48 protein-coding genes and 1 tRNA gene are annotated in these 57,671 nt (G+C 35.2%); 19 read left to right on the plus strand and 30 right to left on the minus strand.

Annotation, left to right across the window (positions count from 1 at the left end; translation table 11 throughout):
- Positions 1-187 precede the first annotated feature (187 nt).
- From EKM00_RS10310 to EKM00_RS10330, 5 genes are all read right to left on the minus strand, one after another.
- On the minus strand, positions 188-1,672 hold the full coding sequence (locus tag EKM00_RS10310; RefSeq protein ID WP_126516106.1) for a hypothetical protein: 1,485 nt from the start codon (positions 1,670-1,672) through the stop codon (positions 188-190).
- A 110-nt stretch (positions 1,673-1,782) separates the two neighbouring features.
- A complete protein-coding gene (locus tag EKM00_RS10315; RefSeq protein WP_126516107.1) occupies positions 1,783-2,187 on the minus strand; it encodes a hypothetical protein in 405 nt (134 codons plus the stop codon).
- Positions 2,187-2,474, minus strand: a complete 288-nt coding sequence (locus EKM00_RS10320; protein ID WP_126516108.1) for a DNA-binding protein — start codon at positions 2,472-2,474, stop codon at positions 2,187-2,189. The genes EKM00_RS10315 and EKM00_RS10320 overlap by 1 nt, the downstream gene beginning before the upstream one ends.
- A gap of 184 nt (positions 2,475-2,658) precedes the next feature.
- Positions 2,659-3,624 (minus strand): hypothetical protein, encoded by a 966-nt coding sequence (locus EKM00_RS10325; RefSeq protein WP_126516109.1) that lies wholly within the window; start codon positions 3,622-3,624, stop codon positions 2,659-2,661.
- Positions 3,625-4,288: 664 nt separating this feature from the next.
- Positions 4,289-4,361, minus strand: a tRNA-Phe gene (locus EKM00_RS10330).
- Positions 4,362-4,459: 98 nt separating this feature from the next.
- Here EKM00_RS10330 and EKM00_RS10335 point away from each other — a divergent pair.
- The 6 genes from EKM00_RS10335 to EKM00_RS10360 all read left to right on the plus strand — a co-directional run bounded on the left by EKM00_RS10335 (position 4,460) and on the right by EKM00_RS10360 (position 10,711).
- The gene (locus EKM00_RS10335) at positions 4,460-5,194 is read left to right on the plus strand and encodes a type III pantothenate kinase (RefSeq protein WP_126516110.1); all 735 of its coding nucleotides are present in this window, start codon (positions 4,460-4,462) and stop codon (positions 5,192-5,194) included.
- Positions 5,187-6,437: a hypothetical protein gene (locus tag EKM00_RS10340; protein WP_126516111.1), complete on the plus strand. Its 1,251-nt coding sequence runs from the start codon at positions 5,187-5,189 to the stop codon at positions 6,435-6,437. The genes EKM00_RS10335 and EKM00_RS10340 overlap by 8 nt, the downstream gene beginning before the upstream one ends.
- Before the next feature lie 45 nt (positions 6,438-6,482).
- Positions 6,483-7,037 (plus strand): LPS export ABC transporter periplasmic protein LptC, encoded by a 555-nt coding sequence (gene lptC / locus EKM00_RS10345; RefSeq protein ID WP_126516112.1) that lies wholly within the window; start codon positions 6,483-6,485, stop codon positions 7,035-7,037.
- 11 nt (positions 7,038-7,048) lie between these two features.
- Positions 7,049-7,243 carry a hypothetical protein gene (locus EKM00_RS10350; protein WP_126452905.1) on the plus strand — a complete coding sequence of 65 codons (195 nt, stop codon included), beginning with the start codon at positions 7,049-7,051 and terminating at the stop codon, positions 7,241-7,243.
- Positions 7,244-7,246: 3 nt separating this feature from the next.
- Positions 7,247-8,506 carry a hemolysin family protein gene (locus EKM00_RS10355; protein ID WP_126516113.1) on the plus strand — a complete coding sequence of 420 codons (1,260 nt, stop codon included), beginning with the start codon at positions 7,247-7,249 and terminating at the stop codon, positions 8,504-8,506.
- Between the two features lie 108 nt (positions 8,507-8,614).
- Positions 8,615-10,711, plus strand: coding sequence for a peptidylprolyl isomerase (locus tag EKM00_RS10360; protein WP_126516114.1), 2,097 nt, complete (start codon positions 8,615-8,617; stop codon positions 10,709-10,711).
- Positions 10,712-10,815: 104 nt separating this feature from the next.
- Here EKM00_RS10360 and EKM00_RS10365 read toward each other — a convergent pair whose 3' ends face one another.
- A complete protein-coding gene (locus tag EKM00_RS10365; RefSeq protein ID WP_126516115.1) occupies positions 10,816-11,733 on the minus strand; it encodes a GYDIA family GHMP kinase in 918 nt (305 codons plus the stop codon).
- A gap of 51 nt (positions 11,734-11,784) precedes the next feature.
- Positions 11,785-13,101 (minus strand): hydroxymethylglutaryl-CoA reductase, degradative, encoded by a 1,317-nt coding sequence (locus EKM00_RS10370; protein WP_126516116.1) that lies wholly within the window; start codon positions 13,099-13,101, stop codon positions 11,785-11,787.
- Between the two features lie 179 nt (positions 13,102-13,280).
- Between EKM00_RS10370 and EKM00_RS10375 the strand changes: the two genes are divergently transcribed.
- Genes EKM00_RS10375 through EKM00_RS10390 form a run of 4 tightly spaced genes read left to right on the plus strand, consistent with a single transcriptional unit; the run spans position 13,281 to position 19,320 of the window.
- Positions 13,281-15,452, plus strand: a complete 2,172-nt coding sequence (locus EKM00_RS10375) for a S9 family peptidase (RefSeq protein ID WP_126516117.1) — start codon at positions 13,281-13,283, stop codon at positions 15,450-15,452.
- Between the two features lie 9 nt (positions 15,453-15,461).
- Positions 15,462-17,006, plus strand: coding sequence for a peptide MFS transporter (locus EKM00_RS10380; protein WP_126452917.1), 1,545 nt, complete (start codon positions 15,462-15,464; stop codon positions 17,004-17,006).
- Positions 17,007-17,010: 4 nt separating this feature from the next.
- Complete coding sequence (locus EKM00_RS10385) at positions 17,011-18,816, plus strand: peptide MFS transporter (RefSeq protein WP_126452919.1); 1,806 nt, start codon at positions 17,011-17,013, stop codon at positions 18,814-18,816.
- Between the two features lie 45 nt (positions 18,817-18,861).
- Positions 18,862-19,320 (plus strand): thioredoxin family protein, encoded by a 459-nt coding sequence (locus EKM00_RS10390; RefSeq protein ID WP_126516118.1) that lies wholly within the window; start codon positions 18,862-18,864, stop codon positions 19,318-19,320.
- A 4-nt stretch (positions 19,321-19,324) separates the two neighbouring features.
- Here EKM00_RS10390 and EKM00_RS10395 read toward each other — a convergent pair whose 3' ends face one another.
- The 5 genes from EKM00_RS10395 to surE form a co-directional block, all read right to left on the minus strand.
- Positions 19,325-21,361, minus strand: coding sequence for a ComEC/Rec2 family competence protein (locus EKM00_RS10395; protein WP_126516119.1), 2,037 nt, complete (start codon positions 21,359-21,361; stop codon positions 19,325-19,327).
- Between the two features lie 95 nt (positions 21,362-21,456).
- The gene (locus tag EKM00_RS10400) at positions 21,457-21,975 is read right to left on the minus strand and encodes a C40 family peptidase (protein ID WP_126516120.1); all 519 of its coding nucleotides are present in this window, start codon (positions 21,973-21,975) and stop codon (positions 21,457-21,459) included.
- Positions 21,976-22,024: 49 nt separating this feature from the next.
- Positions 22,025-23,137 (minus strand): lipid-A-disaccharide synthase, encoded by a 1,113-nt coding sequence (gene lpxB, locus EKM00_RS10405; protein ID WP_126452925.1) that lies wholly within the window; start codon positions 23,135-23,137, stop codon positions 22,025-22,027.
- Positions 23,138-23,217: 80 nt separating this feature from the next.
- Positions 23,218-23,490, minus strand: a complete 273-nt coding sequence (locus tag EKM00_RS10410; protein ID WP_126516121.1) for a hypothetical protein — start codon at positions 23,488-23,490, stop codon at positions 23,218-23,220.
- A complete protein-coding gene (gene surE, locus EKM00_RS10415; RefSeq protein WP_126516122.1) occupies positions 23,483-24,262 on the minus strand; it encodes a 5'/3'-nucleotidase SurE in 780 nt (259 codons plus the stop codon). Before surE ends, EKM00_RS10410 begins: the two co-directional genes overlap by 8 nt.
- Before the next feature lie 206 nt (positions 24,263-24,468).
- Here surE and EKM00_RS10420 point away from each other — a divergent pair, with 206 nt between their 5' ends.
- Positions 24,469-26,727 (plus strand): carboxy terminal-processing peptidase, encoded by a 2,259-nt coding sequence (locus tag EKM00_RS10420; protein ID WP_126516123.1) that lies wholly within the window; start codon positions 24,469-24,471, stop codon positions 26,725-26,727.
- Between the two features lie 356 nt (positions 26,728-27,083).
- On the opposite strand, the gene rodA is transcribed toward EKM00_RS10420, so the two are convergent.
- The 6 genes from rodA to purH form a co-directional block, all read right to left on the minus strand.
- Positions 27,084-28,319, minus strand: coding sequence for a rod shape-determining protein RodA (rodA, locus tag EKM00_RS10425; RefSeq protein WP_126516124.1), 1,236 nt, complete (start codon positions 28,317-28,319; stop codon positions 27,084-27,086).
- Between the two features lie 5 nt (positions 28,320-28,324).
- Entirely contained in the window at positions 28,325-30,274 is a 1,950-nt protein-coding gene (gene mrdA, locus EKM00_RS10430) for a penicillin-binding protein 2 (protein WP_126516125.1), read from the minus strand.
- Positions 30,271-30,777 (minus strand): rod shape-determining protein MreD, encoded by a 507-nt coding sequence (locus EKM00_RS10435; protein ID WP_126452935.1) that lies wholly within the window; start codon positions 30,775-30,777, stop codon positions 30,271-30,273. Before EKM00_RS10435 ends, mrdA begins: the two co-directional genes overlap by 4 nt.
- Positions 30,770-31,594: a rod shape-determining protein MreC gene (gene mreC / locus EKM00_RS10440; RefSeq protein WP_126516126.1), complete on the minus strand. Its 825-nt coding sequence runs from the start codon at positions 31,592-31,594 to the stop codon at positions 30,770-30,772. The genes EKM00_RS10435 and mreC overlap by 8 nt, the downstream gene beginning before the upstream one ends.
- Before the next feature lie 106 nt (positions 31,595-31,700).
- Entirely contained in the window at positions 31,701-32,729 is a 1,029-nt protein-coding gene (locus EKM00_RS10445) for a rod shape-determining protein (protein WP_126452939.1), read from the minus strand.
- 53 nt (positions 32,730-32,782) lie between these two features.
- Complete coding sequence (gene purH / locus EKM00_RS10450) at positions 32,783-34,309, minus strand: bifunctional phosphoribosylaminoimidazolecarboxamide formyltransferase/IMP cyclohydrolase (protein WP_126516127.1); 1,527 nt, start codon at positions 34,307-34,309, stop codon at positions 32,783-32,785.
- A 196-nt stretch (positions 34,310-34,505) separates the two neighbouring features.
- On the opposite strand from purH, the gene EKM00_RS10455 reads away from it, so the two are divergent.
- Entirely contained in the window at positions 34,506-35,756 is a 1,251-nt protein-coding gene (locus EKM00_RS10455) for an ABC transporter permease (RefSeq protein WP_126452943.1), read from the plus strand.
- Between the two features lie 155 nt (positions 35,757-35,911).
- On the opposite strand, the gene accD is transcribed toward EKM00_RS10455, so the two are convergent.
- From accD to tamL, 3 genes are all read right to left on the minus strand, one after another.
- Positions 35,912-36,766 carry an acetyl-CoA carboxylase, carboxyltransferase subunit beta gene (gene accD / locus EKM00_RS10460; protein ID WP_126516128.1) on the minus strand — a complete coding sequence of 285 codons (855 nt, stop codon included), beginning with the start codon at positions 36,764-36,766 and terminating at the stop codon, positions 35,912-35,914.
- Positions 36,767-36,874: 108 nt separating this feature from the next.
- Positions 36,875-37,942, minus strand: a complete 1,068-nt coding sequence (fbaA, locus tag EKM00_RS10465; protein ID WP_126516129.1) for a class II fructose-bisphosphate aldolase — start codon at positions 37,940-37,942, stop codon at positions 36,875-36,877.
- A 59-nt stretch (positions 37,943-38,001) separates the two neighbouring features.
- On the minus strand, positions 38,002-40,569 hold the full coding sequence (tamL, locus tag EKM00_RS10470) for a translocation and assembly module lipoprotein TamL (RefSeq protein WP_126516130.1): 2,568 nt from the start codon (positions 40,567-40,569) through the stop codon (positions 38,002-38,004).
- A gap of 37 nt (positions 40,570-40,606) precedes the next feature.
- On the opposite strand from tamL, the gene EKM00_RS10475 reads away from it, so the two are divergent.
- A complete protein-coding gene (locus EKM00_RS10475) occupies positions 40,607-41,332 on the plus strand; it encodes a TrmH family RNA methyltransferase (protein ID WP_126516131.1) in 726 nt (241 codons plus the stop codon).
- A 53-nt stretch (positions 41,333-41,385) separates the two neighbouring features.
- Here the strand turns inward: EKM00_RS10475 and porT are convergent, their stop codons facing one another.
- The 4 genes from porT to EKM00_RS10500 all read right to left on the minus strand — a co-directional run bounded on the left by porT (position 41,386) and on the right by EKM00_RS10500 (position 44,251).
- Positions 41,386-42,090 carry a type IX secretion/gliding motility protein PorT/SprT gene (porT, locus tag EKM00_RS10480; protein WP_199734643.1) on the minus strand — a complete coding sequence of 235 codons (705 nt, stop codon included), beginning with the start codon at positions 42,088-42,090 and terminating at the stop codon, positions 41,386-41,388.
- A gap of 1 nt (position 42,091) precedes the next feature.
- Positions 42,092-42,823 carry a bifunctional demethylmenaquinone methyltransferase/2-methoxy-6-polyprenyl-1,4-benzoquinol methylase UbiE gene (gene ubiE / locus EKM00_RS10485; protein ID WP_126516132.1) on the minus strand — a complete coding sequence of 244 codons (732 nt, stop codon included), beginning with the start codon at positions 42,821-42,823 and terminating at the stop codon, positions 42,092-42,094.
- A gap of 600 nt (positions 42,824-43,423) precedes the next feature.
- On the minus strand, positions 43,424-43,906 hold the full coding sequence (locus EKM00_RS10495) for a dihydrofolate reductase (protein ID WP_126452958.1): 483 nt from the start codon (positions 43,904-43,906) through the stop codon (positions 43,424-43,426).
- Between the two features lie 12 nt (positions 43,907-43,918).
- Positions 43,919-44,251 (minus strand): 2TM domain-containing protein, encoded by a 333-nt coding sequence (locus EKM00_RS10500; RefSeq protein ID WP_126452960.1) that lies wholly within the window; start codon positions 44,249-44,251, stop codon positions 43,919-43,921.
- 238 nt (positions 44,252-44,489) lie between these two features.
- Here EKM00_RS10500 and EKM00_RS10505 point away from each other — a divergent pair, with 238 nt between their 5' ends.
- On the plus strand, positions 44,490-44,786 hold the full coding sequence (locus tag EKM00_RS10505; RefSeq protein WP_126516133.1) for an isoamylase early set domain-containing protein: 297 nt from the start codon (positions 44,490-44,492) through the stop codon (positions 44,784-44,786).
- Between the two features lie 22 nt (positions 44,787-44,808).
- Here EKM00_RS10505 and EKM00_RS10510 read toward each other — a convergent pair whose 3' ends face one another.
- The 5 genes from EKM00_RS10510 to EKM00_RS10530 all read right to left on the minus strand — a co-directional run bounded on the left by EKM00_RS10510 (position 44,809) and on the right by EKM00_RS10530 (position 49,702).
- Positions 44,809-45,633 (minus strand): thymidylate synthase, encoded by an 825-nt coding sequence (locus EKM00_RS10510; protein ID WP_126452966.1) that lies wholly within the window; start codon positions 45,631-45,633, stop codon positions 44,809-44,811.
- Positions 45,634-45,646: 13 nt separating this feature from the next.
- Positions 45,647-46,951 carry a metal-dependent hydrolase family protein gene (locus EKM00_RS10515; protein WP_126452969.1) on the minus strand — a complete coding sequence of 435 codons (1,305 nt, stop codon included), beginning with the start codon at positions 46,949-46,951 and terminating at the stop codon, positions 45,647-45,649.
- Between the two features lie 153 nt (positions 46,952-47,104).
- Positions 47,105-47,734 (minus strand): bifunctional nuclease family protein, encoded by a 630-nt coding sequence (locus EKM00_RS10520; protein WP_126452972.1) that lies wholly within the window; start codon positions 47,732-47,734, stop codon positions 47,105-47,107.
- Positions 47,735-47,872: 138 nt separating this feature from the next.
- On the minus strand, positions 47,873-48,853 hold the full coding sequence (locus EKM00_RS10525; protein WP_126452975.1) for an electron transfer flavoprotein subunit alpha/FixB family protein: 981 nt from the start codon (positions 48,851-48,853) through the stop codon (positions 47,873-47,875).
- A gap of 102 nt (positions 48,854-48,955) precedes the next feature.
- A complete protein-coding gene (locus tag EKM00_RS10530) occupies positions 48,956-49,702 on the minus strand; it encodes an electron transfer flavoprotein subunit beta/FixA family protein (RefSeq protein ID WP_126452978.1) in 747 nt (248 codons plus the stop codon).
- Between the two features lie 310 nt (positions 49,703-50,012).
- Here EKM00_RS10530 and EKM00_RS10535 point away from each other — a divergent pair, with 310 nt between their 5' ends.
- From EKM00_RS10535 to EKM00_RS10555, 5 genes are all read left to right on the plus strand, one after another.
- Entirely contained in the window at positions 50,013-50,993 is a 981-nt protein-coding gene (locus tag EKM00_RS10535) for a pyruvate dehydrogenase complex E1 component subunit beta (RefSeq protein WP_091255586.1), read from the plus strand.
- Between the two features lie 221 nt (positions 50,994-51,214).
- The gene (locus tag EKM00_RS10540; protein WP_126516134.1) at positions 51,215-53,701 is read left to right on the plus strand and encodes a DUF5686 and carboxypeptidase-like regulatory domain-containing protein; all 2,487 of its coding nucleotides are present in this window, start codon (positions 51,215-51,217) and stop codon (positions 53,699-53,701) included.
- A 99-nt stretch (positions 53,702-53,800) separates the two neighbouring features.
- A complete protein-coding gene (locus EKM00_RS10545; protein ID WP_126516135.1) occupies positions 53,801-54,403 on the plus strand; it encodes a DNA-3-methyladenine glycosylase family protein in 603 nt (200 codons plus the stop codon).
- A 107-nt stretch (positions 54,404-54,510) separates the two neighbouring features.
- The gene (locus EKM00_RS10550) at positions 54,511-55,041 is read left to right on the plus strand and encodes an inorganic diphosphatase (RefSeq protein ID WP_126452987.1); all 531 of its coding nucleotides are present in this window, start codon (positions 54,511-54,513) and stop codon (positions 55,039-55,041) included.
- A gap of 112 nt (positions 55,042-55,153) precedes the next feature.
- Positions 55,154-57,613: a sodium-translocating pyrophosphatase gene (locus tag EKM00_RS10555; protein ID WP_126516136.1), complete on the plus strand. Its 2,460-nt coding sequence runs from the start codon at positions 55,154-55,156 to the stop codon at positions 57,611-57,613.
- Positions 57,614-57,671 lie beyond the last annotated feature (58 nt).

The following is a 57,671-nucleotide window of genomic DNA, read 5'->3' on the forward strand; positions in this document are numbered from 1 at the left end:
CTTTGCTCCGGAATAAGTGGCGACCTTTGCAGCGGAATAATTGGTGTACTTTGAAGCGGAATGGGTGGTGTACTTTGCAGCGGAATCGTGGTGCACTTTGTAGCGGAATCGTGGCGACCTTTGCAGCGGAATATCCACTTGAGTTCATAAACAAATCGAATACTGATAAAAACCCCTAAAAACAGTCTTAAATCCAATGTCTCATCTTAATCACAGGCGTAAATCCCAATTCGGCTGTTAAAGTGATTGTCATAAACTCATTTACAAGATTTAGATTTGATTCCGTTGTACAAATACAATCGTGTAACGTAAAAAAAGGTACTTTTTTAAACTTGTTTTTCAGTCTTCGGGCTACGATTTTCAACATAAAAAATGATTCCATTTGTAACATTAAATGCGAAAAATGTTTGTGGTTCTTTTCTTTAATCTTAGCTACAAATTCAAAAATAGTGGGATACAAACTTTTAAAAGCCATTTCTTCATATAGAAACGTTTTGTTTTTGGCATTCAACATACTTAATATTTTTTCTTTGGCATATTCTTTTGTTACCGTTTCGGGATATGGTTTTCGGTCATAATTTTTGTAACTACCTTGCGGAAAATAATATTCCTCAAATTGCCATTGGTTATAAGCATTCATATAATTTGAATTATTACGCGTATAATGTGGTTTCCCAAATTCATCTAATATCGGAATGTAACTAGTATAGGTATATTCTGCATTGTAAAACTCTTCTAATTTATGAATAAAACTGGAGTAAAACTCTCCAGACAAAATACTGTTTCCAAAATATTGAATCTCTTTATTATCAATACTTACAGCTTCTTTTGAGAACATATAATGAGAATAGAAAGATTTAGTTTTATTAATTACTTTATCTAAATGAGAATTAGAATTCTTGTGATTACCAATGAGGTAAAATAGAAAAGTAGGAACTGAAGCAGAAATATCGATTTCTGAAATTATCTCGCCGTCAAATCGCAAAAACGGTCTGAATTCTTTTGAAAATCCTGTAATATTAGAATGAAATCGCCCGTCTGTTTCTGGATTGTGGCTCATATAATAAGTTCCATTTTGTATTTTCAGAATCTTAAACGCATTGACTAAATAATTTTTCATATTTCCTTTTTCCTCCAATATATCGGAATTATGGTTTAACGCCTCTTGAAACTGAATTGTTAATCTTTTGGGATTGAAATATTCCGCTAGAAATTCGAATTTTTTTTGCATTTCGGGTTGAAGTACCAATACATTATTTTTATTCAGCTTTTTGACCAATAATCTATCTGTAATTACATACGGCTCCAACTGTTCCCAATGATAAAAATGGCGCAAGCGATAACCGTAACATCTTCCTTCTGAATAATTATCTCTTTCGAAAATATTACCAATATTTGGAAAATTCTCGCATAAATAACGAATATGGAAACGGTAGTTTTTGTTATAACTTTCAAGCGTGGTTGAAGATAACCGATTGAATTCATCATACAAATTAGCGTGTCCATCTTTATCGATTCTATTTGCCATTTGCTCCAACACAAAATGAATAAGTAAGTATAAAAAATCAGCATTTAAATCTTTGATTGGAAGGTTCTTATCATTTGGCGGGAACTGTTTCAATCGTTCTTCTAAGTTTATGTTTTTTAGTTTTAATATGGTGTATTCGGTCATTGTTTTTTGGTTAAAAAAAAGACATAGCGAAGCCCTGATGCGTAAGAACATCGCTAATTGTCTTTGTGATTAAATGGATTTGATTTATGGCAGATTTGCCAATGTGAAGTTTACGCTACCTTAATATTTGGCTCAAGAAATGCCAAAACAGAATTAAGATACTGCTGAATGTTAGGAAACAGTTTTTTGAGTAGTTTCTTGACTGTAATTGAATCAAAACTATAATCTTCTAAATATCTACTCCACTCGACATCATAGGCGTATTTATAGCCATTTTCAAACTGATGCAATAGTTTATTTTCAGTAAAAAATTGAATATATACTTTGAATTGTGGAATATTTTGAATGTGGATATTGAATTGCTTTAACCCTTTTGGATTTACTTTTTCGTACAATAAAGAACCAAGAATAAAAATTGTAACTTCTCTATTAAGTTCTAAATCGGTTAAATCTACAATGTGATTATCAATAACAGTTGTCAACATTAGCGGAATTGGTAGAATATACTTTTTCATTATGCAACGTTATTTAAAAGATTCATAACGTCAGACCTCATATAGAAAACTTTTCCGTTAGCCTTCCTTGCGATTAATGTTTTTTGCTTGTTGTACTTCCAAAGTGAAGTATAGGAAATTTTCAGTAAGTCCTTGACTTCTTCCCGAGTGAGAATTTCTGTCTCAATTTTTTGTGGTTGTGTAGCTAGGCTAACTACTTTTTGAATTTCAGTTGAAATTGCATTTTTGATTAATTCTGTTAGGTCACTCACGGACAGATTAACCATTTGAAATGTTTGTGTACTCATTCTAATTTTGCTTTACAATAACCGACATTGGCTATTTTCTTCAACGAAATTAAACCGAATTAAACCGAATAAATTAAAATAGGACTACACAGACTAAATGAATTTTGTTGCTACTTAAGTAATAACAGCATTTAAAATAAGATAAAAAAAATGAAAAAAAAATTTAGTCTTGGACTAAAAAAGACTAATTTGTATCTAAAAAATTAAATTGCGTCTTTTTACTTTCAATTAATTGTTTCTTTCTTTTTGCTGGAGAATCAATACTTTTTCCCCTATGAAAATTAAATAAATTCCTTAAGAAATCAATTCCTCTGTTATCATCTTCTAAAAAATAGGATTTAAAAATTGTCTTGTTTAAACAATATGAATAAAAACGGGAAAAATCTACTGGGTTTTTAATCCATTCAGAATCCTTTGATAAATATTTTTGAGTTTTTAACTTCTTCTCATATTCATAGAATTTGTTTTTATTGCTATTATCTCCAACAAGTTTATTTAATATTTCATCTCTAGTCAGTTTAGTATTTATTTCAGTACCGATTGGCATAAAATCATTTTCAATTTCGGAATATATAAATTTATAATGGTTTATTATTCTTCTTTTTGTATTTAAGTAACTTCCCGAATAATGTTTAATTACTTTTTCTTGAATCTTATTTATTTTATAAAAATCATTCATTCGTTTTGAATCAATCATTACTAAAAGTTCCGCACTCCAATGATTTAATTTTTTAATTATATTTCTTAAAAACAATTTCCCTTGACCTTCAAAACTTAAAGTAAAAAAAGTTTCATTAACATAAGTAATAAAATCTATTTGTTCGTCTGGTTCAACATATTCATATAATGTTTGCTCAAAAGTATCAAACCAAAATTTATCTAAAAAATCATTGTAATTTAATTCTGTCCTATAACTAAAATCATAATAATCTTCATCACTACTTTTATACTTTTCATAATCTTCTTTTGTTGCAGATGAAGTTTCATAACCCTCTTCTCCTCCAACAAATTCATCACAATAATAACTTCTTACAATTTTATAATCCTCATCATCTGGACAACCTCCAAACCGTCTTACAATCTCATCAATATCAAAAATATCCTCAACTAAATAGTTTTTTACGGCGGGGTTTTTCCAAAAGTCTTTCATAAAATAGTATTGTTTTTTAATTCAAATGGTAACGTTACAATTTTGTCTATTTCCTAACACGACTTTCTAACGTGTTAAGTTTATTGGATTTTCTTAACACAGCTTCAAACCTATGTTAAGATTATGCTGTTTTTCTAACATAGGTCAAAGTCTATGTCGATAAAAACGTTATGGTTTGCAAGGTAAAAATTTTATCATTGTATCTCCTTGATTTACAAAGTTAGAAAACTTATTTTGATATTGTAATGATTTCAAAAAAAACAATTTCTTGAAAAATTAAATTTATACCCCCCACAAGAACCACCAGAAAGAAAAGTTAGGGAGGAAAAACGTTTTTTTTGAGGTACTCCCCATCTTTTATTTAAGAACGGAAACCACCATAATAAAATGATTTACACAGAAAACGAAACAAAGACATTTATTTAAGGACAAAAAACCAGACTGCTAAACTTTGTATTATTTCAAGTTAAGATTATAGAAACAGATAAAAAATGTTATATAGAGACTGTTTAACAGTTTTTAACTTTTTGAAAATCAAAAATCAATTTTAGTTCAAACAGATTACGTTAAATTAAGGAAGTAAGAAATATGCTTTAAAAGCACCCTGTCAAGCACGCTAAAAACAAAAAACCCTTAAAATCATAATGAAATTAAGGGTTGTAAGTGGTACCTCCAGGGATCGAACCAGGGACACATGGATTTTCAGTCCATTGCTCTACCATCTGAGCTAAGGTACCTCGCTAATGCGGGTGCAAATATAGTATGATTTTTAGTTTATCCAAAACAATTTTAAAAAAAAATCAATTCGTACCTTTGTCCCATCAAAAAAGAAATTATGATTTTAGTAGTTGATGTGGGAAATACCAGAATTAAAGCCGCTGTTTTTGAGGGCGCTATGCTTTTGGAGGTTTTTATTTTTAGCCAAATTGAATTGGAAAAAAATATTAAAAATATTTTAAAAAACTTTAAAAAAACAACTGATTTGGTGGTTTCTTCAGTTGGAGATCTCGGAAAACAGCCGTTTTTAGCTTTCGATAAAGAGATAAAAGTGCATTTTATCTCGAATAAAGATTCTTTTCCGTTCCAAAATAAATATGCTACGCCACAAACTTTGGGGATTGACCGTATGGTTCTTGCTGCAGGAGCTACGCTACGGTATCCGGGTCAAAACCGGCTGGTCATTGATGCCGGAACTTGCATTACCTATGATTTTATAGATCAAGAAAATAATTATTTAGGGGGAGCGATCACGCCGGGACTGCGATTGCGCTATGAAGCATTGCATCACTACACCGCAAAATTACCTTTATTGTCTCTGGGGATTCCGGAAGATTTGATTGGGAAATCAACTTCAGAATCGATTCATTCCGGAGTAGTAAATGGTTTAGTTTATGAGATTGACGGTTTTATAAATCAATATAAAGCACGGTATTTAAATTTTATAATAATTTTAACGGGTGGAGACACAGATTTTTTGGCTAAACGATTAAAAAATACCATATTTGCCAATTCAAATTTTCTTCTGGAAAGTTTAAGCCAAACATTTCAACATAAAACCAAAAATGATTAAAAAAATTATAATAAGCGCCTGTTTGCTTTTATCATTAGTGTCTTTTGCTCAAGAAGGGACAGCCTCCCCGTATTCTTTTTATGGAATAGGAGATGTTAGGTTCAAAGGAACGTTGGAAAACCGTTCGATGGCAGGAATAGCCATTGAACAAGATAGTATACACATGAACTTGCAAAATCCAGCCAGTTATGCAAGTCTTAAACTAACCACTTTTACCCTGGGTGGTACGCAAGCGACCACAAAAATGAAAACAGACACTGAAGCCGCAAATACAAGAAGAACGACTCTGGATTACCTGGCCGTGGGTTTGCCTATCGGTAAGTTTGGGTTGGGTTTTGGATTAATTCCGTATTCATCGGTAGGATATAAAATACAATCTATTGCTACTGATCCCTCGCAAAACAGCAAGCGTTTCAATGGTACTGGTGGTTTGAACAAGGCCTTTTTAGGAGTAGGGTATAAAGTGACGCCAAATTTTAGTGTAGGTGCCGATGTGCAGTATAATTTTGGAAAAATTGAATCTAATAACCTTGAATTCATTAGTGGAGTTCCTGTTGGAACCAGAGAATTGAATACGATTGATTTGTCTGGGGTGAATTTTAATGTAGGGATGATGTATCAGACTAAAATCTATAAAAAAATCTCTTTTTTTAGTAGTGCAAATTATACGCTGGAAAATACATTGGTGTCTAAAAACAACAGGAATATTTCGACAGTGGTTTTTAGTTCTAATTTTGATGTGGTGGTTGTCGATGCGCTGGATGATGTAAAGAGCCAAGTTAATTTGAAAATGCCGAGCACATTAGCATTAGCAGCAGGTTTTGGCCAGGCCAGAAAATGGCTTGTAGGCATTGGTGTGACGCTACAGGATGCAGGGTCGTTGGCAAATAATTTTAATTCAATGCCAAATGTTACCTACGAGAAGCATTCGAAATACAGCATTGGAGGGTATTTTATTCCTAATTACAACTCGTTTACAAGCTATACAAAAAGGATTACATACCGGGGTGGTTTGAGATTTGAAAAAACCGGAATGGTGATCAATTCAGAATCCATCGATGATATGGGATTAACTCTAGGCATTGGATTGCCACTAACTGGTCAGTTCTCTAATGTGAATATTGGATTTGAATTAGGCAAAAAAGGAACTACAGCATCTAATTTAGTTCAAGAAAATTACGCCAATGTAAGTGTGAGTTTTTCTCTTAATGACCAATGGTTTATCAGAAGAAAATTCAACTAGAATAAAAAAAAGTACTTTCTCCAATTTTTTCGTCCAGGCCAACTTATGACAGTAGTCAAAAAATATTATATCAAATTAGGGATCACGGTTTTCGCCGGGGCGCTTTTTTTGGGGTGCGAAAGTAATTATAAGGAAATACAAAAAATAAATTTCTCCGAGTTTGTTCCCAGTAGTGATGCTGATATGGTAAATCTCAAATATACAGATTCAGGAAGGATTACATCCATTTTGATCAGCTCTAAAATGTTAGATTATTCTAACGTGAGCTTTCCTTTTACGGAATTCCCAAAAGGGATTGACGTTACTTTATTTGACAAAAAAGGGAAGAAAACATTTATCAAATCAAATTATGCCATTTCTTACAAAGGAACTGCAGTAATTGATCTGCAGGGAAAAGTAAGGATCTCTACTGAAAATGGACAGCTGTTAGAAACAGAGCAACTTTATTTTGACCAAAGGAATGAGTGGTTTTTTACCGAAAGAAGGTTTAAATTAACAGACCCCAAAGGTGTTTCAAATGGACAAGGAATCGATTTTAGCAAGGATTTCAAAGTGATTAATTCTCAAAAAATAACCGGCGAACTCGAAACCGCTGAATAACACAACACCCTATGAACTACTTAAAATACACACAATACGTTTATCTTGTTTTTGGAGCCTATTTTATTTACGATGGTCTCATAAAGTTAAATACCGAGGGAGGAAATCCGTGGTTGAGTTTCATGATTGCCGGATTAGCCGTTTTTATGTTTTTCTTTAGAAGAAAATTTGCTAAAAAATTTGAAGACCGAAACAAAAAATCCTAATTCATGGAGATTAGTGTTATTTTTCTGTGTCTAATACTAAGTGCTTTTTTTTCAGGAATGGAGATAGCGTTTGTCTCTTCAAATAAAATATATCTTGAAATTGAAAAAAAACAAGGCGGTTTTGTTTCCAGAATACTGACAAAGCTTACTGAAAAGCCCTCCAAGTTTATCGTAGCCATGCTCATTGGGAATAATGTCACCATGGTGGTCTACGGTTTTTTTATGGGCGAATTATTGATGCGCTGGTTTGTTACTCTGGGGTTTCAGTTTTCGGATTTCTTGGATTTATTAATTCAAACCATAATTTCTACTATCATTGTGCTGATTACCGCAGAGTTTTTGCCAAAAGTTTTTTTTCAAATTTATGCCAATTTTCTATTTAAGTTTTTTGCAATTCCCGCCTATTTCTTTTTTAGTGTTTTCTATTTTATAGCTGCATTTTTTATTTGGGTTTCTGATTTTGTTTTGATAAAATTCTTCAAAACCGAAGGTGATAATGTGCAGCTTTATTTTAGTAAAATTGAGCTGGGGAATTACATTACGGAACAAATGAGCAGTGTTGAAGATGATGACGCCATGGATTCTGAAATTCTGATGTTTCAAAACGCATTAGAATTTTCAGGAGTCAAAGCCAGAGATGTAATGAATCCTCGTACTGAAATTATAGCCATTGACTTGTCGGATACCATTATAGATCTCCGAGAATTGTTTATAGAAACAGGCTATTCTAAAATAGTGGTGTTTCAAAATTCACTCGATGACATTGTAGGCTACGTGCATTCCTTTGATATGTTCAAAAAACCAGATAGTATCAAGGATATTGTGATTCCGGTAGAATTTGTTCCGGAAACAATCTTTATCAAAGATGCGATGAGTTTGCTGATCAAAAAACGTAAAAGTGTAGCTATTGTATTAGATGAATACGGCGGCACCTCCGGAATTATTACCGTAGAGGATATTGTGGAAGAGCTTTTTGGTGAAATTGAAGATGAACACGATTCAGATGAAGAATTGATTGAAAAAGAACTCAGTGATGGCGAATACGTTTTCTCAGCCCGGTTAGACGTCGAGTACCTTAATGACACCTATAAACTGGCTATTCCGGAAAGTGATTCGTATGGAACACTTGGTGGGTTTATTGTGAATTTCACTACTGAAATTCCTCAAAATGGAGCGGTTATCACCATTGGAGCGTATCGTTTTGTAATTGAAGAAGCAACAAATAAGAAAATAGAATTAGTAAATATGACCATGCTAGAGTAGTTTTTTTTGTAAAATTGAAATTTCTTATAAAATAAAACGCTACTACTATAATTATTAATTAGATAATTGTATTTTCGCAACCTGAATATAAAATTTAACAACAATAAAATGGCATTATTACAAAAAATTAGACAACGCTCGCTTCTTCTGATCTTAGTTATTGGGTTTTGTTTAGTAGCATTTATCATAGGTGATATATTTAGCAGTGGAGGTTTCAGCAGTACATCAAAAGATGTAGGAAGCATTGACGGGAAAGATATTTCATTTGAAGATTTTAGAGTTAAAGTAAGTAATGTTGAAAAAAGTGGTCAAGGAATTACTTCAACTGAAGCGGCTAACAGAGTATGGGAACAAGAAGTTTCGGTTGCTTTGCTAACGGCTGAATTTGAAAAATTAGGATTACGAGTAGGTGAAAAACACCTATTAGAAGTGCTGAAAGGCGATCAAAATATTGGTGGGAATCCATTGTTTTTGAATGCAGCCGGTGTTTTTGATATTGCAAAATTTAAAGAATATTTCAAAGCAAACCCTGCCCAAGCTCAGTTTTTGAAAGACAGAGAAAAAGATGCAGATCTTAATGCTAAATATCAAATATATACTACATTAATTAAAGCGGCCGTTTTTACAACGGAGAGCGAAGGCAAGTTGCAGTATGAGATGGAAGCAAATAAAGTAAACTTTGCTTATGTTGCCGGATTATATTCAACAATCAAAGACAGTCAAGTAAAAGTGACTGATGCTGAAATTGTTGATTACATGAAGAAAAATGAAAAAAAATTCAAAGCAGAAGAATCTCGTGAAGTAGAATATGTCTTGATTGAAGACAAAGCCTCACCAGCTGATGAAGCCGAAGTAAAATCAAAAATAAATGCATTGTTAGCCGGAACAGTAGTATACAATCAAGCTACCGGAAAAAATGATACCTTACCAGGATTCAGAGCAGCAACTAATACAATTGAGTTTGTGAATTCAAATTCAGATGTTCCTTATGATTCGTCTTATGTGGCCAAAAAAGATTTGCCTGCAATTGATGCGGATAAATTATTTAATCTTGCTCCTGGAGCCGTTTATGGGCCTTACATATACGGGAAATATTTCTGTATTTCAAAATCAATGGGAATGAAATCAGGTGTGAATGCAAAAGCAAGTCATATTTTGATCAGTTATGAAGGGACTCAAGTTCCAAATCAAAAGGAAAAAAGAACAAAAGAAGAAGCAAAAGCAAAAGCAGAAAGTATTTTAGCACAAGTTACTGCCAGTCCGGATAGTTTCTTGATGTTAGCTTTCACAGCTTCTGATGATTCATCTTCGCAACAAGGGGGAGATTTGGGTTATTTTGGTCCAAACCAAATGGTAAAACCATTTAATGATTTTGTCTTCAATAGCAGTATTGGGAAAATAGGGTTAGTAGAAACGCCTTTTGGATTTCATATTATCAAAGTTACGGACAAGCAAGACGGAATTCGTTTGGCTACCGTAGCTCAGAAAATAGAAGCATCTGAGGCCACTTCAGATAAAATGTTTACGCAGGCAACTAAATTAGAAATGGATGCTGTGGACAAAGATTTTAACAAAATTGCAAAAGATATGGGGCTTGCAGTAGCTCCGGCTGTTTCTGTAAAAGGGATGGACGAAAACTTCGGAACTTTAGGAAATCAAAGATCAATCGTTCGTTGGGCTTTTGAAAAAGGAGTAAAAGTAGGTACTGTAAAAAGATTTGAAGTGGCTAATGTAGGTCACGTAATTGCAAAATTAAAGAGTATTGACGATTCTGGTTTAGTAGCTGTTTCTGTGGCGAGACCTTATGTGGAACAAATACTAAAAAACAAGAAAAAAGCAGCATTGATAAAGGCAAAAATGACAGGTTCTTCGTTGGAAGCAATCGCGAAAGCAGTAGGAGCTACCGTACAACAAGCTACTGACTTGACAATGCTAAACACGATGTTGCCAGGTGTTGGTCAAGAGCCAAGTGTAGTAGGAAATGCATTTGCTTTAGCAGCAAATAAAATGTCAGCTCCAATTGAAGGAAATACAGGTGTTTATGTAGTGAAAAACAATAGCACTGTAAAAGCGCCAGCATTGAAAAGCCATGCTTCTTATGTTTCTAAATTAAAGGAACAAAGCGCTTCAGATGCTAATAGAGTAGTTCCTGCCTTGAAAGGAAATGCTAAAATTGAAGACAACAGACAAGAATTCAATTACTAGTCAAAAAGTAATTAATCACAATAAAAATCCCGATACATGCTGAATGTATCGGGATTTTGCTTTTCGACAGCTTTTTTTACCGCTATGATTATTTATACAAATAATTATGGTAAAATCATTTCATCATAAGAAATTATAGTTTCATATCCTTTTGAAATAAAATAGTCAGTTGGATTTTCAATTGCAATTGCCATTACAAAATCGCCTCCCCAAGCTCCCAGGCTTTTTATCACGCCATTGAAATCTGGAAACAAAGACTCTTTTATCGTTTGTGTTTCCAGAACAATACTCATTTGTACTTCGTGTTTTTGTAGTGCTACAGCAAAAGATTGAATTGTAGTCGCATTCAAAACTTCAGAGGTTATCACGTCATTTAAAGCAATCGTTCTCGGGAGATTATTCTTTTTATTCATATCGTAGGCTGCTATTGCGCTTTTGCTGCTTTGCTTTTTATTCAGATAGACAAAGTAAAGATTGTTAGTAAAATCCGGATTAAAAGATACTTTTTCAACAATAGGAGTACCTTTTTCCAAATGATATACAATAGGGGTGTCGTTTTGCGCACAGGCAATATCATAACCACTACCTCCAAAACTGTTTTTAAGCAATGTAAAAGCATCGATGTCTAACCACTGAGCAATGTTGTTTATCAAAGTCGATGACGTGCCCAAACCCCAGCTTTTGGGAAAGCTAAGTTCAGTCGTGATTGTGTATCCCTCTGAATTTAAAATGAAACCCGGATTTAATTTGAATGCCTCGTGCAAAATAATCTTAAGTGTAGCCTTGACCGATTCATTTTTAGTTTGAACTTCCTTTGAAATATCAGAAAATAAAAGGGTGTCTTCAAACCAAATACTTCCATCTGCATCATAACTTTTCCAGATTATTTCCTTATTATTTCCCTTTTCTATAATGAGGTTTTGCCCCATTTTTGTTGGTAATGCAAACGCTTTGGCACCATCAAGGACTAGATATTCTCCTGTGATTAAAAGTTTTCCGTTACTGTAAAATGTTTTCTTCATTGTCTTTGCGAGGAACGAAGCAACCTTATTCTTTGTTGCTTCAAGATAAAATTATTTTCTTAAACTTTCAATATAGGTGACCACAGCGCTATGCGAAACGGCATTTTTTCTAAAATGTTTCTGGATTAAAATACGTTCTTCATCAGTAGCTTCAAATTGGTTGATGATGTTATTTAAATGCATTTTCATGTGTCCTTCCTGAATTCCTGTGGTAGTCAAAGAACGCAATGCGGCAAAGTTTTGAGCTAAACCGGCTACGGCTACAAACTGCATTAATTCCTTGGCAGAAGGTTTTTCTAACATTTCCAATGATAATTTTACCAATGGATGTAAGGAAGTTAAACCACCAACAGTTCCTAATGCTAAAGGGATTTCTAGCCAAAAAGTAAAAATACCATTTTCTATTTTGGCGTGGGAAAGACTGGAGTATTTTCCGTTTCGGGAAGCATAGGCATGAATTCCTGCTTCGATGGCGCGGAAATCATTTCCAGTTGCCAAAACTACTGCATCTACTCCGTTCATGATTCCTTTGTTATGCGTAACGGCTCTGTACGGCTCGACTTCGGCGATTTGTACGGCTTGCACAAATTTCTCTGCAAATTCTTGAGGATTTAAAATGTGTTTTTCTTCCAAGTCAGCAATCGGACAAGAAACTTTGGCTCTTACGATACAATTAGGAACGTAATTCGAAAGTATACTCATTACTACTTCAATCTCTTTTTCTGATTCGGTGAATAGACTATAGTTTTGGACCTCTTCTTTTAAGGTTTTAGCAAACTGTTCCAGACACGAATTGATAAAATTAGCGCCCATGCTGTCTTTGGTTTCAAAAGTGGCATGCAGCTGAAAATAATGGGGCAATAAATCGGTTTTGTCTTTTAAAATAATATCTAAAATTCCGCCACCACGTTTTTGCATATTTGTGGTAATCGACTCGGTTTCTGAAAAGAATTTATTTTTGTGTTGGACAAAAAACAAATTCAATTTTGAAACATCACCTTTATAAATAAAATGAACCTGACCAATTTTTTCAGTATTGATTACGGTTGCTTTAAATCCGCCACGCGTAGACCAAAATTTAGCAGCTTTTGCGGCAGCGGCAACCACAGAGCTTTCTTCAATAGCCATGGGAATGGTGCTGTATTTTCCATTAATCAGGAAATTAGGAGCAACTCCAAGCGGTATGTAGAAATTTGTTATCGTATTTTCGATGAATTCATCGTGTAATTTCTGTATTTTTTCATCAGAATTCCAGTAGTTTTTCAGCAAGGCGATGGCTTCTGTGGGTGTTGAAAAATATTGATCGGCAATCCATTTAATTTTTTCTTCTTTGGATAGTTTAGAAAATCCGCTAATGGCCTTATTCATTTTCAATTGATTATAGTATAATTAAATGCAAATATACGGTTTTAGCCGTTTTAGTAGCAATCCTATTATCCTCAATAAAAGGGGGTTTAAAATATTGTTTTTAAGATTTAACACATATAATGTGAAATTATTGTAAATTTTTCACTAAAATTGACGGTTTTTATATTTAAATAAATATCATGTATTCAAGAAAAATTATTGCATTATTTTTATTCGTTTGTTTTGCAGTTGCAGGGCAGCAAAAAATCACCATTGATGCCATTTATAACGGCACTTTTCGGGCGCAAGGCATGGATGAATTGCAGTCGTTGAAAAACACAAATCAATATACGGTTTTGAATACCGACAGACAGTCCAGAAGCATGCAGATTGATTTGTATGATTTTGCAACTTTAAAAAAAGTGTCCACATTAATAGATACAAAATCGTACGCCGAATTATCAGGAGGGATTGACAGTTATACGTTTGACGCTTCAGAAAAAATGATTCTATTGGCTTGCAATACCAATCAAATCTTCCGCCACTCCTTTACAGCGGATTACTATTTATATGACATCGCCAATAAGAAATTAAGAAAACTATTCGATTCTCCCGTTCAGGAGCCTACTTTTTCACCTGATGGGAAAAAGATTGCATACGCCAAAGAAAATAATCTGTATGTACATGATTTAGTTGCTGATAAATCAACTCCAATAACTACAGACGGACAAAAAAACAGTATTATTAATGGTATTACGGATTGGGTTTACGAAGAAGAATTTGCTTTTGTAAAGGCTTTTGACTGGAGTGCTGACAGCAAAAAAGTAGCCTACATACGTTTTGACGAAAGTCAGGTTCCGGAATTTTCAATGTCAATGTTTGGAAAAGACTTGTACCCAACGATGCAAACGTTCAAATATCCAAAAGCCGGGGAGAAGAATGCTCTAGTTTCTTTACATATTTATGATGTAAATTTGAATGCAGTAAAAAACATAAATCTTGGGAATTATAACGATTTTTATATTGCCAGAATGAAATGGACAAATGATGAGAATACACTATCAGCACAGGTATTGAATCGCCACCAAAACAATTTGGATTTGTTGTTTATCGATGGAAATTCAGGAGCTGTAAAAGTAGTTTTGAACGAAAAAGACAAAGCCTACGTTGATGTGACAGATAACTTGACTTTCTTGAAAGACAACAGTTTTATTTGGACCAGCGAAAAAGACGGTTTCAATCATATTTATTTATATGATAAAAATGGAAAATTGAAAAACCAACTGACCAAAGGAAAATGGGAAGTGACGAATTATTACGGTTTAGACGAAAAAACAAATACAGTTTTCTATCAGTCGGTAGAAAACGGATCTATTAACAGAGATGTTTATAGAATAGGTCTTGACGGAAAAAACAAAGTCCGTTTGTCACAAAATACAGGAACTAATGCGGCAACATTCAGTCCGAATTTCCAATACTACATTAACACGTTTTCTAGTGCGTCTCTACCTCCGACGTATACATTGAACGAGGCCAAGGCTGGAAAACAAGTACAAGTTATTGAAAACAATGAATCATTGGCTACGAAACTAAAAAGCTATAATTTACCGGCTAAAGAGTTTTTTGTTTTAAAAACAGCAAAAGGACATGAGCTAAATGCTTGGATGATTAAACCAAAAGATTTTGACCCAACTAAAAAATATCCTGTTTTCATGTACCAATATTCGGGTCCGGGTTCCCAGCAAGTAAACAATGAGTGGAACAGCACTGATGATTATTGGTTTATGATGCTATCACAACAAGGATATATTGTAGCTTGTGTTGACGGGCGCGGAACTGGCTTTAAAGGAGCTGATTTCAAAAAAGTAACCCAACTGCAATTAGGGAAATACGAAGTAGAAGATCAAATTGATGCTGCGAAAGTAATAGGAAATTACGCATTTGTTGATAAGGCTAGAATTGGTATATTTGGCTGGTCGTATGGTGGTTTTATGGCGTCTAATTGCATCATGAAAGGAAATGACACGTTCAAAATGGCAATTGCTGTAGCTCCTGTGACGAACTGGCGTTTTTATGACAGTGTGTACACGGAACGTTACATGCAGACCCCACAAGAAAATGCTAGCGGATACGATGATAATTCCCCAATAAATCATGTAGATAAATTGAAAGGGAAATTCCTTTTGATACACGGTTCAGGAGATGATAATGTTCACGTTCAAAACTCCATGCAGATGATGGAAGCGTTGATTCAGGCTAATAAACAATTTGATTCCCAAATTTACCCGGACAATAATCACGGAATTTATGGTGGGAAAACCAGAATTCAATTGTACACAAAAATGACTAATTTCATCAAAGAAAATTTATAACAGCGCTTTATGACGAACGACGCATTGATTAAAAAAGATTTTTTTGGACATCCAAAAGCGCTTTTTATATTGTTTTTTACCGAAATGTGGGAACGCTTCTCCTTTTATGGAATGAAGGCCTTGTTGATTTTTTACTTGACAAAGTACCATTTGTTTTCGGATACTTCGGGGAATTTATTAATTGGTAGTTATGCGGCGCTGGTGTATGCCGTTCCAGTGTTAGGGGGTTTTATTGCTGATAAATATCTGGGATTTAGAAAAGCCATTGTTTTTGGTGGGATTATGTTGGTGTTGGGTCATATAGGAATGGCTTATGAAGGAAATGCTGCCACACAATCCATTACCGGCGCAATTACACGGGACGAAACCGCCTTGCAAATATTTTACTTTTCATTATCGTTAATCATTGTCGGGGTTGGTTTTCTTAAAGCCAATATCTCTTCATTAGTTGGAGAATTATATGAAAAAGGCGATAAACGAAGAGATTCTGGATTCACGTTGTTTTATATGGGAATCAACTTAGGGTCTTTTATGGCTACGCTAATATGTGTTTGGTTGGGCGAAACGTACGGTTGGAGTTATGGTTTTGGTGCAGCTGGTGTCGGAATGTTTTTTGGACTATTGACTTTTATTTCCGGCAGAAAATTATTGATGGGAAAAGGAGAATCAAACAACCCTTCTTTCCTAGAAAACAAATCTTTTGGATTTAAAAATGAGTGGTTGATTTATATTGGAAGTGTTTTGTCAACGGTATTGTTTTGGCAAATGGTCCAAAATCACGATGCAGTTTCATGGGCTTTAAAAATTGCGGGTGGAATTTCTTTTATTTATATTGTTTATTACGCAGCTACACAACTCGATGGTAAAGCACGTGATCAGTTGATTGCGTTAACTATTCTGATCGTATTTACTATTGTCTTCTGGGCATTGTTTGAACAAGCGTATACTTCCATGAATTTATTTGCTGACCGGATTTTAGACCGAACTATATTTGGTTATGAAGTTTCTGCCGGGCAGTTCTTAAGTTTTAATGCCTTGTTTATAATATTGCTAGCGCCTGTCTTTGCTTGGATTTGGCCGAAATTAGGGAAATACAATCCAAATACAGCTGTAAAATTTGCATTAGCATTAGCATTAGTAGGACTAGGCTTTGGAGCATTAGTGATGGGAATAAACCTTTCTGGTGCTGGAAAAGTAGCAGCGATTTGGCTAATATTGGCTTATTTTTTGCATACTTGTGGAGAATTGAGTTTGTCACCAGTAGGACTTTCTGCGGTAACCAAATTATCTCCGGTAAAAATCGTTGGGTTTATGATGGGCGTTTGGTTTTTGGCAACAGCCAGTTCTGAATTTATTGCGTCTATTTTAGCAAATATTGCTTCGGTAGACACCTCAAATGGTACAGCACCTGATTTAAATTTAGCAAAGCAGAGTTATTTAGTGCTTTTTGAATATTTATTTTATACGGGTCTTGGTTTTGGGGTTGTTTTACTGCTGCTTTCACCAGTAATCAAAAAATTAATGCACGGAGTTGATAAGGAATTAAACAATTAATAGGATGAGTGAAAATACAACAGATCAATTTTTTAAGAATACCGTTTTAGGACATCCTGCGGGATTGTTCGTTTTGTTTTTCACAGAAATGTGGGAACGATTTTCATTCTACGGAATGCGTTCTTTGTTGATATTATTTTTAACCGCTTCCTTTACAGATGGTGGTTGGGAATGGACTCGCGAAAATGCTTCTGCCTTATTTGGATCCTATGTAGGATTGGTTTATTTGTCCACAATGTTAGGGGGGTATTTTGCAGATAAAGTAATTGGTTTTAGATGGGCTGTTGTTGTTGGGGCAAGCTTAATGACTTTGGGGCATGCTTCTATGGCTGTTGAAACAGAATTTTCTATTTATTTAGGATTAGTATTGTTGGTTTTTGGGAATGGTTTTTTCAAACCCAACATGACCTCTATCGTATCTGAAATGTACAAAGACCGTCCTGAAAAGAAAGATGGCGCGTATACTTTGTTTTATATGGGAGTTAATGCCGGAGCGTTCTTTGGGATTTTACTTTGCGGTTATTTAGGGGAAAAAGTGGGTTGGACTTACGGTTTTGGTTTAGCCGGAATTTTTATGTTCTTTGGAATGTTGCAGTTTTGGCTGTCTCAGGATATCTTTGGAGATATTGGTTTAAAACCAAATAAAGAAAGCAAAGCGAAAGCAGAAGCATTAGATACTGACAAAAGAAATCCTTTTTCGCCAATACAATTGGCAGCAATAGCCTTCTCTTCTATATTAGCATTATTATGGCTTATAAATGATCCTGCTTCAAAAATATCCGGGGGCAAAATAAATATTTTTTCTTTCTTAGGTCCTAATGGAAATGCGATTGCAATTGCTTCAGCTCTACTTGTATTTATTGTATTGTTAATTTATAGATTTACTCAATATTCTAAAATTACTAAAGAAAAATTAATAGCGGTTACCTTTTTTGCCTTTCTTACCATTTTCTTTTGGGCAATTTTTGAGCAGTCACCAAACAGTTTGACCATTTTTGCTAGTGATTATACGGATCGTGTTTTAACAGGCAATTGGAGTGTGGTGTTTTTAGTGATTAATTCGTTAATTACTATTTTACCGTTGGTTATTATTACCGGGGTTTTAATTTTATTATTTAAGCAAACATTTAAACTTTATGCTGTTGCAAATATGATCCTTAGTGTCAGTTTTATAATTATTTGGGGAATAGCACTATGGATGTTGACTAAAGATTATTACACTGCGGGTTATCTTACTTTATCAGATTCAACATTGCAAGCATTGAAAATTGATAAAGTAACTACTGCATTGACAGAAGTTCCTGCCACTTGGTTTTCTACTTTAAACTCGTTATTCATAATCTCTTTGGCTCCATTGTTTTCAAAATGGTGGGAAAGTAAATACAATCCTTCTGCAAATTTAAAATACGGAATCGGAATGGCATTGCTAGCGCTTGGTATGGCTTGTGTCGCTTTTGGGGCAAGCGGAATCGAAGCGGGTGCAAAAACAGCTTCAGTAAGTATGATATGGTTGATTTTAGTCTATCTTTTCCATACAATGGCAGAGCTGTGTATCTCACCGGTAGGATTGTCGTATGTAAGTAAATTAGTTCCTGCCCGTATGATTGCCTTTATGTTTGGAGTTTGGTACTTAGCAGTAGCAATTGGTATGAAAGGTGCAGGGATGTTTGGTGAAAACATTGATAAAATCGCCAACGAACACGGATTGAGTTACTTCTTTTGGATGTTGACTATTATCTCTATTGTAGTTGCTTTGTTCTCTGTTTTGATGACTCCAATAATTAAGAAATTAATGCATGGTGTTCGATAAATTTTAGGCATCGTTTTTGATTTGTTCACCGTAAATAATATAGATATGAAGAAAGGTATAATAACGTTGTTATTGTTAGTTGGTTCGTTTGCTGCTGAAGCACAAGAATTAGTGTGGGAGACTAATGTCAGTAAAGCTCTTGAAGTTTCAGCCTTAACTAAAAAACCATTATTAATGTTTTTTACAGGAAGCGATTGGTGTGGTTGGTGCATCCGGTTACAAAAAGAGGTCTTGAAGACTCCTGAATTTGCAGCTTGGGCAAAAGAAAATGTCGTTTTGGTCGAATTAGATTATCCAAGACGAGTACCACAGACTGAAGAGGTAAAAAAGCAGAATAATGAATTACAACAAATTTTTGGCATACAAGGATTTCCAACTATTATACTCGCAAAAGGTACTACAAAAGAAGGGAAAGTCAATTTTGAAGGTATTGGCAGTACGGGGTATGTAGCCGGCGGACCAGCAGCCTGGTTAGCAGTTGCAAATGGTTTTTTGAAAAAATAATATATTAATTCAATTTATAAAATCCCTTTTCGCCTGTTGCGTGAAAAGGGATTTTCTGTTTCTCGCAACTGGCTTTCCATTGTTTTTGTATGGATTTAAAGTTGGACGCATCAGCCACAACTAATTTTGGCTTCATTATTTGGAGTAGGCGGTCCATATTTATTTTAGAGGATTGTGTCAATACAATAACATCCGGATTGATGTTTTTGGGATACACTCCGGAATGGTCTACAATAAATATTTTTTCTCCTTTAAAATACAGGAAATTTCGGAGTTCTTTTTTCTGTCGTAAAGTGCTCAGGTTTCCAATGCGATAGGATTTTATAAGACTGTTTTCTTGTGCCGTTTTTAAAAGACTGTCATTGGCGTAAACAATGATATTTGCTCCATTTCGTTCAGTGATCAAGGTATTCTTTCGGCTGTTGAAAACAATAAATTCCTGCTCGTTTTGCACGTTCCAATGGGTTGTAAAACAAGAAAATTGCACAACTATAATACAAGTTAAAGCGATTGCTAATTTGTGGAAAGTTGGTTTTTTAAACCAAATGACAAGGCTTATTAGAGCTAAATAACTGCTGAGTAACAGGTATAAATTAAGCGGAATATCTTGAATTATAAACTGTTCTATCGAAGCTATTGCGTTGATAATTTTGTTTAAATAGTAAATACTGGTTTCCAGCAGGTGGGAGAGAAAAACCGGAATAAGGTCAAATGCGGCCAAAATCATTACCAAAACGCCTACTATCATTATGAAACTCAGTACTGGAATAATGATTAGATTGGTCACAAAAAACAAACCCGGAAACTGATGAAAATAATAAATACTCAGGGGTAAAGTACCTATTTGCGCCGCCAAGGAAACGGTGAGAATGTTCCAGACGTATTTTGAAGCTTTGTTTTCTGGTTGCCACACAGAGGCCAAAAGAGGTTGCAGCCAAATAATGAAAAACAAAGCAATGTAACTCAACTGAAAACCAACGTCAAATAGAAACGAAGGCTTAAAAAACAAAATCAATAACACAGAAACTAATAAAGTATGGTAAATATTGACGCTTCTGCGCAGATGATTCCCAATAGCCACAAAGGAAAACATAGTCACCGAGCGAACTACTGATGGTGCTAAACCTGCAATTATACCAAAAATAGACAAAGATGCCAGAATAAGGAGTAGTTTAAGGAACGAGCCCTTTTTTGTATTTGGAATAGGCTTTAGAATATAAGTTACAAAAAGCAAAATGAAGCCAATATGCAGTCCTGAAACGGATAAAATATGTACGGCTCCCGCATACTGGTAATCCCGTATGATATCAGGTGAAATATCTTGTTGTTGCCCCATGATCAGAGCAATGGCAACATTCAATTCCGTTTTATTGAAGTTGTTTTTTTCTAAATTCCGAATAATTCGCGTTCTCAATTTTGAAGAATAGTACCAGATATTTTTCGCTGTTTTATTTCCAATTTTTATTTCATCACCAGCAGCAAACAGTTGTGCATAGATTTGTTTGTTTTCAAGGTATTTGCCGTAGTCAAATTGATTCGGATTCATAGGTTGTTTATTCCTTGACAACGTGCCTTTGATTAGCAAAGGGGTTCCTGCTGCAAATACGGGGTTTAAATGAATTTTTTGAACGTTAAGGAGCAATCGGCCAGACTGTTCTTTTTCATTAATATGGTTGACAAGGACTATATAACGGTCGCTAAATAAGGAGCTTTTTAGCTTTTCTCTTACAACAACAGAAATAGAATGAGGCTGCTCAAAAGCATTTGTATTGTGGGTGTAGTTGTCCTTTTGAAAATAATCCGTGTGGGTTACTTGTGTAGTGGTTCCAATGATAAAAGACAAAAAATAAGTGGCAATACCAAAATAAGCGGTACGGGTGTTGCTTTTTTTGGATAAAAAAAACAACACCCCAAAGAGACTCATAGCGGTTAAAAGTATAACAATGACTGCTACTAATGGAGGATGAAGGTAAAAAGCGAAAAGAAGTCCTGAAACAAACCCAATTGTTATTCTTGCCAAAGGAAATTGTAGTACTTTCATGACTCTAAAGTACATATTTTTAGTACGTAACGAATTTATTTTTTTTGAAAATAGGTAGAAATAGAAACACAGGGATTAGTATTGAAGAACTCGAGCTATAAAACCCTGTTGAGTTGAGCAAATCTGGTTTTGTAATACACTTCTTTTGTGGAGGAAATCATAACGCCTCTTGAGGTCGACGCATGAATGAATTTTATCTCGTCTTCATTGACTTCAATGACTATTCCTACGTGGTTTATTTGTCGGTTTTTCTTGGTTTTAAAGAATATCAGATCCCCTTTTTTAGCTTTTTCTTGTTCATGATCTAAGATAATACCGTGTTTTGATTGTTGAATCGAGGTGCGAGGCAGACTTATTTCATTTGAATCAAAGATGTTGACCATCAAGCCGGAACAGTCAAAACCTGATTTTGTTGTCCCGCCATATCTGTATTTCACACCAATGTTTTCAGCAGCGGCATCGATTAATTGTTCGACCAGACGTTGTACTTTCCTTTTTTCGGATTGAATGGATTGCTCTTTTGGGTCTGCTTTTTTCGAGTTGGTTATCGGGGAAGTTGATTTACAAGCCGTAAAAAAGGTAAGAACCAATACAAGAAATAGGAAATGTTTCAAAAGAGTGTAATTTTTTTGTAAAGGGAGCTATTTATAAATAAGAGATAATCTACAGTAAATCAGACACGATGAGTCTTGCTGTTTTTTCACTAGCGCCAATGCCACCTAATTGCTGTTCTAATAACGCATATTTTTCTAAAAGAGTATTGCGGTGGTTGATTTCTAATATTTTTTTGAGTTCTTCTCGAATGCGTTTTGGATTGCATTGCTCTTGAATTAGTTCGGTCACCACCTCCTCATCCATAATCAAGTTGACTAATGAGATGTATTTCAGGGTAATAATTCGTTTAGCAATTTGGTAGGAAGCCCAGCTGCCTTTGTAGCAAACTACTTCCGGCACTTTGAAAAGCGCTGTTTCCAGTGTTGCCGTTCCTGAGGTTACTAATGCAGCTGTTGCATTACGCAGTAAATCATAGGTTTTATTAGAAATGAATTTAATGTTTTCTTGAGTGATGAATTCTTTATAGAAAGAAAATTCCTGACTTGGCGCCCCTGCAATCACGAACTGATAGTCTGGAAAATCATTTGCCACACTGAGCATGACTGATAGCATTTTAGTTATTTCCTGTTTTCGGCTACCGGGTAAAATTGCAATTATCGGTTTGTCGTTTAATTGGTTTTCTGTTCTAAAAAGGATTGAATCAACTTCGGGTTGGTTGTGGATGGCATCAATCAGTGGATGCCCGACAAATTCTACCGGAAAATGGTGTTTGTCTTCATAGAATTTTTTTTCGAAAGGCAAAATCACATACATTTTATCAATATCACGCTTGATAGCTGTAATTCTGCTTTCTTTCCAAGCCCAAATTTGTGGAGAAATGTAGTAGTGCGTTTTCATTCCTAACGCTTTTGCCCATTTTGCAATCCGTAAATTAAAACCAGGATAATCAATGAAAATAAGGATGTCCGGCTGAAATTCAAGAATGTCTTTTTTGCAGACTTTGATGTTGCTTAAAATAGTTTTCAAATTAAAAATTACCTCGATAAAGCCCATAAAAGCTAATTCTCGGTAATGTTTTACTAAGGTTCCGCCTGTTGTATTCATTAAATCGCCTCCCCAAAACCGAATGTCAGCTTTAGGATCTTTTTTATAAAGCGCTTTCATTAAATTAGAACCATGCAAATCGCCTGAAGCTTCCCCTGCTATAATGTAGTATTTCATGTTTGTTTGATTAGAAAGGTATAAATTCAGGTCTGTTATAAATGGTATGTCAATTTACAAAGGTAAACTAATAAGCCTTCTTAAATAAACAAAGTGAGTACTGTCATTAGTATGATGGCCAATACGACACCACGTGCCATCATTTCTTTATTCATTTTTAGCAGAATGCCAAAGACTATCAACGTAAGGATGGATCCCAGTGTGATGATTTTTCCTAAATTTCCCTGTGCTTTTATGATCTGAATTCCAATGATAAACTGGAAGTCAGTAAAAAAGGTAATAAAGAGATAGCAACCAACTAGTGTAGTGAGAAATCCTACCAAAATCCCCCAGACTAAATCGTTCTTATTCATTCCATTTCCAGGTATTAAGTTGCTGTATGGCATGATGTGCTGTCAAGTCAAATTGAACTGGAACAAGTGATATGTATCCATTTTCGAGCGCCCATTCGTCTGTGTCTTCGCCTTTGTCCTGATTGACAAATTCTCCTGCCAGCCAATAGTAATCCCTTCCTTGCGGTGTTTTTCTTTTATCAAATCTTTCTACCCAAAGTGCTTTGGCTTGGCGACAAATACGGATTCCTTTGATGTCCTCTTCGTTTAATTTTGGGAAATTAACATTTAAAACGACCCCTTCTGGAAGTCCATTTTCTAAAACTTCTAAAGAGATTTTGCGTATAAAAGTTTTGATCGTTTCAAAATTGGCGTTCCAGTCATAATCTAAAAGAGAGAAGCCTATAGCTGGAATTCCCTCTATTCCTGCCTCGACTGCCGCACTCATGGTTCCGGAGTAAATTACATTTATGGATGAATTTGAACCATGATTGACACCGGAAACACATAAATCTGGTTTTCTTTTTAGGATTTCATTTACAGCCAGTTTCACACAGTCCACTGGAGTTCCGGAGCAGCTGTACTCTAAAAACGGATCACTATCTTTAGAGATTTTATTCAAATACAACGTGCTGTTTATGGTGATGGCATGCCCCATGGCACTTTGTGGATTGTCAGGCGCAACCACGACGATTTCCCCTATTTCTGCCATAACGGCAATTAAGGCTCGGAGTCCCGGTGCCGAAATTCCGTCGTCATTCGTTATTAGAATTAAAGGTCTTGTTTTTTTCATTATATCTGTTTGTAAAAAGATTGATTATTTTTGGTTTTCAGCGTAAATGTAATCCCCCTGAATGAAATCACTAAACAAAATATAAAAATAGGTTATGTTGGTTGATTTAACTTAAAATAATAAAAACAATTTATATCTTTAACAAAAATTTATGGGGCTACTGCTGCGGTTGGCATAGTTTTTACCATAATTTAGATTAAAAATTCATGAATACAATTCTTAGCTTTATGAAAAGAAATTATAAAATCATACTTGTTGTTGTATGCCTTTCGTTAACATTGTTTGCTTTTAAATATAATGCATCAAAAGAGAACGATCCAGAAAAAGATAAATTACTCCTAGAGTTGTTGACTTTTGTAATCCAGAAAGGACATTACAATCCTGCCGATATTAACGATACTTTTTCAAAAGGAATCTATAAAGATTACATTGAGGCTTTAGATCCATCTAAACGTTTTTTCCTGCAATCCGATATCGATGAATTTTCGAAATTTGAGTTGTTGTTAGACGATCAGTTGTTGAATAAAGACTTGTCTTTTTTTAATCTTACCTATGATCGTTTGATGAAAAGAATGGAAGAGAGTAAAAAGATTTACAAGGATGTCTTGAGTGAGCCTTTTGATTATTCTGTCGATGAAAGCTTTAATATAGATTATGAAAAGGCTCCCTATGCTAAGAGTGCAAGTGAATTAAAGGATAAATGGCGTAAGCAAATTAAATTATCAACTCTTTCTTCTCTAGTAGATCGTTTGGCTTTACAAGAAAACAAGACTAAAGGGGCAAAACTTGATGCTGTATTACTGAAAAAAGAGGAAAGATTAAAAGAAGAACCGACTAAAGAAGCAGCAAAAGACAGCACGGTAACTCCAGATAAACCAAAGACTTTTGAAGAACTAGAAAAAGAAACCAGAAGAAATTCTGGAAAATCATTAGATGAATATTTTGGTTTTGTAAACGACTTGGATCGAAATGATTGGTTCTCCGTCTATATAAATTCTATTACGGCTCGTTTTGATCCGCACACGAATTATTTTGCTCCGGAGGAAAAAGAACGTTTTGATGTAAGTATAAGTGGAAAATTAGAAGGTATTGGTGCTCGTCTACAAAAGAAAAATGATTTAACTGAGATTTCGGAACTTATTTCTGGTGGTCCCGCATGGAGGGGGAAACAACTGGAAGCGGGAGATTTAATAATGAAAGTAGGGCAAGGCTCTGGAGTTTCAGTTGATGTTGTTGGGATGCGGCTTGATGATGTGGTAAAGAAAATTAAAGGACCAAAAGGTTCGGAAGTTCGGCTTACAGTTAAAAAAGTAGACGGAACAATCAAGATTATTTCTATTATCAGAGATATTGTTGAAATTGAGGAAACGTACGCCAAGTCAAGTATCGTAAATAAAAACGGCATGAAATATGGAATAATTTATTTGCCCAAATTCTATATTGATTTTGAAAATAAAGACGGGAGAGATGCTGGTAAAGATGTTGCTATTGAAGTTGAGCGACTGAAACAATCCGGTGTTGATGGAATTGTTCTTGATGTTCGCGATGACGGCGGCGGATCATTATCCACGGTTGTAGATATTGCTGGCTTATTTATTGAGCAGGGTCCCATTGTTCAAATTAAATCAGCAGGGAGAAAAAAAGAAGTGTTGTACGATCGAGATAAAAAAATAGAATGGGATGGCCCTTTAGTAATTATGGTGAATAGTTTTTCTGCCTCAGCTTCTGAGATCTTAGCAGCTGCAATTCAAGATTACAAAAGAGGAATTATAATTGGGAGCAAACAAACGTACGGTAAAGGAACCGTTCAAAATGTGATTGACCTGAACCAGTTTGTTCGCAGTAGTTCCGTTGGGGATTTAGGTGCTATTAAGACCACCACACAAAAATTTTATAGAATCAACGGTGGTTCTACTCAACTGGATGGAGTACGAAGTGATATCGTTATGCCGGATCGTTATGCCTACTTGAAAATGGGAGAGCGCGATATGGATAATGCAATGCCTTGGGACAAAATTGATCGGGCAGACTACAGTGTTTGGACTAATAATGACAACTTTAATCAGGCGATAACAAATAGCAAAAGCCGAATTAGTAAAAATGCACAGTTTCAATTAATTGAAGAGAATGCGAAGTGGATTGATAGTCGAAGTGAGGAGAATGTGTATAGTTTGAATATTGATACATTTAAAATCGCACAATCTGAAATTGAAGAAAAAGCTAAAAAATACAAACCAATTGTAGATTACAAAAATCTACTTACGTTTACTTCACTGCCTTATGAAGCAGATGAAATTAATAAAGACGCCTCTTTAAAAGAAAAAAGAGAAAGATGGCATGAAGCTTTATCAAAAGATATTTATGTTGAGGAAGCACTGAATGTATTAGAAGATTTGCAATCAAAAGCAATTTCTAAAAAAAGTATTCCCGTTAAAATTAAAAAAGATAAATTAGCGAAATCTTAGGTAGTTTTTCAGCAAGTTTCAGTCAGTAATAATAGAAAAACCCTGTACATTCTTCAGAACGTGCAGGGTTTTTCTATTTGTGTAATTGTTTTTTTGAGTTTTGTAACTCATTGAAGGAGACTAGATAAGTAAATCAATGCTGTTTATCTATCAATTTAGTGTGCTAAAATGTTACTGAAAAAGACCGGATTTATTGCAAATTACCATCTGAATTTCGGTATCATCGTATAACTTTAGGATTCAATTCAATGTAACAATAAGATAAATATATTTATTGTTTAAGTCTTTGATTCAAAAACAAAGAGTAATAATCCATAGTGAGGTTCATGGATTACTTTTGTCTTAAATTTGCCAAATTACCATTCATTTACTTTATTGGCATCCATTTTTATAAATATAAAAAGCAATATTGTAAATCCCCAAAGACCGGAACCTCCGTAGGAAAAGAAAGGTAAGGGTACGCCAATGGTGGGGAAAATACCGGCTACCATGGCTATGTTTACAAAGAAATGAGTGAAAAGAATGCCTGCAACGCAATGGCCATATACTCTGCTAAACTTTGTTTTTTGTCTTTCCGCAAGGTATATTATTCGAAGAAGCAAACAGGCAAAAAGGGCAATTACTGCAAGAGAACCCAAAAATCCCCATTCTTCGCCTACTGTTGTGAAGATGTAATCCGTGTGTTGTTCCGGTACAAAACCACCTTTGGTTTGCGTTCCTTCTAGGAATCCCTTTCCAAACCAGCCTCCAGATCCTATGGCTATTTCGGATTGATTGGTGTTATATCCAATTCCTTTGAGATCAACAGCTTTTCCTAAAAGGATGTTAAAACGATCTCGGTGATGTTGTTTGAACAGGTTGTCAAATACATAGTCTACAGATAGCACAAATCCAGAAATCAGGGCAAAGATAATACTGCTCAAAACAATATTTCGGTCTGCCAGTCTTGATTTGAAATGAACCAATATTATAATTGCTAATCCAATAAGTATTACATATTCTGGTTCTAATAATAAGGTAAACACAAATAAAAGAATTGTAATAAATCCAGTCCAAACATACCAAGCCGGAAGTCCTTCACGATACAAAACAATGATGAATATGCTGTATATCAATGCGCTTCCAGGGTCTGGCTGAGGCAAAATGAGTAGCACAGGTAGGAAGATTATGGCAAGAGCCTGTATTTGTCTATTGACTTCTTTTAAATTAATTTGTGTGTCACTCAAATATTTGGCTAATGCTAATGAAGTGGCTGCTTTTGCAAATTCAGAAGGCTGGATCGTGAAGCTTCCAATAGCATACCAGCAACGTTGACCAGCAATTGTTTTGCCAAATAAAAACAGCCCGGCTAATGTGAGTAGAGATACTCCAAAGATGATACTCGCATATTTCTCATAAAATTTCCCGTCAACCGAGAGTATTATGAATATTAATGGAATGGTCAATACGATGAAGATCAGTTGTTTTTCATAGGTGTCTTGCATCGATGACATCGAGGAGGAATAGATATTTAACCAGCCCAAAATAACTAATACCGCATAGATGATTATGCTTATCCAATCAATATTATTTGTGATACTTTGGTTTTTCATTGCAATTAAATAACTTGTTTTTTTACTTTTGAGGTATCTGTTTTAATCCTTACGGCAGGAATTGTCCTTTTATTTAAAAGCGAGTCACTAATGCGTAATTGTAATTTGATGGCGTCAGAAAGTCCACCTAATTTGGCATATTGACTTTGTAAGCTGGTTGCAAGTATTCTTTTTTCCAGATCTATCCGTGTGATTTTTTGTCGTAGGTATTTTTCAATCATCAAACTGGCAATTGGTCCGGCTATTGTTGATCCAAAGCCCCCATTTTCAACCATGATAGCAATGGCAATTTTAGGATTATCTTTTGGTGCAAAAGCTACAAATATGGAATGATCTTTAAGTTGAATTCTTTTGCCTCCAATTTTAGCAAAATTTTCAGCTGTACCGGTTTTACCACAAATATCTATTCCTTCTACTTTAAGTGCGCTAGCAGTCCCCATGTTGTACACATCAAACAAACCGCTAATTATGGGTTTGAAGTGTTTTTTGTCGATGGTGGTGGTGTGTTTTGTCGTGAATTTTTTATCAATTTTGTGGCCTTCAATTTTTTTGATGATGTGAGGGGTGTAATAATAACCTTCATTTGCAACAGTTGCCATCATGTTAGCAAGTTGTATGGGTGTCATTAGAACTTCGCCCTGTCCTATTGAATTAGAAACGATCGTGGTACTTCTCCAGCCTCCATTTGGATAAATGCGTTTGTATGTTTTGGAATCCGGAACGTTTCCTCTTTTACCTGTTGGTAAGTCATACCCCATAAATTGTCCTAGTCCAAAGCTTTTTATGTGGTTGCTCCAAACATCAACAGCTGTGGCCGGTTTTGTATATTTGTTTATTGTCTTCATATACGCTGTGGCAAAATAGGAATTGCAAGATTCATAAATACCTCTGTGCAGCTGAAGAGATCCTCCTCTGCAATGGCATCTCATAAATCGACCTCTTGCATAACTAAAACCATTATTGCAGGATACGCTTGTATTTTCATCGATTACACCTTCTTGTAGAGCAACTAAGCCAGTTAAAATTTTAAACGGTGATCCTGGCGGGTATTCAGCTAGTAAACCTCTGTCATACAGTGGCTTTGCTATTGAATCATGGTATAATTGAGTGTAGTTTTTAGAGCGTTGTCTTCCTACCAATATTCCTGGATCATAAGAAGGAGCGGTTACCAGTGCTAGTATTTCGCCAGTGCGAGGTTCTATAGCAACAATTCCGCCTCTTTTATTAATCATCAATTCCTCTCCGTATTTTTGAAGTTCGGCGTCAATAGTAAGATTTATATCTTCTCCTTGCACGGCTATAGTGTCGTATTTCCCTTCTTTATACGAGCCAATTTCTCTATTGTATTTGTCTTTTTGGATGTATTTAACCCCTTTTACCCCGCGTAAAAGATCTTCATAGCTTTCTTCAACTCCCTGTCTTCCAATTAAATCACCGCTATTGTAGTATGGATTTTTGGCTACTAGTTTTTCATTTACCTGAGTGATACCCCCAAAAACATTGGCTCCAAAATTTACTTCATAATCACGAAGGGAACGTTTTTGAAAATAGAAACCTTCATATTTTCTTATTTTTTCTTGAAAAGCGGCAAATTCACTTTTATTCAATTGTGATAAAAAAACAGAGGGTAACCGCGGACTATATATTCTAGCTTTTTCAATTCTTTTAATGAAATCTTCTTTTGTAATTTTCAACAATTGACAAAGTTCTAAAGTATCTGTGTTTTTTAATTCCCTAGGAATGACCATAATGTCATAAGATGCTTGGTTTGCAACCAGTAATACACCTTTACGGTCATAGATGTAGCCTCTTTCAGGATATTCATATTTTTTTTTAATTGCGTTATTTTCAGATTTTAACTTTAAGGTGTCATCCACGATTTGCAAATAAAAAATACGCAATACTAGTAAAGAAGTAGCAAGAATGATTAGGGAAGGCAATAGTACTTTTCTCATCTTTTATTAGGCTTGATAAGGTATATTATAATTATGCAAATAAAGAGTGTGAATATGGTACTCAATAAAGTTCGTAATACGACATCTAAAATAAAGCTAAATTGAAAAGCTTCTAGCAAAAACATCGTAAAATGATGAATGGTAACTGATAGTAATAAAAAAGAAAATCTTTCTGGTGTTAATACATCATTCAGTTTTATAGTTTGGTATTCATAACTTAACCCAAAGGAAAACTTAAAAACAGAAGGTCTAAAGTAGGCTAATACTAAGCATGCGGTCGCATGTGTTCCTCCAGAATTACTGAACATATCCATTACAAGTCCAAGTAAAAAACTAGCAATTAGTAGTCCTGATTTATTTCCATTTACGGGATAAAGTATGATAAATAACACGTAAGGAAATGGGCTTATATACCCAAAAAAATTCATGTTATTAAATATAATAATCTGAATTGCTAATAACAAAAGGAATCGGGAAATATTGACTAACAGTGCGCTATTCATCCTTATTTCCTTTTTCTAAATTAATAATTTCTTCACGATCTTTGCGCGTAATAATATAAACGTGACCTAGATTTGTCATATCGTTAAATAATTTAACATTTATGGTGTAATAATTAGTCTGATTGTCTATTTCTATTTTGTCTATAGTTCCTATATTAACGTTTTCCGGAAATATTACTGATTGTCCTCCTGTTACAATGGTGTCTCCTTTTCTAATAGCGGCTAATCTAGGAACATCTATCAATTGTACAAAGCCAGTACTTTTTCCGTTCCATATCAAAGATCCAAAATGATTGGATTTTTTGATTTTAGCATTAATTTGAAATTTCTTATTTAAAATGCTAATCACAGTGGCATAATTAGGTGAGGTATTTTCTATGATTCCTATAATTCCTAAGCTGTTTATAACGCCCATGTCTGGTTTCACACCTTCTAGTTCTCCTGAATTTAAGGTTAAATAATTTTCGTGAGTACTATAAGAATTGTGTATTACCTTAGATACTAATATATCTCCTGATTCGATCCCTTTTAGACTGTCTAGTTTTTTTATTGCAGTGGTATCTTTTTTGTTAAATATAAGACTCTTTAATTTTGCGTTTTCAAGCGCGAGTGCTTCATTTTCAGTTTTTAAATTCAAATATTCATTAAGGTTGTTTACCTTTTCATAGACACCTCCGCTTAGAAAATTTGCAGAACTAATTATTTTACTTCTGTGAAAGGAGTGGGATTGAATGGTAAGGGATAATGAAATACCCAAAAGCAGCAAAAACAGTAACCGATTACTGTTTTTAAAAATAAAATTAAATATTTGCTGCATTTTCTAACGGTATAATATAAATAGCTGTCTGTTTTATTTTGGAATCTAATAGTTGTTGCTGGATGCTATCTCAGTCCTGTAAATTGACAAGAGTAGCTATAACAAATTACTTGATTAAAATACTTTTAAATTTAGCAATGTTTTTTAGTGCCATTCCTGTCCCTCTTACTACAGCTCTTAACGGATCTTCTGCAATGTAAACTGGTAAATCAGTTTTTTGTGAAATTCGCTTGTCAAGACCTCTTAACATGGAGCCTCCACCGGCAAGGTAGATTCCTGTGTTGTATATATCGGCAGCTAGTTCTGGGGGAGTTTGTGATAACGTTTCCATAACGGCATCTTCAATTCTTTGAATTGATTTGTCTAATGCTTTTGCAATTTCTCGGTACGATACTTCTACCTGTTTTGGTTTACCAGTAAGTAAATCTCTACCTTGAACGGACATGTCTTCAGGAGGTGTTTCTAAATCTTCTATTGCTGCGCCAATTTGAATTTTTATTTTTTCAGCTGTACTTTCTCCAACAAAAAGATTGTGTTGGGTACGCATATAATATACGATATCATTTGTGAATACATCACCAGCTATTTTTACTGATTTGTCACAAACAATACCACCTAAGGCGATTACGGCAATTTCAGTTGTTCCACCACCTATATCTACAATCATGTTTCCTTTTGGTTGCATAATATCAATACCAATACCTATTGCTGCTGCCATAGGTTCGTGTATTAGGTATACTTCTTTACCGTTTACTCTTTCACAAGACTCTTTTACGGCTCTCATCTCCACTTCGGTAATGCCAGAGGGAATACAAACGACCATTCTTAACGCAGGAGTAAACATTCTTTTCTTTAGCGCGGGTATGCTTTTGATAAACATACTTATCATTTTTTCTGAAGCATCAAAATCAGCAATTACACCATCTTTCAAAGGGCGTATTGTCTTAATGTTTTCATGTGTTTTACCTTGCATCAAGTTGGCTTCTTTGCCCACAGCAATGATTTTACCAGAAACTCTGTCTCTGGCAACAATTGATGGACTGTCTATTACAACTTTATCATTATGTATGATTAAAGTATTAGCGGTACCAAGGTCTATCGCGATATCCTCAGTCATGAAATCAAAAAATCCCATAAATTTTTTGGGGTTAAAATGTTATAAATTTGAAACGCACAAAGTTAAACAAATTAATGTTTAAAATGACGCGTTCCCGTAAATACCATTGCAAGTTTATTTTCATTGCAATAGTCAATGCTCAAATTGTCTTTGATGGATCCGCCTGGCTGAATTACCGCAGTAATACCTGCTTTTTTAGCTATTTCAACACAGTCTGGAAAAGGGAAAAATGCATCACTTGCCATAGAGGCTCCACGTAGGTCAAATCCAAAATTTTTAGCTTTTTCTATCGCCTGTACTAAGGCATCAACTCTGGATGTTTGTCCTGTACCGGATGCAATAAGTGTTCCGTTTTTAGCAAAAACAATCGTGTTTGATTTGGTGTTTTTACAAATTTTGGAAGCGAAAATTAAATCCTGAATTTCCTGTTCAGTAGGAGCTGTTATGGTAACGGTTTTTAAGGCTTCTTTATTGTCAGTTACCGTATTTCTTTCTTGAATTAAAAGTCCGTTCAAGCAGGTTCGTACCGTTTTTTGGGGTAACGCAACCTCGTTCTGAACTAATAGGATTCGGTTTTTCTTTTCTTGTAAAATAGTCAGGGCCTCAGTATCATATTCGGGGGCAATGACCACCTCACAAAATAATTTGTTTATCTCTGTTGCAGTCGCTGCATCAATTTTAGTATTGGAAATTAAAACACCTCCAAATGCAGATGTCGGGTCACAAGCTAATGCGGCTAAATAGGCCTCAGTAATAGTTGTTCGTGTCGCTAAACCACAAGCGTTGTTGTGTTTTAATATGGCAAATGTAGGGCCGTCATTGTTGAATTCAGCTATCAAATTTACAGCCGCATCTACATCCAACAAATTATTGTATGATAATTCTTTTCCGTGCACTTTGTTGAACATGGCCTCAAAATCTCCAAAGAAAAATCCTTTTTGATGTGGGTTTTCACCGTATCTCAGCACTTGACCGTTAGGAATACTTTCTTTGTAAATGGTTTCGTCAGTATTAAAATAATTGAAAATTGCAGTGTCATAATGAGAAGAAACATGAAATGCTTTTGTTGCCAATAATTTTCGGTCTTCCAGTGTTGTAGCGCCATTTTGATCGATAATTAAATCTAAAAGCAAGCCGTATTGATCTACCGAAGCCACAATTACGGTGTCTTTGAAGTTTTTTGCAGCAGCACGAATTAAAGAAATACCACCAATATCTATTTTTTCAATGATGTCTGTTTCACTTGCTCCGGAAGCAACCGTTTTTTCAAAAGGATATAAGTCAACAATGACTAAATCAATTTGTGGAATGTTGAATTCTAACATCTGTTGTGCATCACTCTCATTATCTTGGCGATTTAGTATTCCACCAAAGACTTTTGGGTGTAATGTTTTTACTCTTCCGCCCAAAATAGAAGGGTAGGAGGTTACATCTTCAACGGGTATTACGGGAATTCCTAAATTTTTTATAAAATCCTCAGTCCCTCCAGTAGAATAAAGTGTAACATTTTGACTGTTTAGTTGTCTTACTATAGGTTCCAATCCTTCTTTTGAAAAGACGGAGATTAATGCAGATTGAATTGTTTTAGTTGTGCTCATTATGTAGTTATAGTTATAAAATGCAAAAATAGTTTTTTAATGTCAAAATTAAGCCATTTGAAATTGAGATAATTGTAATTTTTACGGCTATTGCAACGGGAAACATAAAATAGCGCTTCCACAATGTAACGAAACGATTTTTCATTAGGTTTCTGATTAATATTTATAGAATTTTACTTAACACTAAATAGATTGTATGTTAGTTTACCTTCGATTATTAAAAGAGAGTTTTAGCTTTGCGATGAATGCATTGCGCAACAATAAGTTACGAACGCTGCTTTCTTTGTTAGGCGTTACTATTGGGATTTTTTCGATTATAGCGGTACTCGCTGCTGTAGATTCTTTGGACAGAAAAATCACTAAAGATTTGAGTAGTTTAGATAAAAATACGATTTATTTGATGAAATTTTCTTTCGGACCTTCGGAAATTCCACAATGGAAAAGAGAACAGTTTCCTAATGTGAAGTATGATGAATACACCTATATGAAAGGTGCAATGACTAACACGGATCAAATGGCCTATCAAATATTTATCAGAAGAGAATCTATTAAATTTGATTCAAAAACAGTTAGTGATGTCAATATAGTTCCTGTTTCTCAGGAATTTATAGATATTCAGGGCCTTGAGTTTGAAAGCGGACGATTTTACAATGAATCCGAAGCCAATTCCGGAGCTACAGTTGTTGTTTTGGGAAATGAAATTGCAAAATCACTTTTTGATGATGCAGAACCCATTGGAAAAAACGTGCGGTTGTATGGAAATCGTTTTACGGTCATTGGGGTTTTGAAGAAACAAGGAGCGGGTTTATTTGGGGATAGTAATGACACCTCAGCTTATATTCCAGTCAATTTTGTGCGACAACTATACGGGGATAATAATACTGCTTTGACAAATGTTATTATTTTTAAACCTGAAAATGGAGCTGACATGGCAGCTTATAAAGAAGAAATAGCACAAAAATTAAGAAGCTTTAGGGGAGTGAAAGCAGGTGAAATAGATAATTTTTTCATTAATGTTTTTTCTGGATTTACTGACCTTATTGATGGTATCCTTGGGCAAATGAATCTTGTAGGATGGGTTATCAGCGGCTTTTCTCTGCTTGTAGGTGGTTTTGGAATTGCTAATATTATGTTTGTTTCTGTAAAAGAGCGTACGAATTTGATTGGGATCCAAAAATCATTGGGAGCCAAAAACAAGTTTATATTGTTTCAGTTTTTATTTGAAGCGATAATATTATCAGTTATTGGTGGTTTGATAGGATTGCTCTTAGTTTGGATTATTACTCTTATTGTAACAAAAGCCTTAGACTTCGAGTTTGTCTTAAGTATGGGTAATATTGTCCTAGGAACAGGATTAGCGGCTATAATTGGTCTAATATCCGGAATTCTACCCGCAATTGCAGCTTCTAAATTAGATCCGGTGGAGGCTATTCGTACCGGGATATAAAAAACTCAGGTTTGTGTAATCCTCTTCTGTAAACACTTAATTTTAAATATAATGGCATAACAAAAAACAGCTTCCAATATTTTTTTGGAAGCTGTTTTGTTTGGTATAAAGAGAATGTAGCGCAAATATAAAGTCCCAACTTATCGGGATTTTATTTATCGAATATCATTGTTCTGAATCAAATCAATGTACAAGTTGATCTTGTCTTTCAATTCTTTTCTTGGTGTGATAAAGTCTAAGAAGCCATGTTCGAGTAAAAACTCAGCAGTCTGAAAACCCTCAGGTAAATCTTTACCAGTTGTGTCTCGTACTACCCTTGGTCCTGCAAATCCTATTAACGCGCCTGGTTCAGATATGTTGATGTCCCCTAGCATCGCGTAGGAAGCAGTTGTTCCTCCCGTTGTAGGATCTGTACATAATGAAATGTAAGGAAGTTTTGCTTCGGCAAGTTGTGCTAACTTAACAGATGTTTTGGCTAATTGCATTAATGAATAAGCAGCTTCCATCATTCTGGCTCCACCTGATTTTGAAATCATGAGAAAAGGCAAGTTGTTTTTGATGGCGTGGTCAATTCCTCGTGCGATTTTTTCACCTACAACTGCACCCATAGAACCACCAATGAAGGCAAAATCCATACAGCAAATAACTAAATCTTTACCTTTTGATTTTCCAACTCCTGTGCGTACTGCATCCTTGAGTTTGGTTTTTTCCATTACATCTTTCAAACGATCTGCATATTTCTTGGTATCAACAAAGTGCAAAGGATCTTTAGAAGTCATATTCTTGTCTAATTCAACAAATTCATTGTTGTCAAATAAGATTTGAAAATATTCAGCACTTCCAATTCTGACATGAAAACCATCTTCTGGACTCACAAATAAGTTGCGAGCTAGTTCATCGGCATCAATGATTTTTCCGGTTGGAGATTTGTACCAAAGTCCTTTTGGAATATCCATTTTGTCTTCGGTAGCGGTAGTAATCCCTTTTTCTTTTCTTTTAAACCAAGCCATTTCTTTAGTATTCAGTGTTCAGTAATCAGGTATTCAGTGTTTTGTAATCAGTTTTAGTGTTCCATTATCAGCATTTGAGATCTGAACACTAAAAACGGACCACTATTTTTATAATGTATTCACATTGTTCAAGTCAGCAAATGCTTGCTCAAGTCTTGTGTTGAAAGTAACTTCACTTTCACGCAACCATTTTCTTGGGTCGTAATGTTTTTTGTTTGGAACATCAGCGCCTTCTGGGTTTCCAATTTGAGTTTTCAAATAGTCAATATTTTTAACCATGTAATCACGAATTCCTTCTGTAAATGCAAATTGCAAATCAGTATCGATATTCATTTTTATTACCCCGTAGCTGATCCCTTCTCTTATTTCTTCTAATGTAGAACCAGAACCACCGTGGAAAACGAAATCTACTGGATTAGATCCTGTATTGAATTTATTTTGAACAAAATCCTGAGAATTTTTCAATATTTTTGGAGTCAATTTTACATTTCCGGGTTTGTACACTCCATGTACGTTTCCAAAAGCAGCAGCAATTGTAAATCGTGGGCTTACTTTTGAAAGTTCTTCGTATGCGTAAGCAACTTCTTCTGGTTGTGTATATAATTTTGAACTATCAACATCAGAGTTGTCTACACCATCTTCTTCACCACCTGTGATTCCAAGTTCGATCTCTAATGTCATTCCCATTTTACTCATTCGTTCTAAATAGCCTTTGCAAATTTCGATGTTTTCTTCGATAGGCTCTTCAGATAAATCAATCATGTGAGACGAAAACAATGGTTTTCCGGTTTTAGCAAAATGTGCTTCGGAAGCATCTAATAGGCCGTCTATCCAAGGTAATAATTTTTTCGCACAATGGTCAGTATGTAAAATTACAGTTGCTCCATACGCTTCCGCCATGGTGTGAATGTGTAAAGCTCCTGCAATTCCACCAGCGATAGCTGCTTTTTCACCAACATTCGAAAGTCCTTTACCTGCATTAAATTGTGCTCCTCCATTAGAAAACTGAATGATAACAGGAGCATTAAGTTTTGCTGCAGTTTCAAGGACACCATTGATTGTATTTGATCCAGTAACGTTTACTGCCGGAAGTGCAAATCCTTTTTCTTTTGCGTAATTGAAAATTTCTTGTACTTGATCTCCTGTAGCTACGCCCGGTTTAATAGTATGTGCCATTGTGTTTTTTTTAGTTATTTTTTAGTTTTTAGTTTTGCAAAAATAAGAATTATTTAGCATTAGAACGGGTAATTTATTCCAAAATTTAAAACAGAGTTTCCAAAATTATATTCTTGAAACCATCTTTTACGGGTTTCGTTGGCAGGATTATAGGTTTTAAATCCTAAATCAAAACGAATTACAAAAAAACTCAGGTCATATCGAAGGCCGAATCCCGTGCCTAATGCAATGTCTTTTAAGTCGCTGAAACTGGTAAATGTTGATTTCTCATCCACCACATTATCCAATACGTTCCAAATGTTTCCGGCATCAGCAAAAAGGGCCCCTTTTAAATTGCCTAATATTTTAAATCTAAATTCACCACTAATGGCAATTTTCATGTTGGCTTCATTAAAATCATCTACAGCTCCGCTACTCGCGGGGCCTAAGCTGTATGGTTGCCAGGCTCGGTTGTCATTTGAGCCCCCAGAAAAATAACTCCTAGAAAAAGGAATGTAATTTGAATTACCAAATGGGACTGCAATACCAAAAAAGGATCGAAAGGCAAAGATCTTTTCTTTAGATAAATCCCAATGTTTGATGTATTCAAATTCTGTTTTTAGGTATTCAGAGTATTCTAAATTAAATATCTCATAATTACCGGTGACATTTTCTTTTTGATTTGTCGTTTTTGCAAAAGCTGACAATAGTGTTCCCGCTGATTCTATTTTTGTTCTAAAGAGATAAAAATCATTGTCTAATAAGTCTTTCTTTGTTGTTTTTGAAAACGTAAAACTTGTAGCGAGTATAAAATCGTTTTCCGTAAGTCGGAGTCTTCTTTCCTCAATGCTTTTTACACTTTCTATATCAGCATTTTCTAATGGTTTTAAGAAACTCGCATTTCCTGATAAGACATCACGGGTAAATCCAGTTGTGCCTCTTTCAATGACTAAATCCCTATCGATATCATTGTTATAGTAGTTAGGGTTGGTGTTGTATTGCTTCCCTATGGCATTCAATGCTCTGTAAGAAGAGTTGTAAACAAAGAAATAATTATTGGGATTTAGATTGCGAACAAACTGGGTGTTGAACAGGTCAAATCGGGCAGTATGGTTTCTTTTTGGAGTCCAATTGTACGATAGTGCTCCTGTGAAATTTTCTTTGTCTAACCCCAGATTTCTTTGTTTTGCGAAACCGACTGTGATTAGTGTGGAGGGAATCATGCTTTTTGGAATGATTTTTTCAGTGCTAAAGGGAATGAAAATTCTAGGAATATTTAATTTTAAATCCAACCCGTACTCGGATACATTAAAAAAATTATTATTTGGATTGGCAAGATCTTGTGAGGAACCTATATTGCCACGGGCTGCAATTTCCAGTGTTTCAGCACCATTAAAAACATTTCTGATTGTTTCTGAAACACTCAATCCGATACCAAAATCCTGAATGTTAGAATGGGTAACATCTAGTGTAGTCCCAAAACTATATTTTTTTCGGGGAGTCAGGTATACTTTAGCGATCAGCGATTGTGCTGTACTGTCTCTTTTGTCAACTTCATATTGTATAGAGGGGTAGTTGAATACTTTGAGGTTGTTTAGGTAGCGTGTGGTCAAGACTGTTTTGTAATCAGCATATAAACCTCCCTTCGTAATGAATATGGCGTTCGTGATGGCGCGAGGCTTGTATTTTAATTTTTGATGGCTGTATAAATTGAAGTTTTTGTAGGTTGTACTATCTGTAATAGTCCGGTTGTTATTCTCTGAGGAATAGTCCGTATAAATATTTACATCACTTATTTTATAAATTTTAAAAGGCACCGTTTTGCTAGAATCCTGATCTTGGTACGAATAATTATTAATGACCAGGTTTATATTTGCTTGATTTACTTTGTTAATCGTGTCAATATCAAAAGTAACGTAGTTGGACTGAAAATAATAGGCTCCGTTATTTCTAAAATGAGTGGTAATTCGGTTTTTTTCATTCTCAAAATCTTCTGTTTTGTACTGATTGCCTGATTTTAGAAAGGTATTGGATTTATTGGTTTGGTATAAAGAGTCTAATGTTGGAGTTAAAATAGTGGTTTTTAAAGTATCTAGGAAAAAGGCATTTCCGGGCGTTATGGCGTATTTTATTTTAGCTTTTTTAAGGCTCAGGGTGTCTATGTTGTAATTTGCATTTACATTAAAATAGCCATTGTTGAAATAGTAATATTTCAATCGCAATACTGATTTGTCAGCTCTTTCTTTGTCGATAATTACAGGAGGCTCTCCTGTTTTTTTTAAAAAATTATGGATGCCATAATATAAAAAAGACTTTCCTAGTCTGTTGACTTGTTTTTCAGACAGCCATTTGGATTGTCTTTTGTATTTTTCGGGGTTGTTAGCAAACTTAGCCTGATAGGTTGAATCTGGATTTAGATTGGCAAGATTGTAAAGGTTCAAGCGCAAACGATAGCCCAGCAAGGTACTGTTTGGTTTTTGATACAACTGATTAAAAATAGCTTCCTCCTTAATGGATTTGCCATTGGCCTCAATTTCATTTTTTGTAAGCAGTAATTTCCCGTCAGGAACTCTTTTTACAGCGTCACAAGCGCAAATTAGTATTGCAATTACAATAAATGCAGTTATTTTTGTAGAAATTTTTTTCAAGTGTTCTAAAATATTTAATTCAAAAGTACATTATTTTATGGTTAGTAAAAACCAAATAAAACTTATAACGAGTTTGCAGCAAAAAAAATATAGGATAGCTAATAAATTATTTTTTGCCGAGGGTGTCAAAGGAATTCAGGAACTATTGGATTCTAATTTTGAATTGGAACATTTGTTTACCACCCAAAATGATTTTGATTCGGTAAGCCAAGAAAAAAAAACCATTATTTCAGAAAACGATTTAAAAAAAGTTACCGCATTAGCTACTCCGAATACGTGTTTAGCCGTTTTTAAGATGCCAGTAGAAAAATCAATTACTGAAACCGGTTTGATTTTAGCGCTTGATTCTATTCGGGATCCTGGAAATTTAGGGACTATATTGCGTTTGTGTGACTGGTTTGGGATACAACAAGTCTTGTGTTCAAAGCAAACGGTGGATCTGTATAATCCAAAAGTGGTTCAGGCAACAATGGGCTCCATTGCTAGGGTGAATGTAAATTATGTTGATTTGAATGTTTTTTTATCGCAGACAAAATTTCCAATTTTTGGAACCTTCATGGATGGAGAAAATATTTATAAAGCAACTCTTCCTCAACAGGGAATTATTATCATGGGGAATGAAGCTAATGGAATTTCTCCAGCTCTTGAAAAAGGGGTCCACAACCGACTCACAATTCCTCGTTTTGGGAATCTTCAAAAAACGGAAAGTCTAAATGTAGCTGCAGCAACAGCAATTGTCTTAAGTGAGTTTTGTAGAGGCTGATAGCAACGCGCAGTCATAGTTTACGGGAGAACTTAAAACGGCCAAACTACTTTTTAATGGAAAGTAAAATTAATTAAAATGGCTCTGGTCTTTAAGGCTTCAATGTTTCCTGTCCAAGGACTGCTGGGGTCATTGTCTCTAATTAGTTCGTCATTAAGTCCAAAAACACCTCTTATGGAAGGCGAAAATATAAAATATTCTGAAAAAAGGTCAATTCCAAAACCCAATTCATAATTAGTAGTCCATGATTTAACCCGAAATCGTTGCTGCAAATTATCATCCATCAACTTAGAGTTGCTGGATAAGTTTAAAGTAGCGGATAATCCTCCCACTAAATAGGGGCGAATATTGCCCGTTCTTAGGGAGGAAAATTTCAACAATAAAGGAAAATGAATGTACGTGCTGTTCACTTCTCTAAGCGCATCGCCGCTGTTTGAAAAATTAGGGTAATACAAGTCTCTTTTTGTGTAATACAATCCAGGTTCAAATCGCAAGTTAATGTATTCCTGTAATTTTACATCACCAACAATTCCCACATTGAAACCGGTTGTTTTTTTGACCAGTATATCAGGACCTTTTGTTTTATAATCAATTTTAAAATCATAGGAATTGAATCCTAAGTAAAAGCCATAATAAACTTTCTTTTTTTGAAAATTTTCCAAATTAACAATGGGATCTCTGCTGAAAATAGTTCGAGACTTTTGGGCATATCCGTTTAGAATAAAAGCAAAAAAGAGTAAGGCAATTATTTTTTTCATGTTATTTTTTAGAAGCTGAGTAAATGGTGGCCACACCAAAGGTTTGCGGCAATGCTACAACATCTATAAACCCAATTTCTCTTAAAATATTGTTTAACGCCTCACCATAAGGAAAAGCGGCAGCTGATTCAGATAAATAACCGTAGGCAACGTTATCCTTAGAGAATAATTTACCTATCAAAGGCAGGATGTTTTGACTGTAAAAAGTATAGCCTTGTTTGTAAGGCGTTTGGTCTGGCACTGACGTTTCTAAAATTACAAATACACCATTTGGTTTTAAAACTCTTAAAATTTCAGCTAATCCTTTTTCCAGCGTTTCAAAATTTCGAACACCAAAAGCAACGGTAATCGCATCAAAATAATTGTCTTCAAAAGGCATGTTTTCTGAGTCGCCCAAAATCATTTCAATAGTAGCAGTAAGGTTTTTGGCAGCAATTTTTTGGACGCCAACTTTTAGCATTCCGGCAGATATGTCTAAGCCAATGATTTTTTCAGCATTGGTTTGTGCCATTAAAATCGCTAAATCTCCGGTGCCCGTAGCAATATCCAGAATTATTTTTGGATTGGATTTAGCAACCATCTGCAAAACTTTTTTACGCCATTTTATATCAATTCCAAAAGAAATGACACGATTCAATTTGTCATAGTTGCCTGAAATGGTGTCAAACATTTGAGCAACCTGTTCTTTTTTACCTAAGGCAGAACCTTTATAAGGAGTTATCTTTTCTGACATTTTTTTTTATGCAAATATAATACAAACGGGATGAACTAAAAACGAGTTCTTTAAATTAGAAGTAAGTTTTGTTTTATGTGCCGGAATGATTTTTTGCAAACTAAATAAGACTAAGTTCATTAAAATAAGACCCCTTTTTTTATTTGAAATATCACTAAAAGTGGGTATTGTATCTCCCATTTTTATTGCACAAATTTGTTACTCAAGAAAGAACCATATTAAATGATTAAAAAAGAGTCAGTGAACCTAATCAAATGGATATTTTTAGCGCTATTTATCTCATTTGTTCTTGTTAGCTGTTTTGAAAATGCTGTTTTACAAGGCAGTATTGTAGTTAAAGCGCAACATACGTTCTTAGGATTAAATTTGTTTTTGGAAATTTTAATTTTTTTCGTCTTTAGTACCTTCGTGGTATTTGGTATTAAAGGCTTTTTTGAGATGTATTCTCAAAAAACATCAAACATTATAATCTTCGTTTCTGGAGTGTTACTAGTGTTTGTAATTTTTATATTAGTTTATCAAATACTGTTTCAAGACTAGGTCATTGCTCTTAATCAATGGTTAAAAAAAAACATCCCTAAATTGGGATGTTTTTTAATTTTATATTCTGACGAATGTTTCGTAAGTGTAATCAAATTTGTGGTTTTGATCTTTTGCATTAAACTCGGTTGCATCAATCTTCCATTTCTTTTTATCGATCTCAGGAAAATAAGCATCAACATCAAAACTCTCGTGGACTCTGGTAATTTCTAATTTATCGGCGTAAGGCATTCCTAAAGCGTAAATTTCACCACCGCCTATAATAAAGGAGTCCTTTTCTTTTGGACAAGATTCAAGAGCTTGTTCCATACTTGCAACTATTATACATCCATCAGCTTTATAGTTTTGCTGTCTCGTGATAATAATATGTGTTCTATTGGGTAACGGTTTTTCTAAGCTTTCAAACGTCTTTCGCCCCATGATGATATGATGCCCCGAAGTTAGCATCTTGAATCTTTTAAAATCATTTGGTAAATGCCACACTATCTTATTATCTTTTCCTAATGCGTTATTCTCAGCTGCCGCTGCAATCATTATAATCATAATTTCATACTATTATTTAGGTTCGTCATTTGCTATTTTGGATTGTAGCTGCTCTATTTTCCTTTGTTGCAAAACTACAAGTCTGTCAATTTGTTCTCTTTCCCAATCTTTATTCATAAATCGATCCGTGATGAAAATTTTTATAAAATGCAAAATAAAAAGGAATAGCCATATTGTAATAATCCAAAGATACCAATACGAGACTACCGTACTGTCAAGGAAATTATGAGCAACAAATAGCAATAAACTTCCCAAAACAAAAAGAACAAAATGAAAATATAATCGTTTCTTTTGTTTTATTCTTCGTCTTGCATATTCATATTGTTCGTGTAATTCTTTTTCCATCGCCCTGATTTTAGTTTATAAAGGTAAAATTTATTTTGCAAAGTCACTATTTTGCTTCGGGATTATTTCACCAGAAAACGTTTTCTGATTTTTGAATAGTAAATTTACAATCACTTAAATTATTGAATTTATCAAAAATTAACATAGTTTACGGTATTCCATTAAAACTTTACAAGGGCTATTGAAACTTCAATATATTTCATTTACTTTGTTTTATAAACCTATAAATGAATATGTTATGCCGATTAAAAAACAATTTATAAAAACAAAGCCAGTTTGTAAAGTTACTTTTTCAGTAGCGGCAAAGGCAGCAAGTCATGCTTCTGTTGTGGGTGATTTCAATAATTGGAATGTTGCTGAAGGGGCTTTAAGCAAATTAAAAAACGGAACTTTCAAGGGAGTATTTGATCTAGCCAAAGACGCTGCTTACGAATTCAAATACGTTATCGACGGAGTATTTGTCAATGAACCAGAAGCAGATTCTTTCAAATGGAATGCGTTTGCTAGAAATGAAAACGGTGTTTTAGTAGTATAGCTAAACACCGTTTTTTATTATTTTATACCGCAACACTTCCTTTTATCGTGGCATGAGGTTCATAGCCTTCAAGGGTAAAATCTTCAAAACCAAACGCAAAGATGTCTTTTATATTGGGATTTAAAATCATTTTTGGTAATGGTTTTGGCTCACGGGTCAATTGCAATTCCAGTTGTTCAAAATGGTTGTTATAGATATGTGCATCGCCAAAAGTGTGAATGAATTCACCAGGTTCTAGATCACAAACCTGCGCAATCATCATGGTGAGTAACGCATACGAAGCGATATTAAAAGGAACTCCTAAAAAAATATCAGCGCTTCGCTGGTACAACTGACAAGATAGCTTACCCCCAGAAACATAAAACTGAAAGAACGCATGACAAGGCGGCAAGGCAACTTTATTGTTACTTACATTTTCGTCAAATGATTTTGTCGTGTCAGGCAGAACCGATGGATTCCATGCTGAAACCAGCATTCTGCGGCTGTTAGGATTCGTTTTTAACTCTTTAATTAATTCCGATATTTGATCAATTTCTTCACTATTCCAATTGCGCCATTGGTGGCCGTAAACAGGCCCTAAATTTCCATTGGCATCAGCCCAAGCATCCCAAATTTTAACGCCGTTTTCTTGAAGATACTTAATATTTGTGTCTCCTTTTAAGAACCAAAGCAATTCGTAGATAATGGATTTTAGGTGTAGTTTTTTAGTAGTTACCATCGGGAAACCTTCATTTAAATCAAAACGCATTTGGTAACCAAAGACACTTTTTGTCCCGGTTCCCGTACGATCTCCTTTTTGACAACCGTTTTCCATTACGTGTTGTACTAAATCTAAATATTGCTTCATTGTCTATATGATTCTATTGTGCGGTAAGCGGTTGTTCGTTTTTATATACTTTTCCGTCCTTCATTACAAATACGACCTTTTCCAGAGTTTTGATCGCATTCAAAGGATTTTCATCCACTGCAATGATGTCTGCCAAAAAGTTTTCTTTGATTTGACCTGCTTCATTTTCAAGCCCTAATAACATAGCATTCGTAATCGTTGCTGATTGTATCGCGGCTAATGCAGGCATTCCGGCTTCAACCATATACCCAAATTCTTTTGCATTTGTACCATGAGCAAAAACGCCGGCATCAGTTCCAAAAGCAATTTGGACTCCTTTTTTATACGCCTTGGCAAAAGTAGCTTTCAGTTGTGGGCCAACTTCTCTGGCCTTTGGAACTACGATGTCAGGATAAAAACCAGTAATTTCTGCATTTTTTTCTACTTCTTTTCCAGCCGTTAAGGTAGGAACTAAATAAGCATCGTATTTTTTCATTAATTCCATTGTCTCTTCACTCATAAAGGTGCCGTGCTCAATGGTTTTTATACCGCCCAATATGGCTCTTTGCATTCCTTCGTCGCCATGGGCATGGGCAGCGGTGAGCATGTTGTAATCTTTGGCTGTTGTGGTGATGGCTTTAATTTCCTCTAGAGAGAACTGCGGATTTTTACCGCTTTTTGCCACGCTCAAAACACCACCTGTAGCTGTAATTTTAATAACATCAGCTCCTTCTTTATAACGCTCTCTCACTGCTTTTACTCCTTCTTCTGGAGAATTGATTACGCCTTCATGTGGACCTGGATCGCCTACCAGTTTTCGGTTGCTTCCGTTAGTAGGATCTGCATGACCGCCTGTTGTAGCAATTGATTTTCCGGCAGTAAAAATTCGGGGACCTTTTACGATTCCTTTATTGATGGCATTTCTTATGGAGATATTTACTCCGGTTCCACCTAAATCCCTCACCGTAGTGAATCCGGCTAGAAGAGTGATTTCGGCACATCGAACGGCTTGAAATGCAACATCAGCTTCGTTGTCTATATATTTTGACATGTAGCTCTTAGTGTCATGTTCGCCTTCTATGTGAACATGTAAGTCAATAAGACCCGGTAAAACATATTTGTTTTTCAGGTTGATCTCAATGTCTTCAGGCTTGACTTTAGCGATAAAACCCTCTTGTACTTTTGTAATTTTGTTTTTAGAAACAATGATCGTTTGGTTTGTTAATTCTTTACCTGATAGTGTATTTAAAATTTTTCCACAATGCAGATAATAGTCTTGGGATGAGGCAGCTGAACAAATAAATAATGTTGCGAGAAGTAGAAAGTGGTTTTTTTTCATAGCTTATTTTTATCAATTTTATAAAAGAAACATGGTACTAAGTGTTTTTGGTGAATTTAAGTGTATTTATTCAAAAACAAGCGATTCAATCCTTTGAAATTTAGTAACAATCTGATTTTATTTCAATCCTACGGAAAGTAAAAATGGGTACAATTACAGTTCTCTCTTTGAGATTTCATCTCTAATTTTTGCGGCTTTCTCATAATCTTCGTGCGACACGGCTTGATCTAACAATTCATTTAATTCCGGTAGACTGTGTTTAGAATAGGTTTCTCCGGATTGATTGCTTTCTTCTTCACGACCAAAAGTGTCCGGATTAGAAAGTACATCGTCAATTTCCTGCGAGTCTTTATTAGGATCTAAAGGATTTGATTTTAAATAAATTCCGGCTTTGTCCAGAATGTTTTTGTAAGTGAATATAGGTGCGTTAAAACGCAATGCTAACGCAATGGCATCTGAAGTTCGGGCATCAATAATTTCTTCAATTTTATCCCTTTCGCAAATGATACTCGAATAAAAAACACCGTCCACAAGTTTGTGAATAATGACTTGTTTGACTACAATGTCAAATCGTTCTGCGAAGTTTTTGAACAAATCATGGGTCAGAGGACGTGGTGGTTTTATTTCTTTTTCCAATGCTATAGCGATGGATTGGGCTTCAAAAGCACCAATGACAATGGGTAATTTTCGTTCTCCGTCAACCTCATTCAAGATTAATGCGTAGGCTCCGTTTTGAGTTTGACTGTATGAAATTCCTTTTATAGATAGTTTAACTAAGCTCATAATTGATGTAATGGGAAAGTACGAGGTACTTTTTTTAATAAAAATCAAGCAGCAATTATAAAAAAGAAATGCTACTTAAAAGCAAAGATACAAATATCTTATTTTTAAGTAGCATTTAAATTAATGGGATGCTATAATTTATGAATTCTGAGCTTTGAAAGCTTTAAACTTCTCAATCAATTGCGGTATAATTTCAAACGCGTCACCTACAATTCCGTAATCCGCTACTTTGAAAAAAGGCGCTTCGGGATCACTGTTGATGACCACTTTTACTTTAGAAGAGTTGATTCCCGCAATGTGTTGAATCGCTCCTGAAATTCCAATTGCAATATAAAGGTTTGTAGCTACCGGTTTTCCTGTTTGCCCAACGTGTTCTCCGTGAGGTCTCCATCCTAAATCAGAAACTGGTTTTGAACAAGCAGTTGCAGCGCCAAGAACAGTTGCTAACTCCTCTACCATTCCCCAGTTTTCCGGACCTTTCAATCCACGTCCAGCCGATACTACAATATCCGCATCAGCTATTGAAACTTTTCCAGAAACTTTTTCAACTGATTCTACTTTTACACCAAAATCAGCTTCTCCAATATTTGGGTTAAAATCTTCCTCGGTTAATGTTGAAGGTGTTTCAAAAACTCCATACGAGTTTTTGGCAAGCCCAAGTACCTTTACGTCTGTGGCAATTTCAGTGATATTGAACGCTTTGTTTGAAAAAGCATTTCTTTTTACTTGAAAAGGCGACGTTGAAACTGGTAATCCAACCACATTTGACGCATAGCCGGCTTCTAAAGCTACTGCAACAAGTGAGGAAAGATAAATACTGTCTGTAGTGGATGAAAGTAAAACTAACTTTACGTTTTCTTTTTGGGCGGCTTGTTTGATCACATCAGCGTATGCTTTTGCAGTAAACCCGGATAATTTATCGTTGGTTACTTTTAATACTTTGTCTACTCCGTATTTTGATAATTCAGAAACATCCCCAGCATTTACGGTTACAGCCGTAACAGTGGTTCCTAGACTTTCGGCTACTTTTTTTGCATAGGAAGCCAATTCGAATGCTACTTTTTTAAATTTTCCTCCCGAAGCGTCGGGAGCGTATTCCGCGTATATTAATATTGACATGATTTTTTTATTTTAGTCTTAAAGTTTAAAAGTCTAAAGTCAAAAAGGGAAATTAGTGTAAACTTCTATTCATTTGACTTTTGACATTCCGCTTTATGACAGTTAGATTACTTTTGCTTCGTTATGTAATAAATTGATTAATTCATCTAAATTGTCAGCAGCAATCAATTTTACGGCTGATTTAGGAGCTGGTTTTTCAAATTTTACTGCTTTTGTATTCACAGCAGCGTCAACAGGCTCCAGTATTGTTAATGCTTTTGTTCTTGCAGTCATGATTCCTCTCATGTTTGGAATACGCAAATCTTTTTCTTCCACCAAACCTTTTTGTCCTCCAATGATTAATGGTAAAGTTGTAGCAACGGTTTCTTTTCCACCATCAATTTCACGAACTGCTTTTACATTAGTTCCATCAACAGTAAGACTTGTACAAGAATTAAGGAAGTTGTATCCTAAAATCCCGGCTATCATTCCAGGAACCATTCCGCCATTATAGTCTAAAGACTCTTTTCCGGCAATGATTACATCGTAACTTCCGTTTTTAATTACTTCAGCAAGTTGTTTGGCTACGAAAAATCCGTCAGTAGGAGTTGCGTTCACACGAATGGCTTCGTTAGCGCCTATTGCCAGCGCTTTTCTTAAAGTAGGTTCGGTTTCTGGACCTCCAACATTTACAACAGTAACCGTTGCGCCTTGTTGTTCTTGGAACCAAATAGCGCGTGTCAAACCAAATTCGTCATTTGGATTGATTACATATTGAACTCCATTGGTGTCAAATTCAGAATCGCCGTTGACAAAGTTAATTTTTGAAGTAGTATCAGGAACGTGACTGATGCAAACTAATATTTTCATACTGATATATTTAATTATTCGTAATTTCTTTTACAAATTTAAAATATTAATTTGAATAATATACTATGCATGCATAATATTTTACAGAACTACTACGTTTTCGTAGCCCGGATAGCAGCGGCATCCTTCTTGTGGCTCCTTTAGCCACAGGAAGATACAGCGGAGAGCCGGAAATAGCTCCTGAAAATTATCGCTATAAATCCTGAATTAATTTAGAGTAATTTATGCTTTTAAATGATATTAAATATTTATTTTTGCTTTTCGAAAATTATCCTTCGACTGCGCTCAGGAGGACAAAATATAAAAAAATATGAGAACGATACAATTTAGAGAGGCCATTTGCGAAGCGATGAGTGAAGAAATGCGTCACGATGAGTCCATATACTTAATGGGTGAAGAAGTTGCAGAATATAATGGTGCCTACAAAGCATCTAAAGGTATGCTGGCTGAATTTGGCGAGAAAAGAGTCATTGATACTCCTATCGCTGAGCTTGGTTTTACTGGTATTGCAGTAGGATCAGCCATGAATGGATGCAGACCGATTGTGGAATACATGACGTTCAATTTTTGTTTAGTAGGTATTGACCAAATCATAAATAATGCTGCCAAAATGCGTCAGATGACGGGTGGACAATTTAATGTGCCAATCGTTTTTCGTGGTCCAACAGCTTCGGCAGGACAATTAGGAGCAACGCACTCACAAGCGTTAGAAAACTGGTTTGCGAATACTCCGGGTCTTAAAGTGGTAGTTCCCTCTACGGTTTATGATGCCAAAGGTTTGTTGAAAGCGGCTATTCGTGATAACGATCCTGTGATTTTCATGGAATCTGAACAAATGTATGGGGATAAAGGTGAAGTTCCAGATGGCGAATATGTAATTCCGCTTGGAGTTGCTGATATCAAGCGTGAAGGTACGGATGTGACAATTGTTTCTTTTGGAAAAATCATCAAAGAAGCACACATTGCCGCGGATGAATTAGCCAAAGAAGGAATTTCTTGTGAAATTATCGATTTGCGAACTGTACGTCCTATGGATTATGAGACGATTTTAACATCGGTTAAAAAAACAAATAGATTAGTAGTTCTTGAGGAAGCATGGCCTTTTGCAAGTGTGGCTTCTGAAATTACCTATATTGTTCAAGAACGTGCTTTTGATTTCTTGGATGCGCCTATTCAACGCATTACGACTGCAGATACGCCAGCGCCGTACTCTCCGGTTTTATTGAAAGAATGGTTGCCTAATGCTGGTGATGTAGTAAAAGCGGTTAAAAAAGTACTGTATAAAAAATAGTCAGTTGGAATCGTTTGAGTTGGAATAAGGGCTAATAACCCGTTTTTTAATAATCAATTAATCCTGCGGTCTTAATTAACTATATTTGAAACTTCATCAATTCTTTAATTTGATGAAGTTTTTTTTTGAATGACTATGAAAGCGCCATGACAGAAGCTGTCTCAAACACCAATTAAGATCTGGCGATACCATATTCCTACAAAAACAAATATTATCTACATATGAAAAAGAATCTCTTATTGTTTCTGCTTTTGTTGTTGGTCTCAGCAACTACTAGTTTTGCGCAAACAAAAGTGAGTGGTGTTGTGGTTGATAAATCCAACCTGCCCATTCCATTTGCCAATGTAGTTTTCAAAGGTTCCAGTGAAGGAATTGTGACTAATGAGGACGGTAAGTTTTACCTAGAATCCAAAAAAACATATACTACTTTACTCATATCCTCCGTTGGGTTTTCTGAAAAAGAAATTTACTTAGATAAACCGGTAAATTATAATTTCAAAATTCAGTTGAATGAAGCCGAAAGTTTAAACGAAGTAGTGGTTTTTGCCGGAAAAACATCAAAAAAGGACAATCCTGCGCTCGATATTCTGAGGAAAATCTGGGAAAGGAAACGTAAAAACGGGTTGTATCAGTTTGACCAATACCAGATGGAAAAGTACGAGAAAATAGAATTTGATATGAATTCTATTGACAGTGCTTTTATGAAAAGCAAACTTTTTAAAGGGATGGAATTTATATTCGATCAAATGGATACGTCCCGAGTAACCGGGAAAACCTATTTGCCTATTTTTATAAATGAATCACTCCATGATGTTTATGGAGACAACAAATTAAATAAGGTAAAAGAAAAAATTAAAGCCAATAAAACGTCCGGATTTGATGGAAATCAACAGATTTTATCTTTTATAAAAGACTTGTATTCAGATTATAATATCTACAATAATTACTTGACTTTTTTTGACAAAAGCTTTACAAGTCCGCTGTCTAAAACAGGAATTGATGTCTACAATTATGTACTGAAAGACAGTTCGTATATTGATGATAAATGGTGCTATAATATTGTTTTTTATCCAAGACGAAAAAACGAATTGACTTTCAAAGGAGATTTTTGGGTGAATGATTCCACATTTGCCATCAAGAAAATCAATATGGCAGTGACCAAAAGTGCCAATATCAACTGGGTAAAAGATATTTACTTAGAGCAGGAATTTGAAGTAGTCAGTGACTCGGTTTTCTTGTTGACCAAGGATTATTTGATGTCTGACTTTGCTTTGAACAAAAAAGAAAATTCGAAAGGTGTTTATGGAAAAAGAACTAGTTTTTACCGGAATCATCAGTTCAATACAGTATTGCCTGTTGCTTTTTATAAAGCCGAAGTCAATTATATGGATGACGAAGTCTATAAAAAAACCGAGGAATACTGGAATGAAAATCGATTTGAGAATTTAAGTAAGGATGAATTAGGCGTTTATAAAATGCTTGATACGTTGCAAACAGTAAACCGATTCAAGCAATTATATAGTACGGTTTCTATTTTAGGAAGTGGATATGTAGAGTTCAAAAATTTCGATTATGGACCTGTTTTTTCTACATTTGGATACAATGAAGTAGAGGGTGTACGGTTGCGAGTAGGAGGAAGAACCTATTTTGGTCCTAACGATCCTTGGCGCATTCAGGCGTATACTGCGTATGGGTTTGATGATGACAAATTTAAATACGGATTTTCCGGAAAATGGATGGTCGATAAGAAAAATAGGATCATTTTATATGGAGGAAATAGGCGAGACATTGAGCAAATAGGAGCTAGTTTAACAACTACAAACGATATTTTAGGCAGAAGTTTTGCTTCTTCAGCAGTGTTTTCATCAGGTAGTAATGGGAAACTAACAAACATCAATTTGACTAATATGGCAATAGAAATGGAGCCTATTAAAAATTTAGTATTGCAAGCGGGAATTTCCTATCGCACACTCGAGTCTGCGTCGCCCACATTTAGTCTGGACTATTACACGGATATCGCCAATGGAATTACAAAAAGCGATGTCAAACAATCTGAAGCAAACTTTCAAATTGAATATTCTCCAAAACGCAAAACAATTGGTTTTGGTGTAGAAAGAAGTAATGTAGACAGTCCTTATAGTCGCTTTTTTGTTAATTACAGTCACGGCTTCAAAGGACTTTTAAACAGTGATTTCAAATACGATAAGCTGCAATTGTATTATAAACAACCCATTATTATTGGTCCCTTAGGAAGAACAAATATCATTGTAGAAGTGGGTAAAACCTTTGGGAAAGTGCCATTGGGATTGTTGAGTGTAATTCCAGGAAACCAAACCTATTTTACCATAGAAAATACGTTTAGCAACCTTAATTTCTATGAATTTGTCTCGGATCAATATGCTACTTTACAGTGGAATCACAATTTTAACGGGCGTATTTTTTCCAGAATACCGTTCATGCGCAAACTCAATTGGAGAGAATTAATTTCCATAAAAGGCGTTTATGGAAGTATTTCAGATGAAAATAGAGCCATTAACGCATCTGGATTAGTTTACAATGCACCTGAAAAAGGCTATTGGGAATACAGTGCTGGTATTGGAAATATCTTCAAAGTATTCCGTATTGATTTCGCCTGGCGTGCCAATTATCTCAACGTGCCAGAAACGAATCGTTTTACTGTTAAAGGGTCGTTTGGGTTTAATTTTTAGGAGCTATTCCGGCTGTACACTATATCTTTTTATAAGGCGAATAAAAATTGCCTTATAAAAAGGATGCCGTTTCCATCCGGGCTAAAAAAACATCAGATTATGCAAGAAGCCATCGACTACCTTTTAGAAAAAGATGCTATTTTCAAAGCAATCATTGAACAATACGGAATGCCTGTTATTCCTAAAAGACCGCAAGGTTTTGAGACTCTGGTATTGTTGATTTTAGAGCAACAAGTATCGATAGAGTCCGCTAAAGCCACTTTTTTAAAAATAAAAACTACTCTAAAAACGGTAACACCGGAAATTCTTCTTCTCGTATCGGATGCTGAGTTTAGGAATCTTGGCGTAAGCCGTCAAAAAACGTCTTATATCAAAGCTTTGGCGACAGCCTTAATAAATAAAGAACTTGATTTAGAAAGTTTGCCAGCCAAAACGGCTCTGCAAGTGCGCGAAGAACTCATCAAAATCAAAGGGATAGGAAACTGGACCATCGATATTTATTTAATGTTTTGTCTGCAAGAGCCTGATTTATTGCCATTAGGCGATATTGCCGTTGTACACACAATCAAGGAATTACTGGATATTCACGACAAAAATGAGATGCAAGTTCATACGTTGAAATGGAGTCCGTATCGCTCTTTTGCAACCTATCTTTTATGGCATTATTATTTAAAGAAAAGAAATAGAACCGTTTTTTACTAAAGTGCTGTCTCTTAAAATTTAATCAAGAGATAACATAGATTTTTCATTGTTGAAAGGGATTCTTTACTTATTTTTGCAACCATAAAATATAGAAAAGAAAAACTAAAATGACTGCAGACAAATTAACAACTTTCGATGTCTTAATCGAAATACCAAGAGGAAGTAGAAATAAATACGAATATGATTTCGAAATAAAAAGAATGCGTTTTGACAGAATGTTATTCTCGTCAATGATGTATCCTGCGGATTACGGATTTATTCCGGAAACATTAGCCTTAGACGGCGATCCATTAGATGTATTGGTTTTGGTAAACGAACCTACTTTTCCCGGTTGTGTTATGGAAGTAAAACCCATTGGTGTTTTCCACATGGCGGATGATAAAGGACCGGATGAAAAAGTTATCTGTGTACCGGTTTCAGATCCAATCTGGAATTCATTGAATGATCTGTCAGACATGAATCCACATTTATTAAAAGAAATTGAACACTTTTTTCAAGTGTACAAAGATCTTGAAAACAAGAAAGTAGATGTAGGCGGCTGGGGAGATGTAAATGAAGCCTATGCAATTATCGCAGAGTGTACGGAGCGATTTAATCAAATTGAGAATAAACCAGAGGGATTGTTTAGTATTAAATAATTTTACGCCATAATTTTTACAAAAAAAGCAACATTCTGTTAAGAGTGTTGCTTTTTTTGTTTAAATTCGTTTTGTTACACTATTAATTTTAACCAAAAACCAAACCGAAATTATGAATACAATTATGATTTATTTGCCTATTGCGATGGCATTTATTGGACTGGCATTTATGTTTGCTAAAAGAAAATGGGTATTAAAACAGGATCCGGGTGATGGTAAGATGAAAGAGATTTCGGATTACATTTACGAAGGAGCCTTGGCTTTCTTGAAAGCAGAATATAGGTTGTTGACGTTCTTTGTCATTGGAGCCAGCATAGTTTTAGCCGGAATTTCTTTTTTCGTTCCTACTACACACATATTAATAGTGGTTGCTTTTGTTTTTGGTGCTTTTTTCTCGGCTTTAGCTGGGAACATGGGAATGAAAATTGCAACAAAAACCAATGTTAGAACCACACAAGCCGCCCGTACCAGTTTGCCTAAAGCTCTAAAAGTTTCTTTTGGCGGCGGAACCGTAATGGGATTAGGGGTTGCGGGATTGGCTGTTTTAGGATTGACCACTTTCTTTATTTTCTTTTTTCACTTTTTTATGAATGGCGTTTGGACTTCTGCGGAAGACATGACCATTGTATTAGAAACATTAGCCGGATTTTCTCTGGGAGCAGAATCAATAGCCTTGTTCGCTAGAGTTGGTGGAGGAATATACACCAAAGCTGCCGATGTTGGAGCTGATTTGGTAGGGAAAATAGAAGCTGGAATTCCGGAAGATGATCCCCGTAATCCGGCTACAATTGCGGACAATGTAGGGGATAATGTAGGCGATGTTGCCGGAATGGGAGCTGATTTATTTGGTTCTTATGTCGCAACTGTTTTAGCGGCCATGGTTTTAGGAAATTATGTAATCAAAGACATGGGCGGAACTATTCAAGATGCTTTTGGAGGAATAGGACCTATCTTATTGCCAATGGCAATCGCTGGTTTTGGTATTTTATTTTCGATTATCGGAACAATGGTGGTAAAAATTACAGATGATAATGCAAAAGAAGCGCAAGTGCAAAGCGCTTTAAATAGGGGAAACTGGCTTTCAATAGGGTTAACCCTTATTGCCTGCTATTTTTTAGTACAATACATGTTGCCACAAACCATGAAAATGGATTTTTTTGGAGAAGGAACTAAAGAAATTTCATCCATGCGTGTTTTTTATGCTACAATTGTTGGTCTGGCAGTAGGTGGTCTCATTTCGTCAGTAACTGAGTATTATACAGGATTGGGTACAAAACCTGTTATGGCAATTGTTCAAAAATCTTCAACTGGAGCAGGAACAAACGTAATTGCAGGATTGGCAACCGGAATGATTTCTACATTTCCAACGGTTTTATTATTTGCAGCTGCAATTTGGACTTCCTACGCATTAGCAGGATTTTATGGTGTGGCTTTAGCTGCTTCAGCGATGATGGCAACAACGGCCATGCAATTGGCAATCGATGCTTTTGGACCCATATCGGATAACGCCGGTGGAATTGCTGAAATGAGCGAATTGCCTAAAGAAGTACGCACAAGAACCGACATTTTAGATGCCGTAGGAAATACAACAGCAGCAACGGGAAAAGGATTTGCTATTGCTTCGGCAGCATTAACTTCACTAGCTTTATTTGCGGCTTATGTAACTTTTACAGGAATTGACGGAATCAATATTTTTAAAGCACCAGTTTTAGCAATGCTATTCGTGGGTGGCATGATACCTGTAGTTTTCTCGGCATTAGCGATGAATTCTGTCGGGAAAGCCGCAATGGACATGGTGTATGAAGTACGTCGTCAGTTCAGGGAGATTCCCGGAATTATGGAAGGAACCGGAAAACCGGAATATGCTAAGTGTGTTGATATTTCGACGAAAGCTGCATTGCGCGAAATGATGTTGCCGGGAATATTGACAATTGGTTTTCCAATTGCAATTGTTTTGCTTGGCAAATTAGTTTACGGAGACAACAACCAGCTAATCGCCGAAATGTTAGGGGGTTATATGGCCGGAGTTACCGTTTCGGGTGTGCTTTGGGCTGTTTTTCAAAACAATGCCGGTGGTGCTTGGGACAACGCTAAAAAATCTTTTGAAGCGGGAGTTCTTATTAATGGTGAAATGACCTATAAAGGTTCTGATGCGCATAAAGCGGCCATTACTGGCGATACTGTTGGAGATCCGTTCAAAGATACTTCTGGACCATCAATGAATATTTTAATTAAATTGACGTGTTTGATAGGACTTGTTATTGCACCAATTTTAGGTAGTGGCAATCATACATTGGCTAATAAAGCCGCTTGTTGTGCTGTTTCTGAAATGTGTACTTCAATATCTAAAGAAGAGTGTCTTGCTAAAGGATGTGACAGTAAAACGTGTAGATTTATGAATGCTTCCGCAGCAGTAACTGAAATGGTTTCGGAAAAAGTTACGATAGAAAAAACCAATGTTGATGGAGAAGTAAAAGCAACTATTAAAACTAATATTAACGGTAAAGAAGACATTCAAAGTTTTGAAGGAACTGATGCCGAAGTTCAGGCTAAGATTGATGCTTTAAAGTAATCAATATCTTGTAAATAAAAAATGCCTCGCAATTTAGACTGCGAGGCATTTTTTGTTT

Source organism: Flavobacterium sp. RSP15, from assembly GCF_003968755.1.
Lineage (GTDB): Bacteria > Bacteroidota > Bacteroidia > Flavobacteriales > Flavobacteriaceae > Flavobacterium.

Bases quoted from the DNA above. Each gene is read 5' to 3' on its own strand.
- EKM00_RS10310 (WP_126516106.1), bottom strand. From the start codon at position 1,672: ATGACCGAATACACCATATTAAAACTAAAAAACATAAACTTAGAAGAA.
- EKM00_RS10315 (WP_126516107.1), bottom strand. From the start codon at position 2,187: ATGAAAAAGTATATTCTACCAATTCCGCTAATGTTGACAACTGTTATT.
- EKM00_RS10320 (WP_126516108.1), bottom strand. From the start codon at position 2,474: ATGAGTACACAAACATTTCAAATGGTTAATCTGTCCGTGAGTGACCTA.
- EKM00_RS10325 (WP_126516109.1), bottom strand. From the start codon at position 3,624: ATGAAAGACTTTTGGAAAAACCCCGCCGTAAAAAACTATTTAGTTGAG.
- EKM00_RS10335 (WP_126516110.1), top strand. From the start codon at position 4,460: ATGATTTTAGTAGTTGATGTGGGAAATACCAGAATTAAAGCCGCTGTT.
- EKM00_RS10340 (WP_126516111.1), top strand. From the start codon at position 5,187: ATGATTAAAAAAATTATAATAAGCGCCTGTTTGCTTTTATCATTAGTG.
- lptC (WP_126516112.1), top strand. From the start codon at position 6,483: ATGACAGTAGTCAAAAAATATTATATCAAATTAGGGATCACGGTTTTC.
- EKM00_RS10350 (WP_126452905.1), top strand. From the start codon at position 7,049: ATGAACTACTTAAAATACACACAATACGTTTATCTTGTTTTTGGAGCC.
- EKM00_RS10355 (WP_126516113.1), top strand. From the start codon at position 7,247: ATGGAGATTAGTGTTATTTTTCTGTGTCTAATACTAAGTGCTTTTTTT.
- EKM00_RS10360 (WP_126516114.1), top strand. From the start codon at position 8,615: ATGGCATTATTACAAAAAATTAGACAACGCTCGCTTCTTCTGATCTTA.
- EKM00_RS10365 (WP_126516115.1), bottom strand. From the start codon at position 11,733: ATGAAGAAAACATTTTACAGTAACGGAAAACTTTTAATCACAGGAGAA.
- EKM00_RS10370 (WP_126516116.1), bottom strand. From the start codon at position 13,101: ATGAATAAGGCCATTAGCGGATTTTCTAAACTATCCAAAGAAGAAAAA.
- EKM00_RS10375 (WP_126516117.1), top strand. From the start codon at position 13,281: ATGTATTCAAGAAAAATTATTGCATTATTTTTATTCGTTTGTTTTGCA.
- EKM00_RS10380 (WP_126452917.1), top strand. From the start codon at position 15,462: ATGACGAACGACGCATTGATTAAAAAAGATTTTTTTGGACATCCAAAA.
- EKM00_RS10385 (WP_126452919.1), top strand. From the start codon at position 17,011: ATGAGTGAAAATACAACAGATCAATTTTTTAAGAATACCGTTTTAGGA.
- EKM00_RS10390 (WP_126516118.1), top strand. From the start codon at position 18,862: ATGAAGAAAGGTATAATAACGTTGTTATTGTTAGTTGGTTCGTTTGCT.
- EKM00_RS10395 (WP_126516119.1), bottom strand. From the start codon at position 21,361: ATGAAAGTACTACAATTTCCTTTGGCAAGAATAACAATTGGGTTTGTT.
- lpxB (WP_126452925.1), bottom strand. From the start codon at position 23,137: ATGAAATACTACATTATAGCAGGGGAAGCTTCAGGCGATTTGCATGGT.
- EKM00_RS10410 (WP_126516121.1), bottom strand. From the start codon at position 23,490: ATGAATAAGAACGATTTAGTCTGGGGGATTTTGGTAGGATTTCTCACT.
- surE (WP_126516122.1), bottom strand. From the start codon at position 24,262: ATGAAAAAAACAAGACCTTTAATTCTAATAACGAATGACGACGGAATT.
- EKM00_RS10420 (WP_126516123.1), top strand. From the start codon at position 24,469: ATGAATACAATTCTTAGCTTTATGAAAAGAAATTATAAAATCATACTT.
- rodA (WP_126516124.1), bottom strand. From the start codon at position 28,319: ATGAAAAACCAAAGTATCACAAATAATATTGATTGGATAAGCATAATC.
- mrdA (WP_126516125.1), bottom strand. From the start codon at position 30,274: ATGAGAAAAGTACTATTGCCTTCCCTAATCATTCTTGCTACTTCTTTA.
- EKM00_RS10435 (WP_126452935.1), bottom strand. From the start codon at position 30,777: ATGAATAGCGCACTGTTAGTCAATATTTCCCGATTCCTTTTGTTATTA.
- mreC (WP_126516126.1), bottom strand. From the start codon at position 31,594: ATGCAGCAAATATTTAATTTTATTTTTAAAAACAGTAATCGGTTACTG.
- EKM00_RS10445 (WP_126452939.1), bottom strand. From the start codon at position 32,729: ATGGGATTTTTTGATTTCATGACTGAGGATATCGCGATAGACCTTGGT.
- purH (WP_126516127.1), bottom strand. From the start codon at position 34,309: ATGAGCACAACTAAAACAATTCAATCTGCATTAATCTCCGTCTTTTCA.
- EKM00_RS10455 (WP_126452943.1), top strand. From the start codon at position 34,506: ATGTTAGTTTACCTTCGATTATTAAAAGAGAGTTTTAGCTTTGCGATG.
- accD (WP_126516128.1), bottom strand. From the start codon at position 36,766: ATGGCTTGGTTTAAAAGAAAAGAAAAAGGGATTACTACCGCTACCGAA.
- fbaA (WP_126516129.1), bottom strand. From the start codon at position 37,942: ATGGCACATACTATTAAACCGGGCGTAGCTACAGGAGATCAAGTACAA.
- EKM00_RS10475 (WP_126516131.1), top strand. From the start codon at position 40,607: ATGGTTAGTAAAAACCAAATAAAACTTATAACGAGTTTGCAGCAAAAA.
- porT (WP_199734643.1), bottom strand. From the start codon at position 42,090: ATGAAAAAAATAATTGCCTTACTCTTTTTTGCTTTTATTCTAAACGGA.
- ubiE (WP_126516132.1), bottom strand. From the start codon at position 42,823: ATGTCAGAAAAGATAACTCCTTATAAAGGTTCTGCCTTAGGTAAAAAA.
- EKM00_RS10495 (WP_126452958.1), bottom strand. From the start codon at position 43,906: ATGATTATAATGATTGCAGCGGCAGCTGAGAATAACGCATTAGGAAAA.
- EKM00_RS10500 (WP_126452960.1), bottom strand. From the start codon at position 44,251: ATGGAAAAAGAATTACACGAACAATATGAATATGCAAGACGAAGAATA.
- EKM00_RS10505 (WP_126516133.1), top strand. From the start codon at position 44,490: ATGCCGATTAAAAAACAATTTATAAAAACAAAGCCAGTTTGTAAAGTT.
- EKM00_RS10510 (WP_126452966.1), bottom strand. From the start codon at position 45,633: ATGAAGCAATATTTAGATTTAGTACAACACGTAATGGAAAACGGTTGT.
- EKM00_RS10515 (WP_126452969.1), bottom strand. From the start codon at position 46,951: ATGAAAAAAAACCACTTTCTACTTCTCGCAACATTATTTATTTGTTCA.
- EKM00_RS10520 (WP_126452972.1), bottom strand. From the start codon at position 47,734: ATGAGCTTAGTTAAACTATCTATAAAAGGAATTTCATACAGTCAAACT.
- EKM00_RS10525 (WP_126452975.1), bottom strand. From the start codon at position 48,853: ATGTCAATATTAATATACGCGGAATACGCTCCCGACGCTTCGGGAGGA.
- EKM00_RS10530 (WP_126452978.1), bottom strand. From the start codon at position 49,702: ATGAAAATATTAGTTTGCATCAGTCACGTTCCTGATACTACTTCAAAA.
- EKM00_RS10535 (WP_091255586.1), top strand. From the start codon at position 50,013: ATGAGAACGATACAATTTAGAGAGGCCATTTGCGAAGCGATGAGTGAA.
- EKM00_RS10540 (WP_126516134.1), top strand. From the start codon at position 51,215: ATGAAAAAGAATCTCTTATTGTTTCTGCTTTTGTTGTTGGTCTCAGCA.
- EKM00_RS10545 (WP_126516135.1), top strand. From the start codon at position 53,801: ATGCAAGAAGCCATCGACTACCTTTTAGAAAAAGATGCTATTTTCAAA.
- EKM00_RS10550 (WP_126452987.1), top strand. From the start codon at position 54,511: ATGACTGCAGACAAATTAACAACTTTCGATGTCTTAATCGAAATACCA.
- EKM00_RS10555 (WP_126516136.1), top strand. From the start codon at position 55,154: ATGAATACAATTATGATTTATTTGCCTATTGCGATGGCATTTATTGGA.